The 57,671-nt window shown below is 64.3% G+C and carries 51 protein-coding genes (1 of these 51 running past the window's edge); 26 read left to right on the top strand and 25 right to left on the bottom strand.

The window, feature by feature from the left end:
* Positions 1-1,083 (bottom strand): SdrD B-like domain-containing protein (locus Q4E25_RS00730; RefSeq protein WP_303152919.1); only part of this gene is annotated, 1,083 nt, incomplete at its 3' end.
* A gap of 632 nt (positions 1,084-1,715) precedes the next feature.
* Between Q4E25_RS00730 and Q4E25_RS00735 the strand changes: the two genes are divergently transcribed.
* Positions 1,716-2,138: a DUF3151 domain-containing protein gene (locus Q4E25_RS00735; RefSeq protein WP_303152921.1), complete on the top strand. Its 423-nt coding sequence runs from the start codon at positions 1,716-1,718 to the stop codon at positions 2,136-2,138.
* Between the two features lie 314 nt (positions 2,139-2,452).
* Here the strand turns inward: Q4E25_RS00735 and Q4E25_RS00740 are convergent, their stop codons facing one another.
* From Q4E25_RS00740 to Q4E25_RS00750, 3 genes are all read right to left on the bottom strand, one after another.
* Positions 2,453-3,229: a DUF4282 domain-containing protein gene (locus Q4E25_RS00740; RefSeq protein WP_303152923.1), complete on the bottom strand. Its 777-nt coding sequence runs from the start codon at positions 3,227-3,229 to the stop codon at positions 2,453-2,455.
* A 3-nt stretch (positions 3,230-3,232) separates the two neighbouring features.
* Positions 3,233-3,499, bottom strand: coding sequence for a hypothetical protein (locus tag Q4E25_RS00745; protein ID WP_303152925.1), 267 nt, complete (start codon positions 3,497-3,499; stop codon positions 3,233-3,235).
* A gap of 179 nt (positions 3,500-3,678) precedes the next feature.
* Complete coding sequence (locus tag Q4E25_RS00750; protein WP_303152927.1) at positions 3,679-4,740, bottom strand: Cj0069 family protein; 1,062 nt, start codon at positions 4,738-4,740, stop codon at positions 3,679-3,681.
* Positions 4,741-5,063: 323 nt separating this feature from the next.
* Here Q4E25_RS00750 and Q4E25_RS00755 point away from each other — a divergent pair, with 323 nt between their 5' ends.
* From Q4E25_RS00755 to Q4E25_RS00765, 3 genes are all read left to right on the top strand, one after another.
* Positions 5,064-5,930 carry a sulfurtransferase gene (locus Q4E25_RS00755; RefSeq protein ID WP_303152928.1) on the top strand — a complete coding sequence of 289 codons (867 nt, stop codon included), beginning with the start codon at positions 5,064-5,066 and terminating at the stop codon, positions 5,928-5,930.
* A 161-nt stretch (positions 5,931-6,091) separates the two neighbouring features.
* A complete protein-coding gene (locus tag Q4E25_RS00760; RefSeq protein ID WP_303152930.1) occupies positions 6,092-7,861 on the top strand; it encodes an acetyl/propionyl/methylcrotonyl-CoA carboxylase subunit alpha in 1,770 nt (589 codons plus the stop codon).
* A gap of 72 nt (positions 7,862-7,933) precedes the next feature.
* Positions 7,934-8,491 carry a GNAT family N-acetyltransferase gene (locus tag Q4E25_RS00765; protein WP_303152932.1) on the top strand — a complete coding sequence of 186 codons (558 nt, stop codon included), beginning with the start codon at positions 7,934-7,936 and terminating at the stop codon, positions 8,489-8,491.
* An 11-nt stretch (positions 8,492-8,502) separates the two neighbouring features.
* On the opposite strand, the gene Q4E25_RS00770 is transcribed toward Q4E25_RS00765, so the two are convergent.
* Positions 8,503-11,934 carry a pyruvate carboxylase gene (locus Q4E25_RS00770; protein ID WP_303152934.1) on the bottom strand — a complete coding sequence of 1,144 codons (3,432 nt, stop codon included), beginning with the start codon at positions 11,932-11,934 and terminating at the stop codon, positions 8,503-8,505.
* 322 nt (positions 11,935-12,256) lie between these two features.
* Between Q4E25_RS00770 and Q4E25_RS11405 the strand changes: the two genes are divergently transcribed.
* The 3 genes from Q4E25_RS11405 (at position 12,257) to Q4E25_RS00780 (ending at position 15,779) form a co-directional block, all read left to right on the top strand.
* On the top strand, positions 12,257-12,601 hold the full coding sequence (locus Q4E25_RS11405) for a peptidase inhibitor family I36 protein (RefSeq protein ID WP_368502593.1): 345 nt from the start codon (positions 12,257-12,259) through the stop codon (positions 12,599-12,601).
* 66 nt (positions 12,602-12,667) lie between these two features.
* A complete protein-coding gene (locus Q4E25_RS00775) occupies positions 12,668-13,354 on the top strand; it encodes an ABC transporter ATP-binding protein (protein WP_303152936.1) in 687 nt (228 codons plus the stop codon).
* Positions 13,344-15,779 carry a hypothetical protein gene (locus Q4E25_RS00780; RefSeq protein WP_303152938.1) on the top strand — a complete coding sequence of 812 codons (2,436 nt, stop codon included), beginning with the start codon at positions 13,344-13,346 and terminating at the stop codon, positions 15,777-15,779. Before Q4E25_RS00775 ends, Q4E25_RS00780 begins: the two co-directional genes overlap by 11 nt.
* Here the strand turns inward: Q4E25_RS00780 and Q4E25_RS00785 are convergent.
* The 3 genes from Q4E25_RS00785 to prpD all read right to left on the bottom strand — a co-directional run bounded on the left by Q4E25_RS00785 (position 15,776) and on the right by prpD (position 19,437).
* Positions 15,776-16,924 carry a bifunctional 2-methylcitrate synthase/citrate synthase gene (locus tag Q4E25_RS00785; protein ID WP_303152940.1) on the bottom strand — a complete coding sequence of 383 codons (1,149 nt, stop codon included), beginning with the start codon at positions 16,922-16,924 and terminating at the stop codon, positions 15,776-15,778. The two genes, Q4E25_RS00780 and Q4E25_RS00785, sit on opposite strands and share 4 nt — an antisense overlap.
* A gap of 70 nt (positions 16,925-16,994) precedes the next feature.
* Positions 16,995-17,924: a methylisocitrate lyase gene (prpB, locus tag Q4E25_RS00790; RefSeq protein ID WP_303152941.1), complete on the bottom strand. Its 930-nt coding sequence runs from the start codon at positions 17,922-17,924 to the stop codon at positions 16,995-16,997.
* 1 nt (position 17,925) lies between these two features.
* Complete coding sequence (gene prpD, locus Q4E25_RS00795; RefSeq protein WP_303152943.1) at positions 17,926-19,437, bottom strand: 2-methylcitrate dehydratase PrpD; 1,512 nt, start codon at positions 19,435-19,437, stop codon at positions 17,926-17,928.
* Between the two features lie 167 nt (positions 19,438-19,604).
* Here prpD and Q4E25_RS00800 point away from each other — a divergent pair, with 167 nt between their 5' ends.
* Both Q4E25_RS00800 and Q4E25_RS00805 read left to right on the top strand, forming a co-directional pair.
* Positions 19,605-20,912 (top strand): short-chain fatty acyl-CoA regulator family protein, encoded by a 1,308-nt coding sequence (locus tag Q4E25_RS00800; RefSeq protein ID WP_303152945.1) that lies wholly within the window; start codon positions 19,605-19,607, stop codon positions 20,910-20,912.
* A 107-nt stretch (positions 20,913-21,019) separates the two neighbouring features.
* A complete protein-coding gene (locus tag Q4E25_RS00805) occupies positions 21,020-21,862 on the top strand; it encodes an Ltp family lipoprotein (protein ID WP_303152947.1) in 843 nt (280 codons plus the stop codon).
* A gap of 32 nt (positions 21,863-21,894) precedes the next feature.
* On the opposite strand, the gene Q4E25_RS00810 is transcribed toward Q4E25_RS00805, so the two are convergent.
* From Q4E25_RS00810 to upp, 3 genes are all read right to left on the bottom strand, one after another.
* Entirely contained in the window at positions 21,895-23,319 is a 1,425-nt protein-coding gene (locus Q4E25_RS00810) for an NAD(P)H-quinone dehydrogenase (RefSeq protein ID WP_303152949.1), read from the bottom strand.
* A gap of 62 nt (positions 23,320-23,381) precedes the next feature.
* Positions 23,382-24,596, bottom strand: coding sequence for a M20 family metallopeptidase (locus Q4E25_RS00815; RefSeq protein WP_303152952.1), 1,215 nt, complete (start codon positions 24,594-24,596; stop codon positions 23,382-23,384).
* Positions 24,597-24,654: 58 nt separating this feature from the next.
* Positions 24,655-25,290 (bottom strand): uracil phosphoribosyltransferase, encoded by a 636-nt coding sequence (gene upp, locus Q4E25_RS00820; RefSeq protein ID WP_303152955.1) that lies wholly within the window; start codon positions 25,288-25,290, stop codon positions 24,655-24,657.
* 95 nt (positions 25,291-25,385) lie between these two features.
* Between upp and Q4E25_RS00825 the strand changes: the two genes are divergently transcribed.
* The 3 genes from Q4E25_RS00825 to Q4E25_RS00835 are packed head-to-tail and all read left to right on the top strand — an operon-like array spanning position 25,386 to position 27,840.
* Positions 25,386-25,655, top strand: a complete 270-nt coding sequence (locus tag Q4E25_RS00825) for a hypothetical protein (protein ID WP_303152959.1) — start codon at positions 25,386-25,388, stop codon at positions 25,653-25,655.
* The gene (locus Q4E25_RS00830; protein ID WP_303152963.1) at positions 25,655-26,590 is read left to right on the top strand and encodes a C40 family peptidase; all 936 of its coding nucleotides are present in this window, start codon (positions 25,655-25,657) and stop codon (positions 26,588-26,590) included. Before Q4E25_RS00825 ends, Q4E25_RS00830 begins: the two co-directional genes overlap by 1 nt.
* An 11-nt stretch (positions 26,591-26,601) precedes the next feature.
* Positions 26,602-27,840, top strand: coding sequence for a hypothetical protein (locus tag Q4E25_RS00835; RefSeq protein ID WP_303152967.1), 1,239 nt, complete (start codon positions 26,602-26,604; stop codon positions 27,838-27,840).
* A gap of 12 nt (positions 27,841-27,852) precedes the next feature.
* Here the strand turns inward: Q4E25_RS00835 and Q4E25_RS00840 are convergent, their stop codons facing one another.
* The gene (locus Q4E25_RS00840) at positions 27,853-28,782 is read right to left on the bottom strand and encodes an adenosine deaminase (RefSeq protein WP_303152970.1); all 930 of its coding nucleotides are present in this window, start codon (positions 28,780-28,782) and stop codon (positions 27,853-27,855) included.
* A gap of 39 nt (positions 28,783-28,821) precedes the next feature.
* On the opposite strand from Q4E25_RS00840, the gene Q4E25_RS00845 reads away from it, so the two are divergent.
* Entirely contained in the window at positions 28,822-30,066 is a 1,245-nt protein-coding gene (locus tag Q4E25_RS00845) for a D-alanyl-D-alanine carboxypeptidase family protein (protein ID WP_303152972.1), read from the top strand.
* Here Q4E25_RS00845 and Q4E25_RS00850 read toward each other — a convergent pair.
* The 7 genes from Q4E25_RS00850 to Q4E25_RS00880 form a co-directional block, all read right to left on the bottom strand.
* Complete coding sequence (locus Q4E25_RS00850; protein WP_303152975.1) at positions 30,029-30,913, bottom strand: RDD family protein; 885 nt, start codon at positions 30,911-30,913, stop codon at positions 30,029-30,031. The two genes, Q4E25_RS00845 and Q4E25_RS00850, sit on opposite strands and share 38 nt — an antisense overlap.
* 49 nt (positions 30,914-30,962) lie before the next feature.
* On the bottom strand, positions 30,963-32,045 hold the full coding sequence (locus Q4E25_RS00855; RefSeq protein WP_303152978.1) for a YhjD/YihY/BrkB family envelope integrity protein: 1,083 nt from the start codon (positions 32,043-32,045) through the stop codon (positions 30,963-30,965).
* Positions 32,046-32,186: 141 nt separating this feature from the next.
* The gene (trpS, locus tag Q4E25_RS00860; protein WP_303152981.1) at positions 32,187-33,212 is read right to left on the bottom strand and encodes a tryptophan--tRNA ligase; all 1,026 of its coding nucleotides are present in this window, start codon (positions 33,210-33,212) and stop codon (positions 32,187-32,189) included.
* An 11-nt stretch (positions 33,213-33,223) separates the two neighbouring features.
* Entirely contained in the window at positions 33,224-33,715 is a 492-nt protein-coding gene (locus tag Q4E25_RS00865; protein ID WP_303152983.1) for a DinB family protein, read from the bottom strand.
* Between the two features lie 85 nt (positions 33,716-33,800).
* Entirely contained in the window at positions 33,801-33,992 is a 192-nt protein-coding gene (locus tag Q4E25_RS00870; protein WP_303152985.1) for a hypothetical protein, read from the bottom strand.
* Positions 33,993-34,054: 62 nt separating this feature from the next.
* The gene (locus Q4E25_RS00875; protein ID WP_303152986.1) at positions 34,055-34,969 is read right to left on the bottom strand and encodes an exodeoxyribonuclease III; all 915 of its coding nucleotides are present in this window, start codon (positions 34,967-34,969) and stop codon (positions 34,055-34,057) included.
* A 32-nt stretch (positions 34,970-35,001) separates the two neighbouring features.
* Complete coding sequence (locus Q4E25_RS00880; RefSeq protein WP_303152988.1) at positions 35,002-36,258, bottom strand: MFS transporter; 1,257 nt, start codon at positions 36,256-36,258, stop codon at positions 35,002-35,004.
* A 324-nt stretch (positions 36,259-36,582) separates the two neighbouring features.
* Between Q4E25_RS00880 and Q4E25_RS00885 the strand changes: the two genes are divergently transcribed.
* The 10 genes from Q4E25_RS00885 to Q4E25_RS00930 all read left to right on the top strand — a co-directional run bounded on the left by Q4E25_RS00885 (position 36,583) and on the right by Q4E25_RS00930 (position 47,124).
* On the top strand, positions 36,583-37,002 hold the full coding sequence (locus Q4E25_RS00885; RefSeq protein ID WP_303152990.1) for a hypothetical protein: 420 nt from the start codon (positions 36,583-36,585) through the stop codon (positions 37,000-37,002).
* Positions 37,003-37,099: 97 nt separating this feature from the next.
* Complete coding sequence (locus Q4E25_RS00890) at positions 37,100-37,858, top strand: ABC transporter ATP-binding protein (protein WP_303152992.1); 759 nt, start codon at positions 37,100-37,102, stop codon at positions 37,856-37,858.
* Positions 37,855-39,189, top strand: a complete 1,335-nt coding sequence (locus Q4E25_RS00895) for a hypothetical protein (protein WP_303152994.1) — start codon at positions 37,855-37,857, stop codon at positions 39,187-39,189. The genes Q4E25_RS00890 and Q4E25_RS00895 overlap by 4 nt, the downstream gene beginning before the upstream one ends.
* A gap of 54 nt (positions 39,190-39,243) precedes the next feature.
* The gene (locus tag Q4E25_RS00900) at positions 39,244-39,864 is read left to right on the top strand and encodes a hypothetical protein (RefSeq protein WP_303152996.1); all 621 of its coding nucleotides are present in this window, start codon (positions 39,244-39,246) and stop codon (positions 39,862-39,864) included.
* A 186-nt stretch (positions 39,865-40,050) separates the two neighbouring features.
* Entirely contained in the window at positions 40,051-41,133 is a 1,083-nt protein-coding gene (locus tag Q4E25_RS00905) for an iron-siderophore ABC transporter substrate-binding protein (protein ID WP_303152998.1), read from the top strand.
* An 84-nt stretch (positions 41,134-41,217) separates the two neighbouring features.
* Positions 41,218-42,138, top strand: coding sequence for an iron ABC transporter permease (locus tag Q4E25_RS00910; protein ID WP_303153185.1), 921 nt, complete (start codon positions 41,218-41,220; stop codon positions 42,136-42,138).
* Positions 42,135-43,157 carry an iron chelate uptake ABC transporter family permease subunit gene (locus Q4E25_RS00915; protein ID WP_303152999.1) on the top strand — a complete coding sequence of 341 codons (1,023 nt, stop codon included), beginning with the start codon at positions 42,135-42,137 and terminating at the stop codon, positions 43,155-43,157. Before Q4E25_RS00910 ends, Q4E25_RS00915 begins: the two co-directional genes overlap by 4 nt.
* An 8-nt stretch (positions 43,158-43,165) precedes the next feature.
* Complete coding sequence (locus Q4E25_RS00920) at positions 43,166-43,951, top strand: ABC transporter ATP-binding protein (protein ID WP_303153001.1); 786 nt, start codon at positions 43,166-43,168, stop codon at positions 43,949-43,951.
* A gap of 23 nt (positions 43,952-43,974) precedes the next feature.
* The gene (locus tag Q4E25_RS00925; protein ID WP_303153003.1) at positions 43,975-44,871 is read left to right on the top strand and encodes a siderophore-interacting protein; all 897 of its coding nucleotides are present in this window, start codon (positions 43,975-43,977) and stop codon (positions 44,869-44,871) included.
* A 69-nt stretch (positions 44,872-44,940) separates the two neighbouring features.
* On the top strand, positions 44,941-47,124 hold the full coding sequence (locus Q4E25_RS00930) for an NADP-dependent isocitrate dehydrogenase (protein WP_303153005.1): 2,184 nt from the start codon (positions 44,941-44,943) through the stop codon (positions 47,122-47,124).
* A 50-nt stretch (positions 47,125-47,174) separates the two neighbouring features.
* Here the strand turns inward: Q4E25_RS00930 and Q4E25_RS00935 are convergent, their stop codons facing one another.
* A complete protein-coding gene (locus Q4E25_RS00935) occupies positions 47,175-47,333 on the bottom strand; it encodes a hypothetical protein (protein ID WP_303153007.1) in 159 nt (52 codons plus the stop codon).
* A gap of 101 nt (positions 47,334-47,434) precedes the next feature.
* Here Q4E25_RS00935 and Q4E25_RS00940 point away from each other — a divergent pair, with 101 nt between their 5' ends.
* Together Q4E25_RS00940 and Q4E25_RS00945 are read left to right on the top strand one after the other, a co-directional pair.
* Positions 47,435-49,531 carry a M3 family metallopeptidase gene (locus Q4E25_RS00940; protein WP_303153008.1) on the top strand — a complete coding sequence of 699 codons (2,097 nt, stop codon included), beginning with the start codon at positions 47,435-47,437 and terminating at the stop codon, positions 49,529-49,531.
* 113 nt (positions 49,532-49,644) lie between these two features.
* Positions 49,645-50,685: an HNH endonuclease signature motif containing protein gene (locus Q4E25_RS00945; RefSeq protein ID WP_303153010.1), complete on the top strand. Its 1,041-nt coding sequence runs from the start codon at positions 49,645-49,647 to the stop codon at positions 50,683-50,685.
* 85 nt (positions 50,686-50,770) lie between these two features.
* Here the strand turns inward: Q4E25_RS00945 and pdxT are convergent, their stop codons facing one another.
* Positions 50,771-51,403, bottom strand: coding sequence for a pyridoxal 5'-phosphate synthase glutaminase subunit PdxT (gene pdxT / locus Q4E25_RS00950; protein ID WP_303153013.1), 633 nt, complete (start codon positions 51,401-51,403; stop codon positions 50,771-50,773).
* A 4-nt stretch (positions 51,404-51,407) separates the two neighbouring features.
* On the bottom strand, positions 51,408-52,310 hold the full coding sequence (gene pdxS, locus Q4E25_RS00955; RefSeq protein ID WP_303153015.1) for a pyridoxal 5'-phosphate synthase lyase subunit PdxS: 903 nt from the start codon (positions 52,308-52,310) through the stop codon (positions 51,408-51,410).
* An 81-nt stretch (positions 52,311-52,391) separates the two neighbouring features.
* Between pdxS and Q4E25_RS00960 the strand changes: the two genes are divergently transcribed.
* Positions 52,392-53,702 (top strand): PLP-dependent aminotransferase family protein, encoded by a 1,311-nt coding sequence (locus Q4E25_RS00960; RefSeq protein ID WP_303153016.1) that lies wholly within the window; start codon positions 52,392-52,394, stop codon positions 53,700-53,702.
* On the opposite strand, the gene Q4E25_RS00965 is transcribed toward Q4E25_RS00960, so the two are convergent.
* The 3 genes in view from Q4E25_RS00965 to Q4E25_RS00975 are tightly spaced (at most 12 nt apart) and all read right to left on the bottom strand, a layout consistent with a single transcriptional unit that may run on beyond the window.
* Positions 53,688-54,527 (bottom strand): slipin family protein, encoded by an 840-nt coding sequence (locus Q4E25_RS00965; protein ID WP_303153188.1) that lies wholly within the window; start codon positions 54,525-54,527, stop codon positions 53,688-53,690. The genes Q4E25_RS00960 and Q4E25_RS00965 overlap by 15 nt on opposite strands.
* Before the next feature lie 12 nt (positions 54,528-54,539).
* Positions 54,540-55,181: a hypothetical protein gene (locus Q4E25_RS00970; RefSeq protein WP_303153017.1), complete on the bottom strand. Its 642-nt coding sequence runs from the start codon at positions 55,179-55,181 to the stop codon at positions 54,540-54,542.
* Positions 55,181-57,671: the 3' portion of a nitric-oxide reductase large subunit gene (locus tag Q4E25_RS00975; RefSeq protein ID WP_303153018.1), read on the bottom strand. Its footprint extends 77 nt past the window's final position; the window shows 2,491 of its 2,568 coding nt (coding positions 78-2,568); the start codon falls outside the window, past its right edge — the gene reads right to left on this strand; it ends in the stop codon at positions 55,181-55,183. The genes Q4E25_RS00970 and Q4E25_RS00975 overlap by 1 nt, the downstream gene beginning before the upstream one ends.

Genomic DNA, 57,671 nt, shown 5'->3' on the forward strand with positions numbered 1-57,671 from the left:
ACCAGCATCCTGGATGCCATCCTTATTGGCATCCACCCACGCATAATCACCAATCGAGAAAGTCTTCTCCACCGGAACCACACCAAAATCAACCGTGGTATCCGAAGCATCAGTCAACTCCACAGTCGACTTCACACCATTGGAATCCTTAGCCGGATCACCACCAGCCTCAGACTTCGTGACCTCAAAACCATCCGGAGTCACAAACTCAACCTCATAAGAACCCGCCGGAAGATTCTCAAACAGGTACTTACCCGAAGCATCAGTCTTGGTACGAGCAACCTCACCATCAGCATCACGCAAAATCACCGTGACACCCACAGCCGGATCCTCACCAGCATCCTGGATGCCATCCTTATTGGCATCCACCCACGCATAATCACCAATCTCGAAGAGTGAGGCAGCCTTCACTCGGAACGGGGCCTCAACGCTCACGTCGGCGCCACGGTCACGGACACCAGAAATGACGTGGAAGTTAATCTGATAGTTCCAATCATAGGGCCGGGCCGGATCACAGTTGCCATCTCGCATGTCCTGTTCCCAGTGAATGGTGGTGCCGTCAGTGATCCAGTTCCGTCCTGTAAAGGAATTAGGATCCGGGTTAAACGGCCAGGAGTGCTTGTAAAGCCACGTTCCGTTGGGAAACGGCACAGAATCATCAACTGGAGGTATGTTCGGGTTATCGGACGCCGAACCCCTCATTACCTCTTCAGTGATGTCATTGTTGTTCTTGTCTGTAAACCGGAACTTCGGTTCGCCGATCAGCTGGAGACTTTGCTGGTCGGAGCCGATGAAGGCCTCAACGATCCAGGCGCCGTAGCTGCCGCCATGGTAGGTGGTGCTTCCCGTGGCGTGTTGGACACATGCTTGGTCAGTCGGAACAATGTTCGGGTCTCGATCTTCCCAATCTCCGATTGGGGAGATGTAACCCTCCGCGGCTCCCTGAACCTTCATTTCCTGCCCTGCTTGAACATCGGTATTTACGGTCGCCGGAACAGTCAGGGAGGCATTGAAATTGTCACCGATATGGTCTACAACATCGACGATCCAAGCGCCGGTATTCACATCCTTATAGATGTCCACCTTTTCAGGACGACCCGACTTCCAAGTGATGTTATCTTGCGAAATCGGCGCATCGAAAGGGGCGTTGGGATCAGGATTGAGAGCGAAAAGTACCCGAGTAAGGTCCGATTCCCCATAGTTAGCATACGGATAACTTAGGGGATGCGGTGCAATGGCCTCTAGGTCGAAGGTGTACGAAATCTTCTGCCCCGGCTCAACCTCAGCATCAGAGACGGATACCTCCGCACGGACTTCTGGGCTCTCCCCATCTGGAGTACCGAAGCCATATTCGATAGTCGGATCTTCAATTATGGCTGAGGCAGGACTGCCCCCCCCCTACAAACAATGCAACGGACGTTAAGAACGCCAGTGCCCCTTTAGATGATTTTGAAATTCTCATGCAGCGACCTCCACGGTCCCTTCCTGTACTGGAATTTGGAATGCAGTGACCTCATGCCTACGACAACTCAAACAGGCAGGAAAGTCTTAACTCACTATAAACCAACGATAAGGTAGGTTCCATTCCTAAGAGTTGTCATTATGCCAGTTTGCTGCTACCACCTGCACTTTGCAGCGTCGCGCAGTATTAGCCACAGGGAGACTTTTAATCTAAAGCCACCACGCTCTCTGCATGCCTAGGTATCGTGGCAGCCATGGAAATGAAAGACATGCTTGCCCCCGCCCCCATCAAGCTGCCGGCTGACCCCGGCGCTGAGCACACTGAGGATCTCACCGCGGGCATCGTAGCCCACCCAAACTCCCCGCTGCTGTGGGCGCTGCTGGCGGAGAAGGAGATTGCCCGCCTGCGCTCCGATGAGGCCATGCCCACCGCCTACATAACCGCCTACGCCTACGCGCGTACCGGCTACCACCGCAGCCTGGACCGCCTCCGCGCCAACGGTTGGAAGGGCTGGGGGCCTGTCCCCTTCAGCCACGAGCCAAACCAGGGCGTGCTGCGTGCCATCGCCGCCCTTGCGCACGCAGCGCAGGCCATCGGCGAGCAGGATGAGTACGACCGCCTGCGTCAGATGCTCTCTGATGCTGATCCGGAGTGCGTCGCCAAGCTCTTGGACTAGCTCTACTCCCCCACCGGCTGCCGATGTACCCATGTACCCGGCAGCCGGTTTCTTTATGGCTGCGGGTGTGGCGCCATCCCAAACAAGGCCTCAGAAGCTGTGCTTTCGGAAGCCTTGTTTGCAAGGAATCCACAACGCACGATCCCGCCGCGTCAAAGCGCATCGCGTATTGAGCAGCCACGGCGGCCCAGGACCAGAAAACACTAAAATCCCGCGGACCCCAGCGGCAGTGTTGCTTGTGACGTACTGCTTGGGGTTCGCGGGATGCGTAGGTGAAGGCTCGGTGTTGGCCGGAGCCCACCACAGTGGGAGTCTTAGCTCTCCTGCTTCTCCAGGATGTCACGGGTGTTCTCCGCGGTCTTAATGTTGGCCACGAAGGCCTCCAGAACAACGCGGACGGTGATGACGTAGAGGAAGAGCGCGATCGTGCCAAAGATGAGGTGACCGAAAATCATCATGACGCCGAGGACACCGCTGCCGGACGAGGAACCGAACACGTCGTAGTACGCGGCATCAAACATGCCGGCACCCGCGGCCGTCATGATGCTCATGATGAGACCGCCGATCCAGTTGAGCACGCCGATGACGAGCGCGATCATGTAGATCACCGAGGCGAACTTCACCGTGACGAAGTTCTGGAACTTGAAGTCAAAGAGCGCGGAGAAGAAGTTCGCACCCTGCTTCTTTGGCGACTCCGGGAAGCCCTGTGGGTTGAAACCCTGCTGGGGGTAGCCGTTGCCCGAGGCCATCTGCTGCTGGCCAAAGCCCTGCACCTGAGAACCCTGGTTCTGTTGACCAAACTGGCCGAAGCTCTGCGCCTGAGCGCCCTGCGGCTGGCCGAAGCCCTGGGAGGACTGCTGGCCAAAGCCCTGCTGCGCGTAGTTCTGCTGGCCGTAGCCCTGCTGGCCAAAGTCAGAAGTCTGCTCGTGGGACTCGCCGTGATTGAAGCTCGTGGAGTTCTCAGCGGAGGAGGACGCAGCGGAGCTGGAATCAGAGTTCGTAGAGTCAGACGTGGAGTTCTGTGCGGTGGACCCCTGCGCGAAGGTGTTCTGGGAGAAGTCGGACTGCCCAAAGCTGTTGTCGGAGCCCAAGCTTTAATCGGAACCGAACCCGCCTGTGCAACCGAAGCCGCTGTCGGAGCCGCCGAAGGAGCTGGTGCTATCGGTGCCCTGATAGGAGGAACCCGGGTAGGAGGGCTCCTGCGCAGTGGCGTTGGCGGACTCGTCCTTGGTGCCCTCGCCGGAAGTGGAGTCACCGGAGGTGTTCTCACCGTAGTTCTTCGCATTTTCGCTGAAGTTCATCTCGCTGTAGTCGCTCTCGCCGAAGCCGCTGTCACCGTAGCGATCGTCCTGGTTGCTCATGCGCGCGGTCCTTTCTGATAAAACTCACAAAACTCTTTAGGGAAATCTATGTTGTGTGTGACAACTTACATCACATGGGCAGCGCTGGCATGACGCAGCGCACCCCCACCGCGGCCGTGGGGGCCACAATGGGGGTGTAAATCGGCGTCGAAAAGAGGCGAAAGCCTAGGCGTTTTAAATTAGGCGTTCTTTGCCTCAACGCGGCGGATGGCCTCAGCAGCCACCTTCTCCTGGATGCCCATGTCGAGCTCAGAGGTAAAGCCAACACAGGAGCAGTTGATCTCGCCGAGGACGTAGGTGTCCTCGCCCTTTTCGTCGTCGTCAAGCATGAAGTCCGCGGTCCAGATGAGCGGGACGTTCTCGGTCTCACCCAGCTTGGAGGCAATCACCGGGCGGGCCTTCTCAAACATCGCGAGGAGCTCCGGCCAAGCCTCCGGCTTGTCGTAGGTGTACTTCGCGCCGGAGAAGAGGGTGGCGGAGAAGCTATCGCCGCCCTCAGCGGGCTTCTTGTGCACGATAAAGACCGGCTCGTTGCCCACCAGGAGGATGCGGATTTCGCCCTCGACGATGCGCGGCATGAAGCGCATGTCCACGAGCATGCCGTTATCGCCGATGATGTACTGATCACAGAAGTCCATGAACTCGCCCAGCTGGTAGTCGTGGGTCTGGTTGTCCACGGCCTCGGTGCACTTGAGGGCGGTGTCCAGCGGCAGCGCGGTGCCAGGCTCAACAGACTCGGCCAGGGAGGCATCGGCCAGGCGCACGCGCCAGATACCCTCGCCGGTGGAGCCGCGGTTCTGCTTGAGCACGCGCTCGCCGTAGGACAGGGAGGTCGGGAAGGTGTTGTGGAAGGCATCCACCTCGTAGTAGGCCGCGGTGTCAGCGGGAACCAGCGGGGTGTCATTGAGTTTGACCAGCGCGTCCTTGGCGCCGTAGGCCATCATGTCAGCCGGGGTGGACATGCCCACCAGGCCGGCGTCTGCCAGCTTGGTGAGGAGCTCAAAGTAGCCCTTCTCCCCGCCCGGGATGTTGCCGGGATTCACGCGGGAGATGTAGGCGTCAAAGTTCTCGGAGACCTTGGTGTAAATCTCTTCCGCCTGATCCGGGTGGAAGTAGATGACCTCAGAGTGCCAGCCAGCCGCCTTGATGGCGTTGACGATGGGCATGGTGTCCTTGCGGTGGCCGTCCGGGCCCTTGTCGGAGCCGCCCTCAACCTCGAAGACAACGATTGCCTTGTGCACAGCTATTCCCTTTCGCTCGGGGGTTGTGAGTAAATACGGTCCGGCGCTTCCGCTGGAAGCGTGTAGCTCACCGCACCTCGTTTCCTAAAATATCTCAGGTTTCTGACCTTCGCGCGCCGGTTAACCCCGGGGTTAAAACTGCCGCTCAGAGCGCAAATCCGCCTGCTACCTGCAATGTTGTTATAACCAGTGCCGGTGAGTCGGGGTTCACAGGTTTGAAAATGTATCCAATGCCACAAAAGCGGCGCTCGCGTGACCATTTTTAGCCAGATCAAGCTAGAGTAATAAGGGCTCATTAGACAATAAAGAAAGGCAGGCGGAACGTGGCCGAGTTTGACCCGAATCCCCCTTTCCAGGACTACGCGCACCCCGAGCGACTCGTGTCCGCACCGTGGCTCTCCGCACGCCTGGGCACCACCGGGCTGCGCGTCATCGAGGTGGACGAGGACTCCCTCCTCTACGACATCGGACACATCCCCACCGCCTCGCGGATCAACTTCCAGACGGAGCTGCTTGATCCGATCACCCGGGATGTTGTCAGCCCGGAGAACTTCACCGCGCTCATGCGCGAGAAGGGCATCAACCGCGAGGACACCGTGGTCATCTACGGCGATAAGTCCAACTGGTGGGCCGCCTACGCCCTGTGGGTCTTCGAACTCTACGGCCACCCGGACGTGCGCCTGCTCGACGGCGGCCGTGATGCCTGGATGACCGAGGAGCGCGACACCTCCTTCATGGTCCCTGACTTCCCCGCTTCCTCCTACCCGGAGGTGGAGCGCGATGAGTCCAGCCGCATCTTCGTCGACGAGCTACGCAGCTCCACCGCGATGTTGGTGGACACCCGCACTCCCGAGGAGTACTTCGGCGAGGCCACCCACAACTCTGGCAGCGGCGAGTCTCCCTACGGCACGACGATGCGCTACGGCCATATCCCCGGCGCCTCCAACTTGGAGTGGGACCGCGCGGTCTATCCCAACGGCTGCTTCCGCGCGCTGAGCGAGCTGAAGATCAACTACGGCGAGCTGGAGCCGGCCACCGAGACCATCCTCTACTCCCACGTGGGCGCCCAAGGCGCGCACACCTGGTTCGTGCTCAAGTACCTGCTGGGCTTTGAGAACCCGCGGCTGTATGACGGCTCCTGGGCCGAGTGGGGCAACATGGTACGCATGCCCGTGGAAAGGGATGCGTAACGTCCCGCGTGACACGCCGATACATCCCGCATCACCCCTGGTGCGGGATTATTTTTTGACACAAAAGCACAACATGACGGTATCCTCATGTTTCAGTGTGCAAGAATAGTACGCAGTCCAATCCAAGTCCATCTCCAAGTTCATCGAGGAGGGTTCCTGCCGTGGCAGTAGAAACCAAGAAGATCACCAAGGTTCTCGTGGCTAACCGTGGTGAGATCGCCGTCCGCGTGATCCGCGCCGCCCGCGACGCAGGCATCGCTTCCGTAGCGGTCTATGCAGAGCCCGACGCAAACGCACCCTTTGTCGCCCTGGCAGACGAAGCCTTCGCCCTCGGCGGGCAGAATTCCGCCGAGTCTTACCTCAACGTTGAGAAGATCCTCGACGCCGCCGCCAAGGCCGGCGCCGACGCCATCCACCCCGGCTACGGCTTCCTCTCCGAGAACGCCGAGTTTGCCCAGGCGGTCATTGACGCCGGCCTCATCTGGATCGGCCCCTCCCCCGAGTCCATCGCCGCGCTGGGTGACAAGGTCACCGCCCGCCACATCGCCGAGCGCGCCGAGGCCCCCATGGCCCCCGGCACCCCGGACCCGGTCAAGGACGCCGCCAAGGTGGAGGCTTTTGCCGACGCCCACGGCCTGCCCATCGCCATCAAGGCGGCCTTCGGCGGCGGCGGGCGCGGTATGAAGGTGGTCCACACCCGCGAGGAGATCCCCGAGGCCTTCGAGTCCGCCACCCGCGAGGCCACCGCTGCCTTCGGCCGCGGCGAGTGCTTTGTGGAGCGCTACCTCGACCGCGCCCGCCACGTGGAGGCCCAGGTGCTCGCGGATCAGCACGGCAACGTCGTGGTCATGGGCACCCGTGATTGCTCCCTGCAGCGCCGCTTCCAGAAGCTCATCGAGGAGGCCCCGGCCCCCTTCCTCAGCGAGGAGCAGCGCGCCTCCATCCACGACTCCGCCAAGCGCATCTGCCGCGAGGCCGGCTACTACGGCGCGGGCACCGTGGAGTACCTGGTGGGCGCCGACGGCCTGATCTCCTTCCTGGAGGTCAACACCCGCCTGCAGGTCGAGCACCCCGTCACCGAGGAGACCACCGGCTTTGACCTGGTCCGCGAGCAGTTCGCCATCGCCGAGGGCCGCGAGCTCTCCCTCACGCAGGACCCGCAGCCCCGCGGCCACGCCTTCGAGTTCCGCATCAACGGCGAGGACGCCGCCGCGGGCTTCATGCCCGCCCCGGGCACCATCACCGTCTACGCCGAGCCCGCCGGCCCCGGCGTGCGCATGGATTCCGGCGTGCGCGAGGGATCCGTCATCGGCGGCCAGTTCGACTCCATGCTGGCCAAGCTCATCGTGTGGGGCCCGGACCGCGAGACCGCCCTGCAGCGCGCCCGCCGCGCACTGGCCGAGTACACCGTCGAGGGCCTGCCCACCGTCCTGCCCTTCCACCAGGCCATGGTGGAGGATCCGGCCTTCACCGCCGCCGAGGGCGACTTCCGCGTCTACACCCGCTGGATTGAAGAGGAGTGGGTCAACGAGCTGCCGCCCTACGAGGACACCGAGACCGGCGAGGCCGAGGACGCCGAGCCGGCACAGAAGTTCGTCGTCGAGGTGGGCGGGCGCCGCATCGAGGTGGCCCTGCCCGGCAACCTGCTGCTGGGCGGCGGTCAGCGCCGCAAGAAGACCAAGAAGCGCCGCGGCGCCGGTTCCAAGTCCACCGTCTCCGGCGACGCCGTGGTGGCCCCCATGCAGGGCAGCGTCATCAAGGTCAACGTCGAGGAGGGCCAGGAGGTCGCGGAGGGCGACGTCGTCGTGGTCCTCGAGGCCATGAAGATGGAAAACCCCGTCAAGGCCCACAAGTCCGGCACGGTCAGCGACCTCAAGGTGGCCACCGGCGCCCAGATCAACAAGGGCGAGCCGATCCTGGAGATCAAGTAGCCCGCGCTCACGGACTCCGAGCACACGGAGTCTGAACTCGCCTACCCGTGAGTTCACGTACTCTGGGAAGGCATGACTGCTAACGATTCCCAGTACAGCGTGCGGTTGGCCAAGGAGGCTGACCGCACGTACCTGTCTCGCCTGCTGTTCCTGGCCAATACGCTGGGGGATGAATCCGCCCGCATCGAGGACGCACACATCCCGGACGTCGAGCTCTCCGTCGAGCAATGGGCGCCGCTTGTCGACGGCGGCGTCATCGCCGTCTCCGATCACCTCGTGCCCGTCGGTGGTTCCTGGCTGCGCTACTACTCCACCGAAGCCAAGGGGGACGCCTACACCGGCAATCCGGACGCCGATCCCTTCGATGAATCCCAGTGGGCCACCGAGTTCGACCCGGAAGAGATCCCGGAGCTCTTCCTCGCGGTGGAGTCGCGCTACCGCGGTCTCGGGGCCGGACGGGTGCTGCTGCGCAACGTGTGCAACCTCGCCGAGGCCCAGGAGGCACCGGCCATCTCACTGTGGGTGGACCCGAATAACCCAAAGGCACGCGCACTCTATGAATCCGAGGGATTCACGGACGTGCGCGTGCCTGGCCGGCCCGATGCGCCGGTGATGGTCAAGCGTTTTTAGGCGCTGGCTTCTTAGGAGATCACGGCGATGAGGTCGCCACCCTCCACCTTGGTGGCAGCGCCGATGGCCACGCGCTCGATGGTGCCGTCCTTGGTGGCGGAAATGGAGGCCTCCATCTTCATGGCCTCGATGACGGCCACTTGGTCGCCGGCCTTGACCTCGTCGCCCGGCTTCACGGTGGCGTTGACCACGCCGGCAAACGGTGCGGCCACGTGGCCCTCGTTGCTCGGGTCGGCCTTCTCCACCGTGGCCACGGAGGACTCGACGTTGTTGTCGCGCACCTTCAGCGGGCGGATCTGGCCGTTGACGTTGAGCACCACGTTGCGGAAGCCCTTCTCATCCGGCTCACCCATGGCGTCGAGGCGCAGGGTGATCGGTTTGAGATCCGCGCGGTCGTTGGAGCCCTCCGGGAAGTAGTGGACCACGTACTCGTGGCCCTCCTCCAGGCCGTAGAGGAAGACGGTATCCGTCAGTGCCTCGGTGTTGCCGTAGGTGCGGCGGAACTCGTTGAACTCCTCGAACTGCTTCGGGAAGAGCAGGCGGTTGAGGGATGCGCGGCGCTCGTCGGAGTTATCGGAGGCCAGGTGAGCCTTCTCCTCCTCCGGCACGGGCTTGACGGAGACGTCGCCAGGCGTGCGGCCCTCGAGGACCTTGTCACGCAGCGGCGGCCAGCCACCGGGAGGGGTACCGAGTTCGCCGCGCAGGAAGGCGATGACGGAATCCGGGATGTCGTACTTGGTGGGGTTGGCCTCGAAGTCGGCCGGGTCCACGCCCGCGCCCACCAGGTGCAGGGCCAGATCGCCCACCACCTTGGAGGATGGAGTCACCTTGGTGGGACGGCCGAGCATCTCGTTGACGGCGGCGTAGGTGTCCTCGATGACCTCGAAGCGATCCTCCAGGCCCAGAGCCGAGGCCTGGGCGCGCAGGTTGGAGAGCTGGCCGCCGGGGATCTCGTGCTTGTACACGCGGCCGGTCGGTCCAGGGATACCCTTCTCAAAGGGCTTGTAGAGCTGGCGCACGGCCTCCCAGTAAGGCTCGAGATCGGAAACGGCCTGCAGGTCGATGCCGGTATCGCGCTTGGAGTTGGAGAAGGCCGAGATGATGGCGGAGAGCGAAGGCTGCGAGGTGGTGCCCGCCAGCGGGGCCGAGGCGCCGTCCACTACATCGGCGCCAGAAAGCGCCGCCGCGTAGTAGGTGGCCAGCTGGCCGCCCGCGGTGTCGTGGGTGTGGACGTGCACCGGCAGGTCGAACTCCTTGCGCAGTGCCATGACCAGCTTGGAGGCGGACTCCGGGCGCAGCAGGCCGGCCATGTCCTTGATGGCCAGCACGTGGGCGCCGGTGTTGACAATCTCCTCGGCCAGCTTCAGGTAGTAATCCAGCGTGTAGAGGTTCTCCTTGGGCGAGCACATGTCGCCGGAGTAGGCCATGGCCACCTCGGCCACGGTGGTGCCGGTCTCGAGGACGGCGTCGATAGCCGGGCGCATCTGGGAGACGTCGTTGAGAGCGTCGAAGATGCGGAAGATATCCACGCCGGACTTGGCGGCCTCCTGGACAAAGGCGCGGCAGACGTCGTCAGAGTAGGGCGAGTAGCCCACGGTGTTGCGGCCGCGCAGCAGCATCTGGATGTTCTGGTTTGGCATGGCCTCGCGCAGCAGGTCGAGGCGCACCCACGGATCCTCCTTGAGGAAGCGCATGGCTACGTCATAGGTGGCGCCGCCCCAGGCCTCCACCGAGTAGAGCTCCGGGGTCATGCGCGCCACGGCCTCGGCCGCGGTGACCAGGTCGGTGCCGCGCACGCGGGTGGCTAGCAGGGACTGGTGGGCGTCACGGAAGGTGGTATCGGTGACCGCCAGCGCCTCCTGGGCGCGGATCTTCTCAGCCCAGGCCTTCGGGCCCAGCTCGAGAAGATCGTCGCGGGAGCCGCGCGGCAGCGGCTGGGACTTGTCGAAGGTCGGAATCTTATCAAAGGGCCGCAGGGTGGTCGGGCGCTTGCCGTTGGGCTGGTTGACGGTGACGTCCGCGATGTAGTCGATGATGCGGCCGGACTCGTCCACGGCCGGCGGGGCCTTGAGCAGGTCCGGGTGCTCCGGGATGAAGCTGGTGTCCACGCGGGTGCCCACGAAGTCCGGCTCGCGCAGCAGGGCGCGCAGGAAGCCGATGTTGGTGGCCACGCCGCCCACGGCGAACTCGTTGAGGGCGCGCTGGGCACGGGCGACGGCCTGCTCGAAGGTGGCGCCGCGGCAGGTCATCTTGACCAGCAGGGAGTCGAAGTTCGGGGAGATCTCCGCGCCCACGGAGGTGGCACCGTCGAGACGCACGCCTGCGCCGCCCGGCGAGCGGTAGGTGGTCAGCGTGCCGGTATCGGGGCGGAAGCCGTTGGCGGGGTCCTCGGTGGTGATGCGGCACTGCAGGGCCGCGCCGGTGAGGTGTATGTTTTCCTGCTCCAGGCCCAGCTCCTTGAGGGAAGAGCCGGCGACGATCTGCATCTGGGTCTTGACGATGTCCACGCCGGTGACCTCCTCGGTCACGGTGTGCTCGACCTGCACGCGGGGGTTCATCTCGATGAAGACGTGGTTGCCCTTCTCATCGACGAGGAACTCCACGGTGCCAGCGCCCCGGTAGTTGATGTGCTCGCAGAACTTCACGGCGTCGGCGCAGATGCGGTCACGCAGCTCCGGATCCAGCGTGGGGGCCGGGGCGATCTCCACGACCTTCTGGTGGCGGCGCTGCACAGAGCAGTCGCGCTCAAAGAGGTGGATGACGTTGCCCTGGGAATCAGCGAGGATCTGCACCTCGATGTGCTGCGGGCGGATGACGGCGGTTTCCAGGTACACGTGGGCGTCACCAAAAGCGGCCTCCGCCTCACGGGAGGCCTCCGCGCACTTGGCCTTGAGCTCTTCGGGGCTTTCGATAAAGCGCATGCCGCGTCCGCCGCCGCCGGCGACGGCCTTGACAAAGACCGGGAAGGAGAAGTCCTTGGAGTACTCGTAGAGCTCCTCCGGGTCGGTGGAGGGCTCGGAGTCCTTGAGCGTGGGCAGGCCCGCCTCCTGTGCGGCGTGCACGGCCGCGGCCTTGTCACCGGTCAGGTCCAGAGTCTCCGGGGTGGGGCCAATGAAGGTGATGCCGTTGTCACGGCACGCACGCGCGAGATCTGCGCGCTCGGAAAGGAAACCGTAACCGGGGTAGATAGCGTCGGCACCAGACTTCTTGGCTGCGCGGATGACCTCGTCGATGTCGAGGTAGGCCTTGACGGGCTGGCCATCAACGCCGATGCGCACGGCTTCGTCCGCAAAAGCGCGGTGGAAGGAGTTGCGGTCCTCCCGGGGGTAGATAGCAACGGTCTTCGCGCCCACCTCGAAGGCAGCACGGAAGGCACGCACCGCGATCTCACCGCGGTTGGCCACCAAGATCTTGGAGAAGGATTTGGGGGCGGTATCAGACACTAGGAGTGATCCTTTCAGATAGGAACAATACGAAGACAAGGATAGTGTCCGAGGCGAAACCGCGGGCGAGAATCGACATATAGGTCAACAGATTTCGATTGGGTTCTCGCCAGAATCCTAGGCGCTCTGAGAGGGGCCCACCCCCTCACGCGCAGCACCACTCCCCCCAACATGTAATAGTCAAAGAAGGAAAGAGTTAATTTTCTTTTAAAATCATATAAACCTATTGACATGCGACATCCTCTGCCTCTACCTTTCAATCAGGTTCACAAGAACCAACTTCATCTTTCACCCAAAGGACTCGCAATGAAGATAAAAAAAATTGGCTGTAGGCTGCACTCTCGCCGCTAGCTCTCTCCTCGCCGTTCCAACTGCCCAGGCCGCCGACTGGGAGTGTGGCGGTAACCTCGTGTGCATCTTCGATCATGCAAACTACGGTGGTTTCCTTGGCTCTCGGGGCTCAGGTATTGGTTTGATGAACGTTTCCCACAACGCAAACGATAAGACTTCGTCGTGGATCAACAACACGTGGTCGGACGCCGCTTGGTATCACGATGCCAACGGGCAGGGCAAATGTCACACCATGACCCAGCAATCTCGCAACAACTACGTCGGTTTCTGGAGTAACGACCGTCTGTCGTCGTGGCGAACTGACCGAGGCTGCTAGCCATCCCTTTTCCGCACACGCCTCGGTCAACGACCTGGGCGTGTGTTTCTCTGTTGTAAAGAACTCATGAATACAGTCACTATATCTAGCGTCCACAAGTATTTGGGCGAAGGCGCCCAGCGCACGCATGTTCTTCAAGGCGCAAGCCTAAAGGTTGATGAAGGCGAGTTTCTCGGAATTTCAGGAAAGAGTGGCTCCGGTAAAACCACTCTCCTGCGCGCAATCGCAGGCCTTCTTCCTATTGATGAAGGCTCAATCGCGGTCTTTGATACCTGTGTATCCACCGCTACCCCCAAGGAACTACTTACCTTGCGCCGCAACACAATCGGCTTCGTCCATCAAGACGACTTGTTGATGAATGAACTCACCGCACTCGAAAATGTCGTGCTTGTGCTTGCAGCAGCGGGGTTCGATGAGAAGGCAGCGCGCGACAAGGCGTCCGAGGCATTAGCCCAAGTAGGACTTGCAGAACTCGCTCAACGGTTTCCCGCAGAGTTGTCGCGCGGCCAGTGCCAAAGAGTAGGAATCGCCCGAGCACTGTCCGGGAACCGGAGAGTTCTCTTGGCTGATGAGCCGTCTGCGGCCCTCGATTCCGAGAACTCGCGTGGCGTTTTTCAACTCTTCAAGAAGCTCGCATCAACTGGCACAACTGTGATAGCGACCAGCCATGATCCCATCATGCTGGACTATTGCAGCACGGCGTACACGCTGATCGACGGCCAGCTTGGGAAAGCAGCCCCGCATGCTCAATGAACTGATCACGAAAGTCGTGCAGTCTTCGAAAAGGTATCGTTTCGGCGTAGCGGCTATTGCAGTGTGCTTAGGATTGTTTGCATTTGCCGTCTCGGCCGATCTCTTCATGACAATGTCCCCGCAGCAGAAGACACAGTCAGAATTGGGAAACAACGCTGTGCGGGTGGACGTGCCTGTGTACACGCGGGCGGGAGTGATTGAACAAACCCTGCCGCAACTTGATTCCCCAGAGCGAGGATTCACTGCTCAACTCGAGACTTACGATCTCTATGTTGATAGCAATCCTTCAACCTCCCTTGTCTACAAAGAGTCTCATTGGGAAGCGCAAGCTCCCGATTTTGGGTTGGTATTGGTTCAGGGCCATTGGCCTCACGCTCCTGGCGAGGTAGTAGTCACCGAAGACGTGAACCTCAACGTCGGAGAACGCACAACTGCGTTCAACGGCACGCTACCGCTCCGCATCGTTGGCGTTGCATCGAATTCCTTCCACAAACATGAAGAAGCTGTGTACGGCGCATCGGGAACGTGGAACACCATCGACGCCCGCGCTTTTTCCATGACCTCCGCTTCGGTCCGGCCGATTGTTTTCGGTTCCGAAGGAAAGACTCCTGCAGCCCTCACCGAGTTCATTAGCAGCCAGCTCGGGGATACAGACCTCGTCGATCACGCCGCGCTGAACGACGCCTTCTCGGCCTCGCTCCTCACCCGCGAAAGCCTCCTCTCAACGCCGCCTTCAGGGTTCGCCGATAGCTATTCCTTCTTCTTCGGTCTGTCCGCCGTTGTCATCCCGTGCGCTTTGATCTTCTTTTTGTGGCGGGTTACGTACCACGTGCTTCAACCGTTAAATCAGCGTTTCTTCGAGCTAGGAATCTCGCCTTTCCTGTTGTGGAAGTCCAGCACATCCACCCTGTTTCGTTCGGCTTTGGTGTACTCCGTCTTAGGCATCGTATTGGGTGCGGGCCTTGCACAATGTGCACGCACATTCATTTCAGGTCTTGCAGGGTTGCCTGATCCTGGAGTCCTCATCCCATGGAAATGGTTAGTGCTTCTTCTCACTAGCTCGCTAGCGGCACTCCTGATTGGTGGTGTCGCCACCGCGCCGTCAGCTCGGCCGCATCCGTTCTGGAAGGACATCCCGTTACCAGCCTCATCGGCAACAGTCTTGCGTTGGAGCGCGGTCGTCATTGCCCTCGTCTCTGCTCTCTTCACGTTCGCTGCTGCAATGCTGGGACCCGGCGTGTTCGAAACATGGGCGCCAGCGCCAACTGTGGCATTATGCATCGTATTTTCTCTTCTTCTCGCACGCTTTCCACGAAGCAGTCGGCCCTACACTCCCGCAGGCGTGGCTCTACGATTTGCCGAGAAACATCGTCAACTCATTGGTACGGGTCTGACGTTGTTGGTCCTGTGCATGGGAACCGCCGTTTTTAGCAGTTCGATGTCAGCCAGCTTCACAGCCAGTGAGAACGACAGCTTGACGTCGACGATCGCCCCGAACCAGGCCCACGTCTTAGAGAAGACAGATAACGGGCTTTCCACACGTGCTGAATCCGTTCAGCACCTGGCCAACTCGCTGGGTGTCGCCGCCCCAGTTCGTGTTTCTTATGTTCAGGCTACGCTCACCATGCCCTCGGATATGTCTGGCTCGTTCGGCGTACTAACTGTCCAATCCGTTCATAATGTCGAGCAGCTCTTAGAGCATGAACTCACGGACCGTGAAAAAGATGTCCTTAAGACGGGAGCGTTAGTCCGCGATCACAGATTCATCAACCGAGACCACATCTCAATCGACACGAGCAAGAGTTCAGGCCGCACATCACTTCCAGCGGTGAGTATCGACTTCGGACCCCACTGGGAGAAGCTGGCTGGAGGAATTATTCTCGAATCCACGGCGCAGCAACTAGACGCACCGGCAGGTAGAACACAATGGGTCTTTACTGGACTCAAGGAGGATGAAGAAAAGCGTTTTCTTGATAGCGCTGCACAAGCCCGAATCCCCCACGAGCTCGTCCTACTGCCACTGGTTCAAACTTCTTCGACGCCGCGAGCATTCTATATCAGCTTGGCGGCCGCCCTGCTCAGCGCGTTGGCCGTGACCTTTGTTTTCTCGCGGCACCTCGCTCGTACTACTGAGGCAATCCAGACCACCTTCAGAGTACTGGGCCTCGATTCTTCCTGGCACCTAAAAATTGTTGTGTTCACGACGGCCACACTGGCATGTGCTGCAATCATTACTGGCTGTCTCGCTGGAATCCTCCCACTTGCCGGAATGGTATACGCAATGGGAGATAGCCTCGCTTTTGCCATCGATTGGAAGGCACTTCTCGTTGCCGCAGGCGCAATAGCACTGGGCGCTGCAAGTGGCGTTGGCATGACATGCCTTCGCTACGTGCAGCGCCCGTCGGCAAGCACAGCCGCTAATTAGATCTCGCGCGGCGGGACGGAGCGCTGCTCCTTGCCGTTGTACGCGGACAGCGGGCGGATGAGCGAGTTGGACTCGTTCTGCTCCACGATGTGCGCAGTCCAGCCGGTGATGCGGGCCATCACGAAGATCGGGGTGAAGAACTCAATGTCGAAGCCCAGGATGTGGTAGGCCGGGCCAGCCGGGAAGTCCAGGTTCGGGCGGATCTTGATGGAGGTGTTCTCATACATGGTCTTGGCCATGATGTCGAACATCTCCACCCACTTCTCCTGGTTGTGTTCCTTGGCCAGCTCGCGGAAGGCGGCCTCCATGGTGGGTACACGGGAGTCGCCGTTCTTGTACACGCGGTGGCCAAAGCCCATGACCAGTTCCTTGTTGGCCAGCTTGTTCTTGGTCCACTCCTCCACCTTGGCCGGGTCACCGATCTCCAGGAAGTTCTTCATCACAGCCTCGTTGGCGCCACCGTGCAGCGGGCCCTTGAGGGCGCCGATGGCCGCGGTAACAGCGGAGTAGGTATCCGACATGGTCGAGGTGACCACGCGGGCGGCGAAGGTGGAAGCGTTGAAGGAGTGCTCGGCGTAGAGGATGAGGGACTTGTCAAAGGCCTCGATATCGGAGCGGGACTTCGCCGGGGAGCCTTCCTCGTCACCGAAGACCATCCACAGGAAGTTCTCCGCAAAGCCCTTCTTGCGGGAGGGCTCGATGTAGCCCTCGCCGCGGCGGCGGCGGATGTCCAGGGCGATGATGGTGGGGATCTTCGCCATGAGCTCCAGCGCGGTGCGGCGAATGTGCTCGGAGTCCTTGGTGTACTCCTCCGGGTCCTGGGAGCCGATGAAGGAGATGGCGGTGCGCAGCACGTCCATCGGGTGGCAGGACTTCGGCATGGAGGTAATCAGGTCGATGACGTGGCGGTCCAGGTGGCGCAGTGCCTTCTCACGGGCGGAGAAACGCACCAGCTCGCCCTGGCTGGGCAGCTCACCATTCCACAGCAGGTAGGCCACCTCCTCGAAGGAGCAGTAGCGAGCGAGCTCCTGCACCGGGTAGCCGCGGTAGGTCAGGGAGTTGGTCTCCGGGACAACCTTGGAGATTGCGGTCTCATCGACGACAACGCCGTACAGGCCCTTGCGGATTTCTGGGGTTTCAGACATGGTGTTTTCTCCTTGTGAGGTGGCGGTGATGGGTGGGCCCGGGTGGACGGCGGGCCCTGAGCGGCTTGCTCTAGTCAAAGGTGGGCTTGTAGCTGTCCTTCGAATAGGTGAAGACGGCCTGGTCAAAGGCGTTGTACTCGTTGTAGCGAACCAGCTCGTAGAGGCGGGAGCGATGCTGCATGCGCTCGAGCCACTCGGTCTGGATGCCGGTCTCCTGCAGGTCGCGCAGGAAGTCCTCGGTGGCGCCCATGGCCACGCGCAGGGTGGACACTGGCCAAATGACGGCGTTGTAGCCCAGGTCCTCGATCTGCTGGGCGGAGAGCAGCTGGGTCTTGCCAAACTCGGTCATGTTGGCCAGCAGCGGGGTGTCCACGGCGGCGCGGAACTTCTCAAAGTCCTCCGGGGAGTACAGGGCCTCGGTGAAGATGAGGTCCGCGCCGGCGTCGGCGTAGGCCTTGGCGCGCTCGATGGCCTCATCGATACCGTGGATGCCGGCGGCGTCGGTGCGGGCACAGACGATGAAGTTCTCATCACGGCGCTCATTGACCGCCGCGGAGATGCGGCGCACCATGAGGTCGGTGGGCACCACTTCCTTGCCGTCGAGGTGGCCGCAGCGCTTCGGGTTGACCTGATCCTCCAGGTGGCAGCCGGCCAGGCCGGCGTCCTCCAGGGCGGCCACGGTGCGGGCGGCGGACATCGGCTCGCCGAAGCCCGTGTCGGCGTCGACAAGCACCGGCAGGTCCGTAGCACGGGCGATCTGCCCGGCACGGGTGGCCACCTCGGTGAGCGTGGTCAGGCCGATGTCCGGCAGGCCCAGGTCATTGGCCAGCACAGCGCCGGAGACGTAGACGCCGCCGAAGCCGCCGATGTCCTGGATGAGCCGCGCGGTCAGCGGGTTGAAGGCACCCGGCAGGGTGGTAATACCCGGCGCGGAAAGGGACTCACGGAACTGCTTACGCTTCTCAGCGTTGGTGATGGTGGAGCCAAAAAGACCAGCCATGTTAGAACACTCCCTCCGGGGTCTGCGGTGCGGCGGCCAGGGCCTCGTCGGTGACGCGAACGTTGAGCTCGGTGAGGTCGGTGAGGTTTTCCAGGTCCTGGGCGGCGGCGAGGAAGCGCTCCTGCTCCTCCTCGGAGACGATGCCCTGGGCCAGCTTCTTAAACTTGGCGATGTACTGCTCGCGGCCGAAGGGGCGGGCGCCGAGCGGGTGGGCGTCGGCCACCGCGCGCTCGTCCTCGATGACGGTGCCGTCCTTGAAGGTGATGACGGCGCGGCCGCCGAAGGCCTTCTCAGAAAGGTCCAGAGAGTGGTAGCGGCGGGTCCACTCCGGGTCCTCCACGGTGGAGATCTTGTGCCACAGCTCCACGGTCTCCGGGCGCTGCGCGCGCTCCGGGGCGTAGGAGTCCACGTGGTGCCAGGTGCCGTCCTCCAGCGCCACGGCAAAGATGTACATGATGGAGTGGTCCAGCGTCTCGCGGGAGGCGGTGGGATCCATCTTCTGCGGGTCATTCGCGCCGGTGCCGATGACGTAGTGGGTGTGGTGCGAGGTGTGCAGGACGATGGACTCGATGTCGGCGGTCTTCAGGCCCTTCTCCTCCAGGGTCTTCTTGAGTGCGAAGGCCATGTCGATGGGTGCCTGTGCCTGGTACTCCGCGGAGTGCTCCTTGGTGTAGGTATCCAGGATGGCGCGCTTCTCCTCGCCTGGGCCGGGCAGCGGGACGGTGTAGGTGCGCTCCGGGGAGTGGAGCATCCAGGCGATGAAGCCGTCCTCGCCCTCCCAGATCGGAGCCGGTGCCCCCTCGCCGCGCATGGCGCGGTCAACGGCCTCGATGGCCATCTTGCCGGCAAAGGCCGGGGCGTAGGCCTTCCAGGAAGAAATAAGGCCCTTGCGGGACTGGCGGGTGGCGGTGGTGGTGTGCAGCGCCTGGCCGATGGCCTGGTAGATGGTCTCTACCGGCAGGTTGAGCATGGTGCCAATACCCGCGGCGGCGGAGGGGCCGAGGTGGGCCACGTGGTCGATCTTCCACTCGTGCAGGCAGATGGCCTTGACCAGGTTGACCTGGATCTCGTAGCCGGTGGCGATGCCGCGGATGAGCGCCTTGCCGTCAAGGCCCTTGTGCTGGGCCACGGCGAGGATCGGCGGGATGTTATCGCCCGGGTGCGAGTACTCGGCGGCGAGGAATGTATCGTGGTAATCCAGCTCGCGCACGGCGGTGCCGTTGGCCAGCGCGGCCCACTCGGCGGAGTAGGCGCCGTCGACGCCGAAAATGCGGGCGCCGTGCTCAGCCACCGGGTGTGCCTGGGCGATGACGCGGGCGGAGGTGACAGGACGGCGGGCCACGGAGGCGACGGCCACGGAAGCGTTGTCGATGATGCGGTTGATGATCATCTCGGTGGTCTCAGCGGGGACCTCGACGGGGTCGGTGGCTACCTGCGCGATCTTGTACGCGAGGTGCTCTTCGATGGGGAAATCCTCAGCAGACTTGTGGGTCCGCACTTCATGGTTGATCAATTGCTGCTCCATACTCCTCGTGAATGAATGCGATAGCCATCACACTAATTTCCTGGCGGTGGCCCGTGCCACATGTGTAATCTGTGTAAATCTGTTGCAGGTTTTCGCAGATCCTGCAAAATGTGTGGAAAAGGCACGTCAGAGGCACTATTCGGAAGGAAGAACCCGTGAGCAAACACTATGCGGGGGCGAGAATCCACGCGCTGCGCAAGGAGCGCGGCCTCACCCAATCCGCCATGGCCAAGCAGCTGGGACTGTCCACCAGCTACCTCAACCAGCTGGAAAATGACCAGCGCCCGCTGACCGTGACGGTGCTCATGCAACTCGCGCAGCGCTTCGACGTGGACCCCACCTACTTCGCCGGCGACCGAGACCTGCGCGCCATCGCGGAGCTGCGCAGGCTCTTCCCGGAGGCCTCCGATCCCACGCTCTCCGATCTCAGCTCCCGCTTCCCCGAGCTCCTCCCCCGCCTCATGGAGGTCGCCGCCCACGCGCCCAAGGAGCAGGGCCCCTTCGAGGCGGTGCGCGACTTCTTCTACGATGCCCACAACTACGTCCACTCCCTAGACGTCGCCGCCGAGGAACTCGCCGGGCAGCTCGGGGATCGCGTGCTGCGCCGCGGGCGCTTGGCGGCCCGCCTGCACGAGGACTTCGGCGTGAGCACCCGATTTTCCAGCGCCTACCCGCGGCGGCGCACCTTCATTGACCGGGAGCTTCACCTGCAGGCGGGCCTGACCGAGGCCCAGCTGCTCTTCGAGATGGCGTTGCAGTACTGCCTGCTCGCCTACAAGGATCACTGCGCGGAGCTGGTGGCGGAGCTGCCGCTTGGCGACGCCCAACGCATCGGCACCCTGGGCCTGGCCCAATACTTTGCCGCGGCGGTGACCATGCCCTACACCCAGATCCTGGAGACCGCCGAGGAGACCCGCTACGATATCGACCTCATCGCGCGCTCCTTCGGCACCGGCTTTGAGACCACCGCCCAGCGGCTGGGCACCCTGCAGCGCCCGGGCAACCGCGGGGTCCCCTTCTCCTTCATCCGCACGGACCGGGCGGGCAACATCTCCAAGCGCCAATCGGCCACGGCCTTCCACTTCGCGCGCAGCGGCGGCTCTTGCCCGCTGTGGGTGGTGCACCGCGCCTTCGAAACCCCCAACCGCATCACCCGGCAGGTAGCCTCGATGCCCGATGACCACACCTACTTGTGGATCGCCCGCTTCGTGCAGGGTCCCGCGCAGGAATGGGGCACCCCGCGCAAGGAGTTCGTGGTGGGCCTGGGCTGCGATATCGCGCAGGCCGATCGCGTGGTCTACGCCGATGCGCTCAACCTCACACCCTCCGAGGCCACCCCCATCGGCCCCGGCTGCGCGGCCTGCCCCCGCCGCGGCTGCCCGCAGCGCGCCTTTCCGCAGGCAGGGCGGCCCGTCAAGCTCAACCTCGACGCCACTCCCGACGCCGCCTACGACACCGCCTAGCGCAGGCGTTCGAAAATCCTGGGTTGTGCTGGCAGCAATGTCCAGTGGGCAGAGAAATATACATCCTGTTCGTTCTCTCAGATCTCGCAACACCAGGAGGTACTCTCATGACCAACCCCTACGCTGCCTCGCAGTTCCCCTCTGATCCCCAGTCCCAGCAACAGCCTCAGGCTCAGCAGCAGGGCCAGCAAGAGTATGAGGCGCAGAAGCTCTCTCAGCCAAAGAAAAAGAAGGGAGGGTGCTTTAAGTGGGGTGCTGGTGCGGTGGCGGTGCTGGTACTCGCCAGCGCGGCTCTCAACGCCGGAAATTCCGATGACGCCGAGAACACCGCGGCGCAGGACTCCGCAGCTCCCACGGTGAGCAGCCAGGTCGAAGAGGTCGCCGCCGAGGCCACCACGGAGGATGCCGCGGTGGACGCCGCGGAGGATACCGGCAGCTCCCTCAAGGACTTGGCCAACGCCCTGGGCGGCGGCAGCGTGCCGGATGACGGCGCTCCCACCGAGCACCACAACGCCCTGCGCGCGGCGCAGCGCTACATCAAGCACATGAACTTCTCCGAGGCCAAGCTCTTTGATCAGCTCACCAGCGAGTACGGCGAGGGCTACACCCCGGAGGCCGCGCAGTACGCCCTCGATCACATTGAGGCGGACTGGAACGCCGAGGCCCTGGGCTCCGCGCAGAGCTACGTGAAGACCATGAGCTTTTCCAAGGCCAAGCTCTATGACCAGCTCACCAGCGAGTACGGCGAGCAGTTCACCCCGGAGCAGGCCCAGTACGCGGTGGACAACGTCAACGCCGATTGGATGGCGGAGGCCGTCGAGTCCGCCAAGAACTACCAGGAACTCATGCCCATGTCCGGCGCCGAGCTGCTTAACCAGCTCACCAGCGAGTACGGCGAGCAGTTCACCATGGAAGAAGCCCAGCATGCGGTGAACACACTGGGCCTCTAGCTAGACCTGGCACCAGCCAGGCACAGGCGCGGTTACTCGAGGTCGTCGTGCGCCACCAGGCGGCGGGCGGCCTCGGTGATGGTGCCGGACAGCGAGGGGTAGACGGCGAAGGAATCGGCCAGCTGGTTCACGGTGAGCTGGTTGGTCACCGCCACCGCGATGGGCAGGATGAGCTCCGAGGCGGTCGGCGCCACGATGACACCGCCGATGACGCGGCCGGAAGTCGCCCGGCAGAAAAGCTTGACAAAGCCGTGCTGCAGGGAACGCATCTTGGCGCGCGGGTTGGTGCTCAGCGGCATCATGATGGTGCGCGCGGAGACCTCACCGGCCTCGATCTCCGCCTGGCTAAAGCCCACGGCGGCAATCTCTGGACGGGTGAACACGGCGGTGGCCACCGTCTTCAGGCGCAGCGGGGACACGCCCTCACCCAGGGAGTGGTACATGGCAATGCGGCCCTGCATCGCCGCCACCGAGGCCAGCGGGAAGAGATCGGAGCAGTCGCCTGCCGCGTAGATGCCCGCCACGTTGGTGCGGGAGACGCGGTCCACCTCGATGTGGCCGGACTTGGTGGTCTTCACGCCCACGTGCTCCAGGCCCAGGTCCTGGGTGTTGGGGATGGAACCGATGGACATAATGACGTGGGAGCCGCGGATCTCGCGGCCGTCCTGCGTCTTGACCACCACGCCGCCGTCCTCGGTGCGGGAAACGGTCTCCACGCGGCAGTTCTTCTCCAGCTCCACGCCGCGCTCGGCCAGGACGGTCTCGAGGACGTCGGCGGCATCGGCGTCGTCATGCGGCAGAATGCGGTCACGGGAGGCCACCATAGTCACCTTGACGCCCAGCTCGGAGAAGGCGGAGACGAACTCCGCACCAGTCACGCCGGAGCCCACCACGATGAGGTGCTCGGGTTCCTCGGTGAGGTTATAGACCTGCTGCCAGGTCAGGATGCGCTCGCCATCCGGCTGGGCGCCGGGCAGGATGCGCGGGGTCGCGCCGGTGGCCACCAGCACGAGCTCGGCCTCGAGGGTCTCCTCGGTGCCGTCGGCCCGGGTGACGTCGATAAGGTGCGCGGTGCCGCGCATGGTGTGCTGATCCTCGGAGAACTTCGCGCGGCCGTCAATGACCGTCACGCCGATCTTCTCCAGGCCCGCGCGGATATCCGCGGACTGCTTGCCCGCCAGATCCTGCACGCGCTCGTTGAGAGCAGACAGGCGCACATTGAGGGAGCTGAGCTGGCCGCTGAGCCCCATGGCGTCGGCGCGGCGGAAGTCGGTGCGCACGTTCGCGCCCGCGATGAAAGACTTGGAGGGCACGCAGTCCAGCAACACGGAGGAACCGCCAGGACCCTGATCCTCAATCAGTGTGATCTGAGCACCGTACTTCGCGCCGGCGGTTGCTGCCTCATAACCTGCGGGGCCGCCGCCGATGATGACGATGCGGGGGGCTTCCTGTGACACTGTCGCTCCTTTGCTGAAGAATTCATGGGTAAAATCCTTCTGACAGTGTAGTGCGTGGCCTTCTAATCCTCCACGTCGGCAAACTGCTGCGCCACTGAGCCGAAGAGCTTGATGCCAATGCCGATGGCGCGCTCATCCACGGTGAGATCCCCCATGTGCAGATCGTGCTGCTCGCCCTCGCCGGACCAGCAGCCCAGGCGAGCCATGGAACCCGGCACCTTTTCCAGGTACCAAGAAAAGTCCTCCCCACCGGAGGACTGCGGCGCCTGCACCACGGCCTGCGGGTCGATGGCCTTGGCCGCTGCTGCCAACAGGGCGGTAGAGACGTCGTCGTTGAGCACCGGCGGAACCCCGCGGTGATAGGTCAGCTCGTGCTCCACGCCCACCGGCGCCAGCACCTGCTCCACCAGCTCCGCGCACAGCTGCTGCATCTGGCGCCACACGGCGATGTCCGCGGTGCGCATCGTGCCAGACACCGAGCCGGACTCCGGGATGGCATTCGGCGCATAACCCGAGTTGACCTGGCCAAAGACCAAGACCGTGCCGGTGCGCGGATCCACCCGACGCGAAAGCAGACCGGGCAGCTCCGTGATGAGCTTGCCCAGCGCGTAGACCACGTCCGCGGACAGGTGCGGGCGCGAGGTGTGCCCGCCCGGGCCCTTGACCTCGATGTCCACCACGTCGGTGGCGGAGGTGATGGCACCGGCCCGCACGCCGATGCGGCCCACGCGCAGCTTGGGCTCCACGTGGACGGCAAAGATGGAGTTCACGCCCTCCAGCGCGCCCCACTCGATGACGTCCGTGGCGCCGCCCACCCATACTTCCTCGGCCGGCTGGAAGATGACGCGCACGCCGATGGGCAGCTCATGCACGCGCTGGAAATCCGCCAGTGCGCAGGCCAGCCCCAGGGAGATGGTGGTGTGAACGTCGTGACCGCAGGCGTGCATGACGCCGGGTACCTCAGAGGTGTACTCCAGGCCGGTGACCTCGGTGACCGGCAGGGCGTCGATATCCGCGCGGAAGGCCAGCCGGCCCAGCTCGGTCTCCGGGCCGATGTCCACCATGAGGCCGGTCTCCGGGAAGAGCTGCGGCTCAAGCCCGTAGTCCTGCAGGACGCGCGCGATGAAGCGAGTGGTCTCCACCTCGTTGTTGGAGGTCTCCGGGTGGCGGTGGATATGGCGGCGCCACCCGATGACTTCTGCACGATGACGGTCGTACCACTCGCTCACGAATGCCGAGATCACTGCTGCCTCCTGACGTACTGTTCCTATCTGCATGAGTCTACAACTAGACCATGCGGTTCAGTTAGCCGGCCCGGTGGGAGCAGAGATTGCTCTAAAGATCGATGTTGCGCGGGCCGTAGAGGCGATCGCCGGCGTCGCCCAGGCCGGGGACGATGTAGGCGTCCTCGTTGAGCGAGGGGTCAATCGCCGCGGTGACCAGGCGCACCGGCAGCCCGGAGTTAGCCAACGCGTCCACGCCCGGCTGGGCGGAGACCATACAGATGGCCGTAATGTCCGTGGCGCCGCGCCCCGCGAGCAGCCGCAGCGAGTGCAGCAGGGAGCCTCCGGTGGCCAGCATCGGATCCACCACGAAGACGCTGCGCCCAGAAAGATCCTCCGGCAGAGCCTCCAGGTAGGGCACCGGCTGGTGGGTTTCCTCGTCGCGGGCCATGCCGATGAAGCCCACCTGGGCGTCCGGGATCATCGACAGCGCCGGGTCAATCATTCCCAGGCCCGCGCGGATGATGGGGACGATGATCGGCGGATCCTGCAGGCGGGTGCCCCGGGCGGTATCCACCGGGGTGACGCAATCAAAGTGCTCGACGGCAAGGTCACGGGCGGCCTCGTACACCAGCATCATGCCGAGGTCCTTGAGGGCGGCGCGGAAGGCCGCGTTATCGCTGCGCGCATCCCGCATCAGGGTCAAGCGGGAGGCCGCCAGCGGGTGGTCTACTACGTGGATATCCATAGGCACCAGAATATAAGCTTCCTCTCCCACCGGCAGCATTGCTCCGGTCACATGTGGCTGGGAACCGATCGCGGGTTTTCTCAGTCCAATAGAGCATGACGACTTTTGCGATTGACACCGAATACACTCGCCGACTTGCCCATGAGCTGCAGGACGCCGCCCAGGGCGCACCCATTCCCCTTCCCCACTTTCCGCAAGATCTCTCCGAGTTCGGCGCCCTCGTGGCGCAGGCCCTGTCCAATCTTGACGCCCGCACCGCGCAGCTGCGCGCGGACGCCAACGCCGTGGCGGAATCCTCCTTCATCATGGCGCGTGACGCCGAGCTTGGCGACGTCTCCCTGGCCACCGCCCTGGGAGGCCAGTGATGTTGGAGCTCGCACTGAAGAACATCGCCCGCCTGCAGCCCTCGCCGCTGCCGCAGGTCACCCTGCCGGAGCTGCCCGATCTCAGCGCGATTCCTCCCCTGGCGGAGATTGCCCACGGGGATCCGCGCAGGCTTCTCGACGCCGCCGGGGTCGCCGCCGAGGACCGCCAGACCATCGCCGAGGTGCTGGAGAAAGCCAAGGAGCTGCTCGTGGCCGCCGGCGGCGACCTGCTGCGGCTGGGCCTGGAGCTGGTGCAGCGCGGCTTCCCGCTGGCGCTGAGCCTCCTGGTGCCCAACCCGGCCGCGCAGGCCGCCGCGCGCGCCGGCTTGCAGGCACTGGCCACGGAGTACCTGGGCAAGGCCCTGGCCCGCGTCACGCAGCTCGGCACCGAGTTGCTGCAGGCGGCGGCTCCCCTGCTGCCCATTGCCCAGCGCGCGGTGGAGTCCGCGGTGGCGGGCCCGCAAGACTCGAAGCACCAGCTGCAGCAGGGCAGCGCGGGATCTCCCACGGCGCCAACGAAGGACTCAGAGGACATGGTGGTGCACGAGGTGGCCCACAAATCGGGCACTGACGCTGCCACTTCCGGCGGCTCCGCCCAGGGCCGCGCCGCGGTGGAGGCCGCCAAGACCCAGCTGGGCACGCCGTATGTGTGGGGTGGCACCGGCAACGGCGGCTTCGACTGCTCCGGGCTAACCCAGTGGGCCTGGCGCCAAGCCGGCGTGGAGCTGCCGCGCACCGCGGAGAACCAGACGGTGGGCCGGCAGGTCAGCGCCGATGAACTGCAGCCCGGGGACTTGGTGGTGTGGGACGGCCACGTTGCCCTTTACTCCGGTGGCGGCCAGATGATTGAGGCGGGCTCGCCGGTGCAGACCAGCCCGCTGCGCACCTCCAACATGGGCATGGCTTTTAAAGGCTTTTGGCGGCCCACAGGGTAAACTGTTCGCCCATGAACTCCCGCGCAATTGTTCCCGTCCAGCTGTCCTTGTCCGAAGGCGACTTCTACACCCTCTGGGCGCCGAAGTGGCGCCAGAGCGGCTCCGAGTGGCAGGCCTTCCTTGGTGACGATGAAGCAGTCCTGCTCTTCCACACCGAGGCCGAGCTGCTGTGCTTCCTCGAGTCCGGCAAGAACCACGACCTCAAGGATCATCCCAAGTGGGAGGCCTTCGAGAACAAGCCCGCGGACCGTGTGGCGGCCGCCGAGCGGGATCAGTACGACCTCGTCGGCCTGCCCGAGTACCTGGTGGGCCGCCCCAGCCACAAGAATGTCTCCACGGTGGCGCGCAACCTCGAGGTGGCCGAGGCGCTGGCCAACGTCACCGGCGCGGAGCACACCATCATCTTCTTTGCCTCCCACTCCATCCTGCGCAACGTGGCCCGCGGCGCGGATCACTACGCAGGGGATCAGGGCATGAGCGAGTGGTCCGGCGTGGGCCGCGTGGTGCTGGGCAACTGGCGCGAGGTCATCGCGGACCTGGACAAGGTGGTCAAGGTGGTGCCGAGCACCGACTTTGACGAGTCCGCCATCACCGACGCCGCCACCCGCATCTCCGCCGCCCAGGAGGCCAGCGCCGAGGCGCAGAAGAAAGCCGAGGAAGAGCGCAAGGCACAGGCCGCCGCGGCCGATCCTTATGACAACTCGCCGTGGGCTGCCGCGGGCATCGACCCGGTGAAGATCACCGTGGACCTCAAGAGCGTGTACACGCTGCGCACTTACCTCGACGGCAAGCCATTCTTCCTGGGCAAGTGGGGTGAGATCTTCACCTTCTCTTCCCCGAAGACCCTGGTGCGCTGGATCATGGAAAATGACGAGCATGATCTCGCCCGCGTCTCCACCTGGGAGGAGCTGGTCTCCGCGGCCAACGCCGGCGAGCTGGAGCTGACCGTCCACCCGGATAACCAGTACACCTTCAACGGCATCGTGCGCGATATCGAAAAAGGCCCCGAGGCCGTCGATACCGACCAGATGGGCCGCTGCTACGAGGTTTGCGCGGACGCCGCGGACTGGGCTGGCGACGACTCCATCAACTCCTACATGCTGGAGCACCCGCGCTTCCAGGACTACCTGGGCTACATGCTCGGCTCCACCGAGCACGCGGGCTACGTCCCCTCCAAGCCCTACAACGAGCACGCAGAGTCCTGGAAGGGCCTGGAGGAGATGCTCACCAAGCGCTTCTCCCGCTTTTAGGATCCCGCGCGCTTAGTCGTCAGCGTCGAGTTCCTCGCGGTGCTCGTCCTCGGCGAATTCGGCGTCGGCAAGCTTCTCGTAGGCCGGCAGGATCTCCTCTTCGAGGAGGCGCTGCCGGTCTTCCTCGTTCATGAAGGAATTTTCCACGGCCTTGACGGTGAGATCGAAGAACTCCTCGAGGCCGTAGCCGAAGGTCTCGCTCAGAGCCACGAACTGCTCCGTGAGGCTCCCAGCCTCCGCCTGGCCGCTGGCGATGCTGCAGGTAAAGCCCAGCTGCTGCAGCAGCGGCAGTGGGTGATCCGATAGGTCGAGGTCCTCGTTTGCGTCCCACAGCGGGCACATCGTCACCGCGAGGTGGCGGTCGCGCACCCACACAGAAACTCTGCCCGGGCGCACGCCCTCCAGGTCGGCGCTGAAATCATCGATGAGATCCACCGGGCGCACCAGGCGCTGTGCCCCAGCCGTCACCGCGGCCTCAATGCCCGCGAAATCGCCAGCGAGCACCTGCCAGGGTACAAAGGACGCGCGCAGGCCGCTGGAAAGATCCTCGAGCTCAGCGCCACGCGCATCGGTAGCATCCAGCATGAAGCCGGCCACGCGCGGATCCGCGCTGAGCTGCGCTAGCTCCTCGGCCCTGCCGCCCTGCGCGTTGGCCGTCAGGATGATCGCCGCCTCGATGCCCGGCACCTTGGCCCCGGCCACGGCGGCGTCGAGAGCCTCCTCGGCGGGAAAGCCGTAGGCCTCGGGCCGCAGGCATAGCTCCGCGTAGAGCACGTGGTCGGCGGCGAGGGCCTCCACGGCAGCGCGGGTAGCGCTGCGCAGCTCCGCGGGACTTGCCGCCGTGGAGGGAAGCTCCTGGTAGAGGGTGACCTTGGGAAGGCCTGCGAGAACCTCCACACCAGTGTCTTTGTTTTCCGGGCTAATCAAAGGTGCGTCATGCATAGGGAACATCCTAGGGCCGGCTTTAAGATAAAGCACGCCATGAGAAACGTTGCCGCCACTGCCTCGATTGCCCTGCTCCTGCTCAGCGCCGCGCCTTATGCCGCGGCCCAGGAGGACGCCCCAGGCAATGAGGCCTCCACCAGCTCCTCCCCCATCCGCACCGAGGCGCCCGATACCGATGACTGCCCCTTCGCCGAGCTGCCGGAACCGGCCATCACCACCTCGGAGCGCCTCGCCCCAGGGCAAGCCGCGCCGACTCCCCTGCCGCCAGTGGCCACCGCCAACTGCGGGGTAAGCGCGCCAGAGGACTTCCGCGTGGACAAGGACGTGGTGGCCTCCGCGTGGATGGTCAGCGACATCGACACCGGCGAGATCATCGCCATGAAGGATCCCAATGGCCGCTACCGTCCGGCCTCCATCATCAAGGCACTGCTGGCCCTGGTGGCCATAGACGAGCTACCGCTGGATAAGAAGGTGCACACCACCATGGAGGATGCCTCCGTGGAGGGCTCCGCGGTGGGCATTGGCCCGGACACCGACTACACCGTAGAGCAGCTCCTCCAGGGCTTGCTCATGGCCTCCGGCAACGACGCCGCCCACGCCCTGGCCCAGGCCCTCGGCGGCGACGAGGTAGCGCTGCGCAAGGTCAACGCACTGGCGAAGAAGCTGGGCACGCAGTCCACCTACGCCGCGAGCTACTCCGGGCTCGACGCGCCCGGCATGTCCACCTCCGCCGAGGACATCTCGCTGATTTACCAGGCGGCGTTTCACAACCCCACCTTCGCGCGCCTGGTGAACACCGAGCACGTGGAGTTTCCAGGCTGGGGTGAGATGCCCGGCTACCAGCTGTGGAACGATAACCGCCTCTACCTGGAGGATCCAGACGGCATCGGCGGCAAGACCGGCTACACGGAGGACGCCCACCACACCTTCGTCGGCGCCCTCGACCGGGGCGGCCGACGCCTGCAGGCGGTCATCCTCAACACCACCGTCGAGCACGGCCCGCGCGCCTGGCAGCAGGCGCAGATGCTCCTCCACGAGGCCTACGAGGTTCCGGAAGGCCACGGGGTGGGCATGCTTGCCGACGCCGCCGCACCCCCCACGACCACCGTGCCGCCGACTCCTACCCCGGCGCCGGCGCCGAGCTCGACAGTCGCGGCGGAGGCCTCGCCGGAAGCGCCCAGCCGCCTGGGCAACATCGAGGGCTGGGTGGGCTGGGTCATCGCCGCCCTGGTGGGCGTGGCACTTATTGCGGGCGCTGGCGCTTCACTACTTCGGCGTTAGCCAGGCGGTCGTGCTGCCCGCGCAGCTCATTGTTCGGGTTGATGGTGGAAACCACGTAGACTGCGCAGGCCATCGAGGCCAGCGGGCCGATGCCCGGCACCAGCGAGACGAGGCGCCACCACTGGCGCTTGGCAGATTCGGTGATGCTCAGCTTCTCGCCCGTCTCGGCGTTGCGCACCTCGTAGCCCATGAGCATCTTGGCCGGGGTGGCGCCCAGCACGGACTCGAAGAGCACGAAGTAGGCCACCCCGAGCAGCGAAGTGCCAAAGAGAGTGACAAAGTCACTCGAGGAGGCATCAAAGGCCACCGCCCCGACAATGCCCACCATGAACAGCGCAATGACGCTATCAATAAGGGCCATGGCCACGCGGGTGCCCATGGTGGCGCGCGGAGAATTCGGCCCCATGCCGTAGGCCACGCCGTAGGGCGCGAGCTGCGCCGCACCCTGCTGGAGGTTGTTCTGCCCGAAGGGATCCACGTGGAAGGGCGACTGGGACGCCGTGGCCGTCGGGGGCGCGGCCGGCGCGGCGAAGGGAGACTGCTGCGCCGAGGCAGAGGCCTGCATGCCGTAGGGCCATTCGCCGTAGGCGGCGACCTCACTGAGCTGGCTCCACGTGGGGCGCAGGCCCTCATCTAGCCCCTCGTCATAGGTGGCGCGGGTCTCCGGGGAGGAGAGGATGCTGTGGGCAATCTGCAGCTGCTGGCGCTGCTCGTCACCCAGGGAGACCCCCATGCCTTCGAGCCGGGCATCCTTGGCGGCCAACAGGATGCCGAGCTCGCGGGAAGTGGCGTGCGGGTCCAGCGAGAAGTGCGAGTAGAGGTTCGGTGCCAGGGCGTTCGAAGTCATGCGTAACAGTCTAGGTCATGCACCGGACATCGCCTCCCCGCGGGAGGAGCTACTTGCGGCGCAGCAGAGCCCACGCCCCCGCGGCGGCAGCACCCAGGGCGGCCCCCACACCGAAGGTGGCCCCGGCGTTCGGGCCCTCCTTGACCTCGGTTCGCACGTGAATGACGGCCGGCTCCGGCACCGGCGGAACCACCAGGTCCAGGGATTCCTCAGTAGTCGCGGTCCAGGCGGAGACGTAGAGTACCACGCGCCAGACCAGGTACATGACCACCATGAGCACGATGACCGGGCCGAAGACCGCACCAGCCGGGTTGCCCGCGGCCGAGGACATGATGACGGTAGACAGCTGCTTGATCACCTCGAAGGCCACCGCGCCCAGCGCAGCGCCCTTCACACCGGACTTGCCCGGTACCTCGGTGCGCGGCAGGAAGGCAATGAGCCACCACATCACCAGGAAGTTGGCCAGCAGGCCGATGGCGATGCCGGCGAGGAAGAGCACCGCGCCCATGCCCGGGAAGGACTCGATGCCCACCAGCTCGAAGATCTTCTGGGTGAGCCCGGAGGTGCCGGCGGCGGTCACGCCGAAGGCCACCATGAGCGCGACGAGCAGGCCAATGAGCCCCAGCAGGTCGCTAAGCTTTTTGGTCACGAAGTTGCCGGGGGCGTCGTTCGGATCCAGCCCCCACATCGCGGAGATGCCGATGCGCAGGTTCATCATCCAGCCCAGCCCGGACCACAGGGTGGTCAGGCCACCGATGCCGTACATCGCACTGCGCTGCGCAATCGCGGTTTCCAAAAGCTCGTTGATGGTATCGCCCAAGTCCCCGGAGACGGAGTCGGCGATGCGCTCCTGCAGCTGCATGAGCAGGTCCGGCCGGGAGGCCAGCACCGTGGCGGCACCGGCCACCACGAGCATGAAAATAGGAAAGATAGCCAGCACGGAGAAGTAGGTAATGCCCGCGGCGTACTGGTTGCCGCCGTTGCTGGTGTAGCGCTCCTGCATGCGCATGATGTGGTCCAGAATCTCGGACTTCTCACGCACCTTGTCCACCGCGCCTGGTTCGTCGGCGTGGGCGCGCTCTATGCCGTAGTCGTCGGTCTTATTCTCGTCGCTGCGCGTCGAAGTCGCCACAACACACCCCTCAGAAATATCATTATCCGTCAATAAAACGTCCCCCCATGCTAACCGGCGGCGGCCAGCATGGGGAGCCAAAGGGGGCCTCGGCAGCGGGAATGTTGCCGAAACTTTACGTGCCTTCTCTTGACGCGCTTTCTAGCGGCGCGGAAGGAATCCGACGGCCTCGTAGACCTTATCCACCAGCGGCTGCGCCACCTCGGAGGCGCGCTCAGCGCCCTGGGCCAGGATGCGCTCCAGCTCGCCGCGGTCCGCCATGAGCTCCTCGTAGCGTGCCTTGAGCGGGGTGGTGAAGGCCTCGAGGGCGTCGGCAGTGTCCACCTTGAGGTGGCCGTAGCCCTGGCCGGCGTACTTTTCCACCAGCGCGTCGATGGGCTCGCCCGTCAGCGCCGACTGGATGGCCAGCAGGTTGGACACGCCCGGCTGCTTCTCGCGGTCAAAGGCCACCACGCCTAGGTCATCGGTCACCGCGGACTTGATGCGCTTGGCGGAGGTCTTTGGCGCGTCGAGCAGGTTGATGATGCCCTTGGGGTTAGCCCCGGACTTGCTCATCTTGGCGGTCGGCTCCTGCAGGTCATAAATCTTGGCCGAGCCCTCCGGGATAAAGGCCTCCGGCACACGGAAGACCTCGCCGTACTTGTTGTTGAAGCGCTCCGCCAGGTTGCGGGTGAGCTCCAGGTGCTGGCGCTGATCCTCGCCCACCGGCACGTAGTGCGGGGAGTACAGCAGGATATCCGCCGCCATCAGGATGGGGTAGGTAAACAGGCCCACGGTGGTGCGGTCCTGGCCCTGCTTGGCGGACTTGTCCTTAAACTGCGTCATGCGGGAGGCCTCGCCGAAGCCAGTCAGGCACTGCAGCACCCAGGTCAGCTCCGTGTGCGCCGGCACGTGGGACTGCACGAAGAGCGTGGACTTGGCCGGGTCGATACCCAGGGCGATGAGCTGGGCCGCGCCCGCCACGGTGCGCTGGCGCAGCTCCTCCGGGTTCTGCTCCACCGTGATGGCGTGCAGATCCGGGATGAAGTAGAAGGCCTCGTAGCCATCCTGCAAGTCGATCCACTGCTTGAGCGCTCCGAGGTAGTTACCAAGGTGGTAGGAATCAGCCGTGGGCTGAATTCCGGAAAGCACGCGGGAAAGATTCTGCTCAGAAGTGGTGTCAGTCATGCTGGCACATTCTACTCTGCCGGCATGTGTGCCACGTGGTTTAGCGCACCCAAGTGCTGGGCGGCATCATCCAGGATGGAGACCAGCCGCACACCGCGGGTCACGTGCGGGGTCCAGGAGGTGTCGATGACCTCGTCCAGGGAGGCCTCGTCAAGCCGCGCCACGTACTCGCCCACCGCCTGCAGGCTCGCGCTCACGTACTCGTGCAGCCCCGCCAGCTCCTCGGCGTTGGCCACCTGCACGGCGCGGGCTTGTTCGGGCGAGTGCCCATAGCCCATCTCATCCGGCAAGCTCAGCGCGTAGCCTGCCCACAGCTCAGGCTCGCCGCTGAGCTGCGCCAGCTGCATGTCCGCCATGCGGCCGGTGTGCCACAGCAGCCAGGTGATGGAGTTGGGGTGCCCACCGCGGTGGGCGTTGGCCTCCTCGACGCTAAGCTCCGGCACCGCGGCCAAGGCGTCGAGGGGGCGTTGGGCAAGATCTGTCAGTACGTCGATTCCGTTCATGGCGCCCAGCCTAACGCCTTGCGTGGCAGGGCCCCACCGCACACAAAAAATGCCCCTCCGAGGAGGGACAGGCAGGAGACCGCGCTTAGAGCTTGCGGGAGGTCGGGCTAATGACATCCATCATGCAGGCGAAACCAGCCACCATGAACGCGCCGCCGACGCCCTGCAGGACAATCGGGCCCAGGAAAGCGAAGGACGGGCCGACGATGGTCCACCACCAAATACCCAGTGCAAGCAAAACGGCGCCGAGGACAGAGTAAACAATTGCGCGGGTCATGAGCATCTCCTGCGGTTGAAAAGGATGAAAGAAAGGTTAAAAGACTGGCTACAGCATAGCACTTAGCTGTACTCCACCAGCAGCGGGGAATGATCCGACCACCGCTGCTCCACCGTGGGTGCCTTCTCCACCCAGCTGCGCTGCGCGCGATTGAGCATCGCCCGGGTCGCCGCCTGGTAGTCGATGCGCCAGCCTGCATCGTTGTTGAAGGCCTGACCACGGTAGGTCCACCAGGTGTAGGGTCCCTCGGCCTCGGGGGCCAGGCGCCTGGCGACGTCGAACCACTGCGGGTCAGCCGCCGCCTCCCACTCGGTCTTGGTGGCGTAGTCCACCACCCCCAGCCACTCCCCCAGGCCCTTCTTCTCCTGCGGCTCGGCGTCCGGGAAGGAGCCGAAGACGTGATCCATGAAGGCGCGCTCCTCCGGCAGGTGCCCGGACTTCTTCTCGTTGGGCTTGTTGTTCTTCAGGTCCTGGCCGCGGTGGCAGATGTTCCAGTCCCCGCCCACCACGGCGTGCGGGTGCTCCGCGGCCAGCTGGGCCAGCACGCCGGAGAACTCGTCGAGGAAGGTGTACTTCTCATCCTGCTTCGCGGTGCCGGCGTCGCCGGAGGGCAGGTAGAGCGAGGCCACGCGCACTGATTGGCCCTGGGAGTCCTCCACGGTGGCGGCGATGAAGCGGCCGGCGTCGAGGAAGGAGCCGAAGCCCACGGAAACATCGCTGAGCGGAGTGCGCGCGAGGATGCCCACCCCGGCGCGCCCCTTGGCGGAGGACTCGGCCTGCTCCAGGTGCCATCCGGCCTCCAGGGAGGGAGCCAGCGCCTTGCGGGTTTCGGCCGGGGTGGCGCGCACTTCCTGCAGCAGGATGACGTCGGCAGGCGTGGTCTCCAACCAGGCGTTCATGCCCGGGTTGTTCTCGTTGCGCTGCTTGCAGGCCGCGCGGATTCCATTGACGTTGACGGAGGCGATGGTAATGGTCATGCTGGTCAGTCTAATGCCGCCCGGCGCGGACACTAAAGCTCGGTGGAGTCGACGATCTTCACCGCGCGCCGCGGGGCCCGGCGCCTCTTGTCCAGGATGGTGATAACCCAGGTCAGGCAGCCAGCCGCGGCGAGGGCCGCGCCCGCCAGCGCCGTGGCGTTGTAGGCGTAGCCCGCGCCGACCACCACGCCGCCGATGGCCGCGCCCGCCGCGTTGGCGATGTTGAGCGCGGATTGGTTGAGGGCGGCGGCGAGGGTTTGGGCGTCGCCAGCCACCTCCATCAGGCGCAGCTGCAGGGAGGGCACGAGGGTGGAACCGAAGAAGGCCAGGACGCCGAAGCTTATCGACGCCGCCCACACGTTGTGCGCCACAAAGTAAAACAGGATGGACACGCCCATCATGCACAGCAGGGCAAAGATGATGCCGAACTCGAGGTTGCGGTCCGCCAGCGCGCCGCCGAAGGCGTTGCCCAGGGTCATGCCGATGCCGTAGGCCATGAGCACCGCCCAGGTCCACGTCGGATCCATGCCGGCGACCTCAGTCATGGTCCACGTGATGTAGGTGTAGACGGCAAACATGCCACCGAAGCCCACGGTGCCCAGGACCACGGTGAGCAGCACCTGCGGGTTGCGGAAGGCTCCCAGCTCGGTGAACATATCGGTCTGCTTCATCTGCGTCATGTGCGGGAAGAGGGCAAAGAGCAGCACCATGGTCAGCGCCGCGATGGCCACGACGAGCAGGTAGGCCGCGTGCCAGCCCAGCGCCTGGCCCAGGGCTTGGGCGGCGGGCACGCCGGCCACCGTGGCCACGGCCAGGCCCATACCCACCAGGGCCATCGCCTTGCCCCGCGCACCCATCGGCGCGAGTGCGGCGGCGGAGAGATTCGCCACCGAGAAGTACGCGCCGTGCGGCAGGCCGGCGATGAAGCGGGCGGCCAGCAACAGGCCAAAGTTCGGGGCCAGTGCGGTGAGCAGGTTGCCGGCCAGCAGGAAGCCGATGAGCACGATGATGAGCCGGCGGCGTGGCAGCGTGCCGGTCACCGCGGCGATGGCTGGAGCGCCCACAACGACACCGAGCGCGTACACCGAAATGACAATGGAGGCGCGGTCCTCGGTGATGCCGAAGTCATCCGCGATGAGCGGCAGCAGGCCCATGGAGGTGAACTCCGTGGTGCCGATGGCAAACGCGCCCAGCGCCATGGCGAGCATGACCACACGCCTGCGGGCCGAGGAGATCTCGGTTTGGCGCGGCACACGGGGCTTATCGGAGGCAGCAAGAGAGTCAGTCACGTGCGCAGACCTTAGCCCTCGGCGTGGAAGCTTGTCTAAGCTGCGGCGCGCTTTGCCAGTCAATCCCACAGTTGCGCGGGGCCGTGCAGCGCATCACACAGCTGAGTATTCCGGTAATTCCTTTACACGCACGTGTCAAGAAAACCTTAAAAGTAGGAACAAAAGTTCCTTGTGCGCAAATTATGGCTATAAATCACGCCAATGCGCCTATTCTGCTAATCGGCACTGCGAGCTGCGTGCTTTCCGCCTACTGAGTTTCGAAAGGAAATCTCATGAAAAGAGCAACTTTTTTTCTCGATAGCCGCGTTTAGCGCTGCACTAAGCGTGGGCGCTCAAACAGCCGCCGCCGCCGAAGGGATCCGGCTGGCAGAAATACCGACCAAATGGGGCAATATCAGCGCCGCACGCACCCTCAGCGACGGCCCAGATTCCGACTCTGATGACCATCGCATCACCCCCTTCGCGGTACAAGGTAGCGATAATGCAGGCGCTTGCCGCCTTGTGGTGTGGGACATCGGATGGGATAAAGCCAGCAACGGGCTAGGGGTCCAGGGAGGCCGTGAGAATTGCGCGAATGCAGCTGACTTCACGCTTGAGCTGAAAAAGGACGTGTCGTTTAAACCAGATCCGGTGTTGGGCTCCACAACCGGCAGCGGGAATGGAACCGTCCGCGCTTTTAGTGCCTGCAAGGGGCGTGGCACGTACTTCGGCCGGATCAAAAGCACGACCGGCACGGTCCTTTAAGGCGACCGTTCCACGGTGTGTTAACACCCGCAATTAGTGCAGCCGTTCCTCCTCCCTACCGAGAGGAACGGCTTTTAACACTTGGCAAGGAATTTCTGTGATTGAGACTTTTGGACTGACAAAGAACTACAGACGTTGGGGAAAGAAGGCTCCCGCTCTCTTTGATGTTTCGGCGACGATCCCGAAAGGAGTCACAGCACTCATCGGCCCCAATGGAAGCGGCAAGTCAACGCTTCTACGCGTCCTGACCGGCTTAGAAAAGCCCAGTTCCGGCTATTTTTCCTCAGATGGAACCACGATCGATCATGCGGCACTGCCCCGCTACCGCGAGACCATCGGCTACGTTCCCCAGGATGTCCGCTTTGTTGCGCGCATGACTCTCACGGAGGCCCTGGAATACTCCGGCTGGGTAGCCGGGATGAGTCGAAAGGACTACAAAGACCGTGTTTTTGAGGTGCTGGAGCTTGTGGATCTTAGAAAAGCGGCGCAGCAGCGCGTAGGCACGCTGTCCGGAGGACAGAACCGTCGTCTCGGCATTGCTGCTTCGTTGATGCACTTTCCAACGACGCTTTTTCTCGATGAGCCCACTGCGGGGCTCGACCCCGGTGCACGTACCTCTTTACGCTCCGTGATCAAGAACATCACCCACGCTACGAGCATCGTTGTGTCCACTCACATCACGAACGACGTCACCGAACTCAGTGACCACGTTATTGCGCTTAACGCGGGCTCAGTGGCATACGAGGGAGACTGGACGACTCTGCGCTCGCAGTCCAAAAATGCTGCAGCAGAAAGGTGCGATGCGGACCCACTGGAAGTGGCACTGGAGTACATCATGCGAGGTGAGCAGGCATGATGCTTCGAACCTTTGCCTCTCCATGCGCCAAGTGGCTTGGATTCGCTCACGTTATCCTCAGCGCCATCATCGCTTTTCGCATTGGTTCTGACGAAATCCACGTATCCTACGTGCGCTGGCCCGACCTTGCCCACGAGTGGATGGAAGCAACGGCGTGGAGTTGTTTTAGCTTTTCCGGCCTCATAGCATTTAATTCAGCATCTCTGTGCCCAACGCGTTCCTTCTTTGCCACACATCCTGGACGGCGCGGTCTGACGGCCCAATTGCTTTCCCTGGCTCTTGCTGGGGCGCTTTGGACGCAGGCCGGAATCCTCGTTGGTCAAGTAGCGGGCATTATTCGCGGATTCAGCTCCGAGCCCAGTGACTCAGTCGCCTTTATTCTCACTATCTTGTCCTGCACCATTTTTCTGTTTGTGCTCGGACTAGCGTGCGCTCTCATCGGGTTCTCGCTGAGTGCCTTTCACCCGGCGGTGGCAGCATTGTGCGCGGTATTCTTCGCATACGTGATTCTGGTGGTCACAGTAAATTCCGATTTTTGGAAGTCGATAGTCCCTTTGCGAAGCGATGTTGCTGATAGCTTCAGTTTGTTTAGTGCGCACAACGCCGCAGCGAACGCTCTCGAGCTTCTTATCGTCGGGGCCCTGGCGGTAGCACTCGTGCTTCTCGTCCTCCGGACACGTTCATCAGCATCACAACGGCTTTCACACCCCCTAGCGCTCGGTGCGGTGATCATCATGGGTGTCTCGGCCTGCGGTATCCAGATCCTCAGCGGCCCGCGCACTGCGGCCGATAACGATGTCTGCCAGCAAGGAAGCGAAGGGATAACGGTGTGCGTCAACCGCGCCGATTCCCCCGGGTTGTCTCGGGCACTCGACGACATCGACGCAGTACAGCGCCTGTCCCCAGCCGCACCTGTATACACAGAATTGGTTGAAGTTAACTCCCACCATTTCTGGACTTCTCAGGGAGACGAGGCATGGGTGTCTCTCGACAATGCCGAGCGCCGAATTGATGCATCCGATGTGGCACTTTCTTCTGCGGGCGTCCACAACTGCCATGATCTCAATAGCGAGGGCGCATTCGTCATCGAACGGGTGGCGGTGTTCTTCCTCACGAGTGCCCACGCCTATTCGGACAAACTTGAAAAGTACGGCGCGCTTTACCAATCAATCAACGAAGGTGGTACCGCCGTCACGCACAACACCTACCTGACAGACGCTGCACCCGAGGAAGCGCAGGAGGCTATCACACAGAATTGGGATGACATCTACTCCTGCACAGCCAGCATGGATCTCCTCCACAGGGCAACGTTGCGGGAGGTTCAGCGATAAGTGCCACTCCACGCAATTCTAAAGACACTGCCCGTAGGCACAATCGCCGGGATTGTGGTCACCTCCATGCTATGCAGCGTGTTGCTCGATGGCACCTTCCGCATCGCGGGTTCCCCTGCGGAGCCGGTCAGCATCGCTTACCGCGAACTTGCTTGTGAACTCGCAGCACTGACGCTCGTCCTGCTGCTGACTTCGCCGATGGCTGAGCTCGATCTCCGCAGGCGAAGAGCGCAAGTGCTGGCTGTCGGCCGCTTACTTATCGGCATAGTGTGTTGCGTCATCATGGCGGTCTGGGCTTCTGCTCTCACCACAAGGGAGTTTGTCCTGTCACTTGGATTAGAGGTAGGCTCGAGCCCCACAGCCGTTCCGGAAAGTGAACTCATCATCAGCAACACCATCGTCCTGGCATGTGTTCTGGGACTGCTCATGCCATTCGTTGGGAGGCTGACTGCGCTTCCCTTTGTAGCAGCCGTCTGGCTCACATCCTATGCCCCCGTTGTCTTCGGCTGGTCAGAAACAACGTGGCCGCTGGACTACTTCCAAGAGCCAGGCCCATGGTTTTCCCTTCCACATTGCGCGGCCGCAGTCTCGCTTCTCGTCGGCACGTTGGCCGTGCACTGGCATTACGCCGGGATGAGCCCTGGCGCCACACACAACGAAAACGTTGGCAATTAGGCCATCCATTGCACGCTGACACTCTTTTCCCAGGCACTCGGCACCTAGACTTTAGGAGGTGCCGCGTAGGCCACTGTAATGCAACCTACAGCACAAATTGCGCAACCCAAACACAGTAAAATAGGCTTACCTAAGTAACCATAGCTTTACCTTAGTTGAGGTTCCTAACCGTAAGGAGTTGCCATCGTGCTTAAACGCCAACTCGCCACTGCCTGCGCCGCCGCTCTCACCGCGGCGGCTACTGCCTTCACCCTTGCGGCTTGTTCGCCTGCAAAGGAACAGACGGGTGATGTCGCCGCGGAGAACTTAGACCGTGCGGAGCGTAATTCGCACGCCGACACCGCGGCCTTCCCAATGACCATCACTCACGCGCTGGGTGAAACCACCATCGAGTCCGCCCCGCAGCGCATCGCCACTGTGGGCTGGGCCAACCACGAGGTGCCGCTGGCCCTGGGGGTGGTCCCGGTGGGCATGTCCAAGGTCACATGGGGCGATGACGATAACAACGGCATGCTGCCGTGGACCGAGGAGAAGCTCGCGGAACTCGGCGGCGAGCAGCCAGTGCTCTTCGATGAAACTGATGGCATCCCCTTCGAGCAGATTGCGAACACTGCCCCAGACGTCATCCTCGCCTCCTACTCGGGCCTGACCAAGGAGGACTACGAGACGCTGAGCAAGATAGCCCCGGTGGTGGCCTACCCGGACAAGTCCTGGCAGACCTCCATGGAGGACATGACCCGCATGAACGCCCAGGCCATGGGGTTGAGCGCGCAGGGCGACGAGCTGTTGACGAAGCTCAAGAAGCAGACCACTCAAGCCTTGGACTCCTACCCGGACCTCAAAGGAAAGAAGGTGCTGTTCACCGCATTCGGCGGCACGAGCGACGCCTCGAAGCTCGGTTTTTACACCACCGCGGATCCCCGCATGGGATTCCTCGCGGACAACGGCTTGGGCGTGCCGGAGATCGTGCAAAAGCACTCCCAGGACGCTGAGGACTTCTGGGTGGAGGTCTCAGCGGAAAAGCCCGAGGACTTCGCCGATGTCGATCTCATCGTGGCCTACTCCTCCGGCAACGCCGCCGACGACGCCGCAACGCTCAAAGAAATGCAGGCAGACCCGCTCAAGTCCAAGATCCCCGCGATCGCTCAAGGCAAGGTGGCCTTCCTCGACAACGGCCCGCTGGGTGCCTCCGCCAACCAGTCACCGCTTTCTATCCCGTGGGGCGTCGACAAGTACTTCGGTGAGCTCAACGCCACCGCAATGTCTTAATCGAGGGCGCCAATGAACGTTCGCAACTCCGCCATCGTGGTGGGGCTTCTGGTGGCCACGGCGCTGGCCGTCGTTGCTTCCATCATGTTTGGCGTGCGCAGCATCGCGCCTGCCGACGCCCTCTCAGCCCTCACCGGCGCCACCAGCACCGCCGAGCAGGCCGCGGCTTATGTGCGCATCCCGCGCACGGTACTGGCCTTGTGCGTCGGCGCCGCGCTGGCGCTGGCCGGAACCACGCTGCAGGCGCTGACCCGCAACCCGCTGGCTGATCCCGGCATCTTCGGCATCCTGTCCGGGGCCTCTCTCGCGGTGGTCACGGGCATCGCATTCTTTGGGCTCAACCGGCCGGTACCGACCATGCTCGCGGCCATCTGCGGTTCCTTCGCCGCCGCTATTTTTGTCTACACCGTGGGCTCGCTGGGCCGCGGTGGCGCCACGCCCCTCAAGCTGGCGCTCTCCGGGGCAGCCACCGCTGCAGCCTGCTCCAGCCTGGTCAGTGCGATCCTGCTGCCGCGCACCGACGTCATGGACAAGTTTCGCTTCTGGCAGGTCGGCTCCGTCGGCGGCGCGCAATGGGAGCACCTCGGGATGGCCACTCCCTTCCTCGTGTTCGGCCTCATCATCGTGTTGGCCAGCGCTACCGCGCTCAACGCCCTCGCGCTGGGCGACGACCTCGCCGCCAGCCTCGGCATTCACATCACCCGCTCACGGATCCTGGCCGGCGTCGGCGCGCTGCTGTTGTGCGGTGTGGCCACCGCCCTCGCGGGCCCTATCGCCTTTGTCGGACTCATCGTTCCGCACATCCTGCGCCTGCTCATGGGCACCGACCACCGTCTCCTCCTGCCCGCCTCTGCAGTGGGCGGCGGGCTATTACTCGTGGTGGCCGATACGCTCGGGAGGGTCATCGCCCGCCCCTCCGAGATCGCCGTGGGCGTGCTCACACCACTACTGGGCGCTCCCCTCTTCATCTGGATTGTCCGCCGAACCAGGGTGCGTGAGCTATGAGCAGCCCCAGCACAAGCACACTGCTACGCCACGCCCACCGCCGCCAACAGCGCGCCTACGCGCTACGCCTCGGCGCGCTACTCCTCGCGGTCATCGCCCTGTGGTGGCTCAACGTCCTCGTGGGAGAGAAGACCTATAGCTTTGCCCAGGCCTTCGCCGTCCTGCGTGGTGAGACGGTACCCGGTGCTTCCTTCACCTTGGGCGAACTGCGTCTTCCCCGCGCCACCATCGGGGCGGCCGCGGGCGTGGCCTTTGGCGTCTCCGGCGTGATCTTCCAGCGCTTGCTGCGCAACCAGCTGGCCTCGCCGGAAATCATTGGCATCTCCTCGGCCTCTGCGGCCTCCGGTGTCACCGCCATCATCGGATTTCATGCCTCCCAGTCAGCGGTCTCCGCCGCGGCGCTCGCAGCGGGCCTCGGGCTCAGCGCGCTGGTCTACGTGCTGTCGCTGAAGTCAGGATTCTCCGGCACCCGGCTGATCCTCATCGGCATCGGGTTCTCCGCGCTCTTGCAGGCCTGGATCAACCTCATGCTCACGGCGGCTCCTTCCTGGGACCTGCCCACCGCGACCCGCTGGATTACCGGCTCGCTCAACTCCCTGACCTGGCAACGCGGCGCGCCGCTGCTAGGAGCCGTGGTACTGCTCGCCCCGGTAGCTGCCCTGCTGAGTGCTCGGCTCTCATTACTCCAGTTGGGCGACGAGCTGCCCGTAAGCTTGGGCGTTCGCCTGCCCTTAGTGCGCGTAGGCCTTATCCTCTGTGCTGTCGGGCTCATCTCGGTGGCCACGTCGGTCACCGGGCCCATCGCATTCCTAGCGTTCATGTCCGGGCCCATCGCCGCGCGGCTTTTCCCCCTGGGTTCGGCGTTGATTCTGCCCTCCGCAGCCGTGGGCGCAGCGCTCGTGCTGGGCGCGGACTTCGCCGGTCAGTATCTGTTGGGGCATCAATATCCCGTCGGCGTGGTCACCGGCGCACTCGGCGCGCCCTTCCTCATCAACCTGCTCACCCGCATCAACCGCTAAGCATCACCATGACTCACCAGCTCTCTGCCCACGGCGTCTCCCTCGATTACGGTGGCGCCCCCATTATCGCCGACCTCAGCGTGGACATCCGCCCCGGCGCGATCACCTCGATTGTCGGCCCCAATGGCTGCGGCAAATCCACCCTCCTGCGCTCGCTCGCGCGCCTGCTCAGACCGGCCTCGGGAAGCATCGTGCTCGACGGCGCCGACATCGCACAGATGCCCACCAAGCTCCTCGCTCGGTCCTTGGGGCTTCTCCCCCAAACCCCGAGCGCTCCCGAAGGCATTACCGTGGGCGATCTCGTGGGCCGCGGACGCACCCCACACCAGGGGCTGTTGGGGCGCTGGAGCCAGGAGGATTACGACGTCGTCGCCGAGTCCATGGATGCCACCGGCGTGACCGAGCTGGCTGAGCGCCCCATCGACGAGCTATCCGGCGGCCAGCGCCAGCGCGTCTGGATCGCCATGGCCTTGGCCCAGCGCACCGACATCCTGCTCCTCGACGAACCCACCACCTACCTGGACATCAAACACCAGCTCGACATTCTCGACCTCGTGTGCGAACTCAATGAGAAGCGCGGTACCACCATCGTCATGGTCATCCACGATCTCAACATGGCCGCTCGCTACTCGCACGAGCTCATCGCCCTGCGCGGCGGCGCGGTCCGCGCCCAGGGCAGCCCCCGCGAGGTAATCACTGAGGACACCGTCCGCGATGTCTTCGGCATCGAGTCCGTCATCATCGACGATCCCGTCTCCGGTTTGCCCGCCGTCATGCCCCGCAGCACGCGCTAGGCCCACGCACTTCGAAAGGAACCATGCCCTACCAGCCCCACCTCGCCACGGTCCTCGACTCCACGCGCATCAGCCCCTCCCTGCAGCGCGTCCGCCTCACTGGCCTCGATGCCATGGGCCCCGCCGGCTACATCCGAGACCTGCGCATCAAACTCATCCTTCCGGGCCCGGATGGCCTGCCCCAGTTCCCAGACCGTGGTGACTGGTACGCCGCCTGGCAAGGTCTCGATCCGGCTACCCGCGGGCACATGCGCACCTACTCCGTGCGCGATCTCGACCGCACTCAGGGCATCCTCACCGTGGACTTCGTCCTCCACTCCGAGCCCGGAAGCGAGGGACCCGCCTCCACCTGGGCTACCTCCACGCAGCCTGGCGCCCGCATTTACGTCATTGCCCCGCACGCTCAGGACGCATCCGGTCCCGGCATCGAGTTTCACCCGGCAGGCGCCACTCGAGCCCATCTGTATGGTGACGAGACCGCGCTGCCGGCGCTCGCGCGCATCGCCGAGGAGTGGCCCGCTGGGCTCACCGGCTCCATCACCGTCGAAGTCCCCCACGCTGCGGATGCCCAAGCCCTGCCCGCCCGAGAGGGACTGAGCATTGAGTTTCTCCCCCGCGCGCAGCGCGAGCACGGAGCCCTGCTTATCGACGCCCTCTCCTCCCACCTCGGCATCACGCCCACCGCCTGCTCTGAGCGCCGCCCCACCGCTTCCCCGCTGCTGTGGGAAACGCCCTCCTATTCCTCCAGCGGCGAGGCAACAGACCCCAACCCAACCCGCAGCGGCGGAACGTATTGGTGGATTGCGGGAGAAAGTGGCGTCGTCAAGCGCATGCGCCGCATGCTCGTGCAGGGAGCCGGGGTGGAGCGCGGGAACGTGTCCTTCATGGGTTATTGGAAGCGCGGCGCCGCAGAGGGGTAATCGGCCACGCTGCCGCAGCAAGACAGGTATCCTGTTTGGTCGAGACGTTTTCAATTCATTAGGAGAAACATGGCTAAGATTATCTGGACCCGTACGGACGAAGCCCCGCTTCTGGCTACCTACTCTTTCAAGCCGGTTGTTGAGGCTTTCGCCTCCACCGCCGACATCGAGGTCGAGACCCGCGACATCTCCCTAGCCGGCCGCATCCTGGCGCAGTTCCCGGAGCGCCTGGGTGACAAGAAGGTCGAGGATGCCCTCACCGAGCTGGGCAAGCTGGCCAAGACCCCGGAAGCAAACATCATCAAGCTGCCGAACATCTCCGCCTCCCTGGTGCAGCTGAAGAAGGCCATCGCCGAGCTGCAGGCTGACGGCTTCGACATCCCGGACTACGAGGACGCCCCCGAGAAGTACGCCGTGGTCACCGGCTCCGCTGTCAACCCGGTGCTGCGTGAGGGCAACTCCGACCGCCGCGCGCCGATCGCCGTGAAGAACTTTGCCAAGAAGTACCCGCACAAGATGGGCGCGTGGTCCGCTGATTCCAAGACCAACGTGGCCACCATGGACGCCAATGACTTCCGCCACAACGAGAAGTCCGTCATCATGCCGGAGGAAGACACCCTGCAGATCAAGCTGGTCTCCGGCGACTCCGAGCAGGTCTTGCTGGAGAAGCTGCCGGTGCTCAAGGGTGAGGTCGTGGACGGCACCTTCATGTCCGCCAAGGCTCTTGACGAGTTCCTCAAGGCACAGGTCGCCCGCGCCAAGGAGGAGGGCGTGCTCTTCTCCGCTCACCTCAAGGCCACCATGATGAAGGTCTCCGATCCCATCATCTTCGGCCACGTGGTGCGCGCCTTCTTCGCTGACGTCTTTGAGAAGTACGGCGAGGAGCTCGAGGCCGCCGGTCTCAACGGCGAGAACGGCCTCGGCGCCATCTACGAGGGCCTGAAGTCCCTGGACAACGGTGAGGAGATCAAGGCTGCCTTCGACGCCGCTCTGGAGAACGGTCCGGACCTGGCCATGGTGAACTCCGCGAAGGGCATCTCCAACCTGCACGTTCCTTCCGACGTCATCATCGACGCCTCCATGCCGGCCATGATCCGCACCTCCGGCCACATGTGGAACAAGAACGACGAGGAGCAGGACACCCTGGCTGTCATCCCGGATTCCTCCTACGCCGGCGTCTACCAGGCCGTCATCGAGGACTGCAAGGCCAACGGCGCCTTCGATCCCTCCTCCATGGGTACTGTGCCGAACGTCGGCCTCATGGCGCAGAAGGCTGAGGAGTACGGCTCCCACAACAAGACCTTCAAGATCCCGGCCGACGGCACCGTGCAGGTGGTCAACTCCGCCGGCGAGATCCTTATCTCCCACGACGTCGAGGCCGGCGATATCTGGCGCGCCTGCCAGACCAAGGACGCCCCGATCCAGGACTGGGTCAAGCTGGCTGTCAACCGCGCTCGTCTCTCCGGCATGAAGGCCATCTTCTGGCTGGATCCGGAGCGCGGCCACGACGCCAACCTCATCTCCCTGGTGGAGAAGTACCTCAAGGATCATGACACCGAGGGCCTGGACATCTCCATCGCCTCCCCGGTGGAGGCCACCAAGATTTCCGTCGAGCGCATCCGCCGCGGCGAGGACACCATCTCCGTGACCGGCAACGTGCTGCGTGACTACAACACCGACCTCTTCCCCATCCTCGAGCTGGGTACCTCCGCCAAGATGCTGTCTGTCGTTCCGCTCATGGCGGGCGGCGGCCTCTTCGAGACCGGTGCCGGCGGCTCCGCCCCGAAGCACGTCCAGCAGGTGCAGGAGGAGAACCACCTGCGCTGGGATTCCCTGGGTGAGTTCCTGGCTCTGGCTGAGTCCTTCCGCCACGAGCTCAACGCCCACGGCAACTCCAAGGCCGGCGTGCTTGCCGACGCCCTGGATAAGGCCACCGAGACCCTGCTCGACGAGGGCAAGTCCCCCTCCCGCAAGGTGGGCGAGAACGATAACCGCGGCTCCCACTTCTTCCTGACCCTCAACTGGGCCAAGGAGCTGGCTGCGCAGACCGAGGACGCCGACCTCGCCGCCGCCTTCAAGCCGGTCGCCGAGGCCCTCGAGGCCAAGGCCGCTGAGATCGAGCAGGCTCTGCTCGACGTCCAGGGCTCCCCGGTTGACCTGGGCGGCTACTACGCGCCGGACGAGGAGAAGCTCTCCGCCGTCATGCGCCCGGTCGCTGCCTTCAACGAGATCATCGACGGCTTGAAGAAGTAATTCTTCACAGCGCTGATGCCCCGGACGGTCCCTCGCGGACTGCCCGGGGCTTAGTGTTCTTTGCGGGTGATAAAGAAAGCGGAGATCCACAGGATCGAAGTCAATAGGCTAATGCGTAGCATCCAGACATAATCCGCGGAGGGAAGGCCAACCACCACGATGGCCGCGCTGGACAGCCCCAGACCAAGTGCAAGCGATTGTGGTTTCATAGCCTTCATTGTGCAAGAAACCTGGTTCTCGCGCAGCCCCACCAATCCCGTTAAGTGAAAACGGTCACATAGAGGGCCGCTAATGGGTACAGTCGTCACTTATGAGTTCACTTGAGACGAATCCCCTTTTGCACCCCTCGCCACTGCCCTACCAGCTGCCGCCCTTCGCGGAGATCAAGGTCGAGCACTACCTGCCGGCCTTCGAGGAGGCACTCGCCCGTCACCGCGCGGAGATCGCCGCCATCACCGAGAACACAGACGCCCCCACCTGGGAAAACACCGTCGAGGCCCTCGAGCGTTCCGGCCAGGACCTCGAGCGCGTCGTCTCCGTGTTCTCCAACCTCTCCGGCACCGACGTCACCGATGAGATGGAAGAGATCGGCGCCGAGCTCTGGCCGCGCCTGTCCGCGCACTACGACGCCATGTACCAGGACGCCGTCCTCTACGCGCGCCTCAAGGAGGCCCAGCCGCCTGCCGACGCCGAATCCCAACGCCTCCACGCCCACCTCCTGCGCACCTTCGCCCGCAAGGGCGCGGACCTCGACTCACCAGGCAAAGCGCGACTGTCCGAGATCAACCAACGCCTCTCCGCACTCAGCGAGGAGTTTGGCCGCAACCTCATGGCCTCCACCCGCGAACGCGCGGTGAGCTTCAGCGAGGAAGAACTCGCCGGCCTACCCGCCGAGCGCATCGCCTCCGCCGCTGCAGACGCCCAGGCCCTCGGCCGGGAGGGCTACGTCATCCCGCTGGAGCTGCCCTCGGTGCAGTCGGAACAGGCGCGGTTGAGTAGTGGGAACTCGCGGCGTCGGTTGTATGAGGCGTCGCTAAGCCGCGGAAGCGAAAACAACATCCCGGGGCTGATCGAGGCCGTGAAGTTGCGCGCCGAGCGCGCCGAACTGCTGGGGTATGCCACCCACGCGGACTACGTCATCGCCGAGGAAACCGCCGGCAGCGCCCAGGCCGCCCGCGACATGCTCTTCGAGCTCGCCCCCGCGGCCGCCGCCAACGCCGCCGGCGAGCAGAAACTTCTGGCCGAGGAATCCGAGCTGCGCGGCGAGGACTTCCACGCCGCCGACTGGCCCTACTGGGAGTCCAAGGTCCGTGCCCGCGACTTCTCGCTGGATGAAGAAGAGCTGCGCAAGTACTTCCCGCTGGAGACCGTGCTCACCGAGGGCGTGTTCGCCGCCGCCGAGCGCCTCTACGGCATCACGGTGGTCCCGCGCGAGGATCTGCAGGGCTACGCCGAGGGCGTGCGCGTGTGGGAGGTCTTCGACGCGCCCGCCGCTGAGGGAGCCGAGCCCGCCGGCATCGGACTGTTTGTCACCGATTACTTCGGCCGCCCCACCAAGCGCGGCGGTGCCTGGATGAGCGAGTTCGTGGGCCAGTCAGGGCTGTTGGAGCGCAAGCCGGTCATCGTCAACGTCATGGGTATTACCAAGCCCGCCGACGGTTCCCAGCCGCTGCTGAGCCTGGACGAGCTGCGCACGGTCTTCCACGAGTTCGGCCACGCGCTGCATGGCCTGCTTTCCGATGTCCGCTACCCCACCTTCGCCGGCACCAACGTCCCGCGCGACTGGGTGGAGTTCCCCTCGCAGATCAACGAGAACTGGGCACTGGATCCGACGCTGGTCAAGCGCTACGCCCGCCACGTGGATACCGGAGAGGTCATCCCCGACGCGCTGCTGGAGGCCGTGGCGGAGGCCGCCGAGTTTGGCCAGGGGTTTTCCACTGCGGAGTACCTGGCGGCCTCGATCATCGACCTGGCCTGGCACTCGCTGAGTGCTGCGCAGGCCGCCGAGCTGGAAGCCACTCCGGAGGCCGTCGCAGAGTTTGAGGCCGCCGCCCTGCGGGAGGCTGGGCTGGATAACCCCTACATTGCGCCGCGCTACCGCTCCACGTATTTCAACCACATCTTTGCCGGTGGCTACTCTGCGGGCTACTACTCCTACCTGTGGGCGGAGGCTCTCGACGCCGATGGTTTCTCCTGGTTTGAGGAACAGGGCGCGGCGGGCAGTGCGGCCGCGGAGGCCGATTCCACCTCGGCTGCTGAGGCGGCCCGCGCCGCCGGCCAGCGCTTCCGCGACATCGTGCTGTCCAAGGGCGCCTCGCGCGATTTCACCGAGGCCTACCGCGAGCTGCGCGGCCGCGACAAGGATGTCACGCCGCTGCTCAAGCGCCGCGGCCTCACCGGCGCCTAGCGCCCTGCGCTTTGTGGATAACTTGTGCGGCGGCGCGGGGTTATCCACAGTTTTCGCCGGGCGCCGGAAATAGATCTGGTGGCGCGTGCGCGGGTGCCTTTAGTGTCAGGGCTATGAGATTAGAGACGTTGTGCGCGCTGCTCGGCCAGGTCATGGACCGCCTGGCCGAGTGCTCAGGCATGAGCGAGGACGAGCTCGTGGCCCTGGGTGCTCCGCGTGACGACGCCACCACCCTCCTCACCCTCAACCACGTCTACTTCGGAGACACGGCGTTTAGCGGCAAGCAGCGCGCGGCGGTGGCGGCCGCGCGGGAGCGGGGCCACGGGCTGACCACGCTGCAGCTCATCGAGACCTTCGCGGCCAAGGTGCGCCACCAGCGCGAGGCCTGGGATCTGCGCGTGGAGCTGTGCGGGACCAGCGCCGAGTTGGTGGAGAAGGTGGCCCGCAAGCGCCTGCGGGAGAAGAAGAAGCCGCGCGAGTACGTCGAGCGGGCCACGCTCACCGAGCACGGCAATGGACTGGCCACGATTCAGGTCACCGCGGATTCCTTGAGGTTGGGCTCGGTGTTCCGCCGCATCGATCCCGCCCGCCCGGGCGAGAGCTTTTTCGAAGCACTCGGCGGCGAGGTCACCACCCCGCAGATAACCACGATGGCCGTGCTCACGCTGGAGGATTATGCCTCGCTGGTCGAGCGCGCAGAAGGCGCTGACGGTGTTGGCCCCGACGAGGACATCATCGTGCGCTGTACCAACGGCGCCACCATGACCGGCGCGCAGCTTGTCGAGCGCACGAGCCTGGAGCTGGGATTCGTGGCGATTGTCAGCCGCGAGCACGGCTCGCTCGACTTCTACCGCACCAGGCGCGTGGCCTCGCCGAAGCAGCGCATCATGCTCGCGGCGGAGTTCACCTGCTGCGCGTGGAAGGACTGCACGGTGCCACTGGAGAAGTGCCAGATACACCACATCATCCCCTGGGCCCGCGGCGGGCCCACCAACATCGCCAACCTGGTGCCCTTGTGCCCCTATCACAACGGCGTCAACGATGATTCCACCACGAACCCGCCCCGCCGGGGCCGGATGATTCGCGTGGGAGGAAGGGCGGCCTGGCAGCCGCCCTACCCGGCGAGCCCGGTGTTCACCAGCCCCTTCAACTAGGGATTCCGCCCAGCGCCCGCACACCCCAGTGCGCGGCGCTACTCGGCGTTGCGCGGCAGGAAGTAGCGTCAGCGGTGCTCCAGTTTTAGCGGTGCTCCAGCCAGGCGGCGTGCACGCGGGCGTCACCGTTTTCTTCCGGGTGGAAGCTCAGCGCCGTGACCCCTCCCTGGCGCACGCCCACAATGAGCTCTGTGCCGTCGGACCCTGCGCCGACCTCGGCATTATCGGCCGGTACCGTGGCGATGACCTCCACGCCCTCGCCCACCCGGGTAACGATGGGCGCGCGAATAAAGGAGGCCTCCACCGCGATCTCCTCGGCCGCGCCACCCTGCGTTGCGCCCCAATGCACCGGGACGGTGCGCTCCTCCGAGAAGCGCTGGTTGCCAAAGGCGTTGCGACGCACGGTGACGTCGAGCACGCCCAGCGTGTGCTGCCCCGGCGCGGGATTGTCCAGCTCGCGCGCGGCATAGATGAGCCCCGCGCAAGTGGCGAGGGTAGGCAGGCCCTCCTCGATGGCGGCACGCAGCGGCTGCGCCAGCTCGAAGGCGCGGGCCAGCTTGTCGATGGTCGTCGACTCCCCACCCGGCAACACAATCCCGTCGAGGCCCTCGAGATCCCGCGGCAGGCGCACGCGGCGCACCTCAGCACCGAGCGACTCGAGAATCGCCAGGTGCTCCTCGACGCCGCCCTGCAGCGAGAGCACTCCGATACGTGGCACCGGATTACCAGCCACGTTCTGCCAGGCGGTGCGGGGCGGGGACGTCGGAGACGTTGATGCCCACCATGGCTTCACCCAGGCCACGGCTGATGCGGGCCAGCTCCGCGGGCTGGTCATAGAGGGTGGCGGCCTTGACAATCGCCGCCGCGCGCTTGGCCGGCTCGCCGGACTTGAAAATGCCCGAGCCCACGAACACGCCTTCGGCGCCCATCTGGCGGACGAGGGCGGCGTCGGCAGGCGTGGCCACGCCACCGGCCACAAAGAGCACCACCGGCAGCTTGCCGGTCTCAGCCACCTCCGCCACGAGGTCGTAGGGAGCCTGCAGCTCCTTGGCAGCCACGTAGAGCTCGTCGCGGTCCAGGTTGCGCAGGCGGGCAATCTCCCCGCGGATGGTGCGCAGGTGCTTGACGGCCTCGGAGACGTCGCCCGTGCCGGCCTCGCCCTTGGAACGGATCATCGCCGCACCCTCGGTGATGCGGCGCAGGGCCTCGCCCAGGTTGGTAGCGCCGCAGACGAACGGCACCTCGAAGTCCCACTTGTTGATGTGGTTGACGTAGTCCGCGGGGCTCAGCACCTCGGACTCGTCGATGAAGTCCACGCCCAGCTCCGCCAGGATCTGTGCCTCGACGAAGTGGCCGATGCGGGACTTGGCCATGACGGGGATGGAGACGGCGTTGACAATGCCCTCGATGAGGTCCGGGTCCGACATGCGGGCCACCCCGCCCTGGGCGCGGATGTCAGCCGGCACGCGCTCGAGCGCCATGACGGCGGCAGCGCCGGCGTCCTCGGCGATGCGTGCCTGTTCCGGGGTGACGACGTCCATGATGACGCCGCCCTTGAGCATGTCTGCGAGTCCTCGCTTGACGCGCGTTGTGGCGCGCCCCTGGTTGTTCGTGTTCTCAGTCATGCATCACATCTTGACCCCAAGAATTGGACTAAGACAAGAGCCATTTCCCGCGTGTTGGATTGGACCACTTAGACTGGGGTGATGAACATTCTCCTCGAGCCCGCCGATACCCGGGCCCTGCCGGTGCAGATTGCCGAGGCCATCCGGCAGCAGATCCACACCGGCTTCCTCCTGCCCGGCGAGCCGCTGCCCTCGACCCGCAGCCTAGCCTCTGAACTGGGCGTTTCCCGCGGCAGCGTGGTCACCGCCTACGAGCAGCTGGACGGCGAGGGCTACCTGGTTTCGCAGGTCGGCTCCGGCACCGTGGTCAACCCCCGGCTGCCCCACAGCTTCGCACCCGCCCCGCCTGTCGAGGCCCCCGCCCCGCCCCAGCCGCAGCTGCTCGAACTCACCCCCGGACTGCCCGATACCGGGGGGATCATCACCCCCGAATGGCGGGCGGCGTGGCGCGCGGCAGTCTCGGCGCCAGACGGGGACCTGCCGGCGGAGATCACCCACCACCTGCGGCACATGCGGGGGCTGCGGGTGGCGGCCTCACACATCCGCGTCACCGCTGGCGCGCGCGATGGCTTAAGCGTGCTGCTGCGCGCGCTCTCCGGCGGCGGGAGTCTGCGGGTGGGCGTGGAATCGCCGGGCTACCCCAGCTTGCGGCGCGTGCCGGAGACCTTGGGGCACACGCTTGTCGACGTCCCCACCGACGCCCACGGCGTCACCGTCCCCCGCGTACCGCTGGACGTGCTCATCGTGACCCCGAGCCACCAGTACCCCTACGGGGCCTCGCTGCCCGCAGAGCGCCGGGCCGAGCTAGTGGAGTGGGCGCGCAGCAATGACGCGCTGCTCATCGAGGATGACTTCGATTCCGAGCTGCGCTACGTGGGCCAGCCGCTGCCGGCGTTGAGTTCGCTCGCGCCGGAGCACACGGTGCTGCTGGGCACGTTCTCGACGGTGATCTCCCCCGACATCGCCTGCGGCTTTGTGGTGCTTCCCGCGCGCCTGCACGCGGCGGTGGACGCCGTGCGGGAGGTCTTTGGCCAGCCGGTGGGCGCCATCCCGCAGACCGCGATTGCAAACTACCTGGCCAGCGGCGCCCTGCGGCGGCACACGGCCAAGATGCGGCGGACCTACAAGCGCCGGCGCAACCTGGTGGCGCACACGCTCGGTGAGCTGGAGGGCGCGCGCCTGCTGCCCATCAACGGCGGGCTGCACGCGGTGCTCTTGTGCGATACCTCCCTCGTGGAGCGCGCCGCCGCCCACGGCGTGCGGCTGACCCCACTGCGCGATTACTGGGGCGGCGTGGACGCCGAGGACGGCGTGGTGCTGGGCTTTGGCCACCTCAGCGACGTGGACCTGGCCACCAGCCTCGGCATCATCGCCCACCTAGTGGGAGGCTGAGTCCTCCTGGCTGGTCTGCCCGCCGACGAGTTTGGAGAAGTTCTGATTGAAATCCTGGAAGCCCTTGGAGAAGGACCCGAGGTTCTCCATGAACCCACCCATGATGTCCATGGGCAGCGGGAAGACAATCGTGGAATTCTGGTCCGCGCCCAGCTCCAAGACAGTCTGCATGTAGCGCAGCTGCAGCGCCGCCGGAGCCTTGGCCAGCTCCTCGGCCGCCTCGCGCAGCTCGTGGGAGGACTGCAGCTCGCCGTGCGCCGAGATCACCTTGGCGCGGCGCTCACGCTCGGCTTCCGCCTCGCGGGCGAGGGCGCGCTGCATCATCTCCGGGATCTCCACGTCCTTAATCTCCACGATCCGGGTGATGACTCCCCAGCGCTCCGTCTGCCCGTTGATGATCTTGGCCAAATCCTCGTTGAGCTCCTCGCGGTGCGCGAGCAGGTCATCCAGGCTCGCCCGGCCCAGCAGCGAGCGCAGTGTGGTCTGCGCAATCTGGGAGGTGGCCACCGCGTAGTTTTCCACCTGGACCACGGCTTTCTCCGAGTCGATGACCTCGAACATCACCACCGCGTTAACGCGCACGGACACGTTGTCCTTGGTGATGATCTCCTGCGGCGGAATCGTCAGCGTCACCACGCGCAAGTCCACCTTCTGCAACTTGTCCACGCCCGGCCACAGGAAGTGCAGCCCCGGTTGCAGCAGCGGGCGCAGGTGACCAAAGCGGAAGGTCACGCCGCGCTCGTACTGCTTAATCACCTTGAGCGAGTAGGACAAAAAGACGCCGATGAGCGCAATGATGATGCCAATGACGATTGGCCAAAACACAGGTGCGGACACTTACTTTCCTTCCATCGACTGGCGCACCGAACGGTAGCGCGTTGACTTTCCATACTTCGAGCCGTAGCGGTCCACCTGCGCCGCCAACTCAGCCTCTCGGTTTGTCATCTCGGGAACCACGATCTTCGGCGCGTTCGAGGGCGTATTCCACAGATGCCGCGCCAGCGGGTAGACCCCACAGCCGGTGATGAGCAAGATGGTGGCGGCGGTGAGGAGGGCGTCGGCAAGCGAGTGGTTGTGTATCAGCGAGGCCAGCGGCAGCAGATAGCCCATCGCGGCCACCGCCAGGGCGATGCCACGGTGGAAGCGCCCCGAGTCCGAGTGGGGCCACGGATCCAGCTGGCGGGTGACCTCGCGGCCATGGTGGGAGACCGTGCACTGCTGCTTCACCGGGCAGGTGTTGCACACCGTGGGATTGGCCCGGTAGCGCATGACGCGGTTTTCCGGATCAAAACTCGACGGCCACAGCCACTGGTCTTCCGGGCATTGCCAGGCGTCGTGCTCTTCGAGGTAGCGGAAGGTACCTGACTGGTTAGCCATGGTGCGGTTCGCTGTCTGCTTGGCCATGACGTCGAATGCCCAGGCCACCACGAGCAGGAACAGGCCGTAGCAGGTGGCCAGCATGGTCAACATACTCGGCATTAGTCGTCCTTCTTGTCGGAGCGATAGGTGCCGCCCCACCTGGTTCGCGTCTCGAATTGCGGGGTGGTCTCCCCGGCGGAGTCGCCGCGGCCGGCGTCGGGATCCTGCTCCTCCACGAAGGCACCGCGCTCGTCGATGTAGCCATACCGGCGCCCCGAGGTGTGCATGCGCTTGTCGACGCGCCCCTTTCCACCCGAGACCAATCCCACCGAGGAGCCCACGGGGATTTCACCGGCGTGGTCGTCCTCGTCGGGGGCGATGATGCTAAACAACGGGTTGGTGGGGTGCTCGTCGACGGTGGGGATGTGTTTGTTGTAGAGCACTCCGCGCAGGGCCATCCACAGGAAGGGGATGATGCCGGCGAGGAAGAGGACGTCGCCAGGCATGCGCAGCCACTCCATGACGAAGTTGCCGGGCTGGGTGATGTAGCCCAGGGAGCGGGCTTCGACGTAGCCGGTGGCCACGGATTCGTAGAGCTGCATGATGCCCAGCGGTAGCAGCGAGATGACCACCATCCACAGCAGGCCAATGTTTTGCAGCCAGAAGGCCCAGGCCATGGCCTTATCGGACCACTTTTCTTGGGGGATGAGGTAGCGCAGCGCAAAGACCGACAGGCCGACGGCCAGGAAGCCGTAGACGCCCATCATGGCGCCGTGGGCGTGGTTGGCGGTCAGGGCCGTGCCGATTTCGTAGTAGGAGACGATGGGCAGGTTGACCAGGAAGCCAAAGATGCCCGCACCCAGGAAGTTCCAGAAGCCCACAGCCACGAGGAACATGACCGCCCAGCGGTGCGGGAAGGGGCGCTCGCCCGAGGCGCGCTGGCGCGAGCCCAGCTGCATGAAGGTCCAGGCCTCCACGGTGAGCAGGGTCAGCGGCACGACCTCGGCGGCAGAGAAGAACGCGCCCAGGGCCATGTGCTCCACCGGCGTGCCGGAGAAGTACAGGTGGTGCATGGTGCCGAGGACACCGCCTGTGGAATAGAGGATGATATCCAGGAAGATGATTCCCAGGGCGATCTTTTCACGGATAACGCCCAGCAGCACAAAGACGTAGGCCACCATAACGGTGGTGAAGAGCTCCAGGAAGTCCTCTACCCACAGATGCACCACCCAGAAGCGCCAGAACTCGGCCACCGAAATGTGCGTCTCGGAGCCCGCGAGGTTACCCACGGCATAGAAGGCCGGGATGGCGATACCTGCGTAGAAGAACATCCACGGCATATTGGACTTGTGCTCGTTCTTCAGGCGCCCGCGCAGCTGGCGGAAGATGATGCCGATCCACACAAACATGCCCACGGTGAGCAGAATTTGGAAGAAGCGCGGCAGGTCCAGGAACTCCCACTGCTGGGAGAAGAGGGTGCCTTCCTTGATGTAGCCCATGGTGGACAGCCACTCGAAGGCCATGGAGCCAAAGACCACGAAGGCGATGGCGCCGAGGAGGAACCACACGAGCCAGTGCTGGCCCTTGGGCTCCTTCTTGCCCACGAAGGAGGCGAGGAAAATACCGGCCGCCAGCAGGCCGCCCGCGGTCCACAGCAGGGAGAGCTGGAGGTGCCAGGTACGCGAGACGTTGTAGGGCAGGATCTCCTGCAAGGGGATGCCAAAGAAGCCGGTGAGCTCGGTGCGATAGTGCTCGCTGGCCGCGCCCAGCAGCGCCTGGATGAGGAAGAGCAAGGCGATGACGAGGACGAACCACGCGACGACCTTCTGGGACTTGGTCAGGCCCACCTCGCCGGGCTGGGTGAAGTCAAGGTTCGGAGCCTCCTCGGAGTGCCAGCCAATGGACTTGGACCAGCGCCCATAGATGGCAAAAATCAGGCCGGTGCCGCCGATGAGTGCGATGAGAGAGAGCACCGACCACACCACGAGATCCGCGGTGGGGCCGTTGTCCACGCGCGGCTCTGCGGGCCAGTTGTTGGTGTAGGAGTAGTCGTGCCCAGGGCGCTCGGCCGCCGAGGCCCAGGCAGTCCAGCCAAAGAAGCCGACGAGGTTGTTGATCTCCTTTTCGTCGGTGATGAAGTTCGAGGGCAAGCCGTACTGGTTGGAGTCCTCCCCAAAGTACGCGGCGTAGTGATCCTTGATGGCCTCGAAGGCGGAAATCTGGTTATCGGTCCACTCCAGCACGCCGCTTTCGGTGTCGTAGCGGTTGGTGCGGAACTCCTCGACGACGGCTTCTTCTGGGGTGGCGTGGGGATCCACGACGTCGGGAAGCCCGTGTTCTTGGTTCTGCTCGCGGGCGTGGTCGAGGGAAAGCCTCAGGTACTCGGCGGTGTAATCGGGGCCGAGGTACGCGCCGTGGCCCAGCACGGATCCATATTGCTGCAGGCCGCGCGCCTGGTAGAGAGCCTGACCATTGCGGATTTCATCTTTGGTCAGAATCGTCTCACCGGTGGATTGGGAGACGATCTTCTCGGGCAGCGGCATCGACGCCGTGTACGTGCGATACGCCAAGAAGCCCATGACGAGGAAGCCGAAAATCATGACGAGCGCA

The organism is Corynebacterium sp. (genome assembly GCF_030532325.1).
Lineage (GTDB): Bacteria > Actinomycetota > Actinomycetes > Mycobacteriales > Mycobacteriaceae > Corynebacterium.

Bases quoted from the DNA above. Each gene is read 5' to 3' on its own strand.
- Q4E25_RS00970 (WP_303153017.1), bottom strand. From the start codon at position 55,181: ATGCCGAGTATGTTGACCATGCTGGCCACCTGCTACGGCCTGTTCCTG.
- Q4E25_RS00765 (WP_303152932.1), top strand. From the start codon at position 7,934: ATGACTGCTAACGATTCCCAGTACAGCGTGCGGTTGGCCAAGGAGGCT.
- Q4E25_RS00830 (WP_303152963.1), top strand. From the start codon at position 25,655: ATGTTGGAGCTCGCACTGAAGAACATCGCCCGCCTGCAGCCCTCGCCG.
- Q4E25_RS00865 (WP_303152983.1), bottom strand. From the start codon at position 33,715: ATGAACGGAATCGACGTACTGACAGATCTTGCCCAACGCCCCCTCGAC.
- Q4E25_RS00745 (WP_303152925.1), bottom strand. From the start codon at position 3,499: ATGAGCAACCAGGACGATCGCTACGGTGACAGCGGCTTCGGCGAGAGC.
- Q4E25_RS00840 (WP_303152970.1), bottom strand. From the start codon at position 28,782: ATGCATGACGCACCTTTGATTAGCCCGGAAAACAAAGACACTGGTGTG.
- trpS (WP_303152981.1), bottom strand. From the start codon at position 33,212: ATGACTGACACCACTTCTGAGCAGAATCTTTCCCGCGTGCTTTCCGGA.
- Q4E25_RS00920 (WP_303153001.1), top strand. From the start codon at position 43,166: ATGACTCACCAGCTCTCTGCCCACGGCGTCTCCCTCGATTACGGTGGC.
- Q4E25_RS00835 (WP_303152967.1), top strand. From the start codon at position 26,602: ATGAACTCCCGCGCAATTGTTCCCGTCCAGCTGTCCTTGTCCGAAGGC.
- Q4E25_RS00825 (WP_303152959.1), top strand. From the start codon at position 25,386: ATGACGACTTTTGCGATTGACACCGAATACACTCGCCGACTTGCCCAT.
- Q4E25_RS00785 (WP_303152940.1), bottom strand. From the start codon at position 16,924: ATGTCTGAAACCCCAGAAATCCGCAAGGGCCTGTACGGCGTTGTCGTC.
- Q4E25_RS00895 (WP_303152994.1), top strand. From the start codon at position 37,855: ATGATGCTTCGAACCTTTGCCTCTCCATGCGCCAAGTGGCTTGGATTC.
- Q4E25_RS00960 (WP_303153016.1), top strand. From the start codon at position 52,392: ATGAACATTCTCCTCGAGCCCGCCGATACCCGGGCCCTGCCGGTGCAG.
- Q4E25_RS00805 (WP_303152947.1), top strand. From the start codon at position 21,020: ATGACCAACCCCTACGCTGCCTCGCAGTTCCCCTCTGATCCCCAGTCC.
- Q4E25_RS00780 (WP_303152938.1), top strand. From the start codon at position 13,344: ATGCTCAATGAACTGATCACGAAAGTCGTGCAGTCTTCGAAAAGGTAT.
- Q4E25_RS00875 (WP_303152986.1), bottom strand. From the start codon at position 34,969: ATGACCATTACCATCGCCTCCGTCAACGTCAATGGAATCCGCGCGGCC.
- Q4E25_RS00735 (WP_303152921.1), top strand. From the start codon at position 1,716: ATGGAAATGAAAGACATGCTTGCCCCCGCCCCCATCAAGCTGCCGGCT.
- Q4E25_RS00775 (WP_303152936.1), top strand. From the start codon at position 12,668: ATGAATACAGTCACTATATCTAGCGTCCACAAGTATTTGGGCGAAGGC.
- Q4E25_RS00915 (WP_303152999.1), top strand. From the start codon at position 42,135: ATGAGCAGCCCCAGCACAAGCACACTGCTACGCCACGCCCACCGCCGC.
- Q4E25_RS00850 (WP_303152975.1), bottom strand. From the start codon at position 30,913: ATGACTTCGAACGCCCTGGCACCGAACCTCTACTCGCACTTCTCGCTG.
- Q4E25_RS00925 (WP_303153003.1), top strand. From the start codon at position 43,975: ATGCCCTACCAGCCCCACCTCGCCACGGTCCTCGACTCCACGCGCATC.
- upp (WP_303152955.1), bottom strand. From the start codon at position 25,290: ATGGATATCCACGTAGTAGACCACCCGCTGGCGGCCTCCCGCTTGACC.
- Q4E25_RS00930 (WP_303153005.1), top strand. From the start codon at position 44,941: ATGGCTAAGATTATCTGGACCCGTACGGACGAAGCCCCGCTTCTGGCT.
- Q4E25_RS00940 (WP_303153008.1), top strand. From the start codon at position 47,435: ATGAGTTCACTTGAGACGAATCCCCTTTTGCACCCCTCGCCACTGCCC.
- Q4E25_RS00870 (WP_303152985.1), bottom strand. From the start codon at position 33,992: ATGACCCGCGCAATTGTTTACTCTGTCCTCGGCGCCGTTTTGCTTGCA.
- Q4E25_RS00910 (WP_303153185.1), top strand. From the start codon at position 41,218: ATGTTTGGCGTGCGCAGCATCGCGCCTGCCGACGCCCTCTCAGCCCTC.
- Q4E25_RS00945 (WP_303153010.1), top strand. From the start codon at position 49,645: ATGAGATTAGAGACGTTGTGCGCGCTGCTCGGCCAGGTCATGGACCGC.
- pdxS (WP_303153015.1), bottom strand. From the start codon at position 52,310: ATGACTGAGAACACGAACAACCAGGGGCGCGCCACAACGCGCGTCAAG.
- Q4E25_RS00845 (WP_303152972.1), top strand. From the start codon at position 28,822: ATGAGAAACGTTGCCGCCACTGCCTCGATTGCCCTGCTCCTGCTCAGC.
- Q4E25_RS00815 (WP_303152952.1), bottom strand. From the start codon at position 24,596: ATGCAGATAGGAACAGTACGTCAGGAGGCAGCAGTGATCTCGGCATTC.
- Q4E25_RS00935 (WP_303153007.1), bottom strand. From the start codon at position 47,333: ATGAAACCACAATCGCTTGCACTTGGTCTGGGGCTGTCCAGCGCGGCC.
- prpB (WP_303152941.1), bottom strand. From the start codon at position 17,924: ATGGCTGGTCTTTTTGGCTCCACCATCACCAACGCTGAGAAGCGTAAG.